This window comes from Ralstonia insidiosa, from assembly GCF_008801405.1.
In the GTDB taxonomy this organism is placed as follows: domain Bacteria; phylum Pseudomonadota; class Gammaproteobacteria; order Burkholderiales; family Burkholderiaceae; genus Ralstonia; species Ralstonia insidiosa.
This window is the reverse complement of record NZ_VZPV01000006.1, coordinates 1-50,899: the sequence shown is the minus strand read 5'-3', so window position 1 is coordinate 50,899 and position 50,899 is coordinate 1. Positions and strand designations below refer to the sequence as shown.

Here is a 50,899-nt window from a genome sequence, read left to right as displayed (position 1 = left end):
CAGCGTCTTGGTCAGCATCTGCGGAAAGCTTTTGCTGTCGGTGACGAGCTGGATCGCCCAGTTCATCGGGTATTCGGTGGGGTCCTCGATGGTGATCAGGCGGTCATGTGGGAGCAGGCGCGCCCGTTCCCGCGTGTATTCATAGAGCGTGGTAGTTTTACCCGAGCCCGTAGGGCCGGTCACGATGACAGCACCCATCGGGCGATGCATCAGCCGTGAGACGAGTTCCACCTGCAGCGGCGTGTAACCCATCTCTCCCAAACGGAAAGCGCCCGGTGGCGCTTTGGGCGTGCACAAATCCAAGCGCTTCGCAACTTCTGGGGAGCCCTCGGATTGCGCCGCAAGATCACGATATTGCAAACGTGCAACCAAGAAGCCGCCACCGGACTCCACCGGAAATGATGGCCCTCGAATAATCCGTACAGAGGTGAGCCCCGTGCCGGGCAGCGCTTCACCTGTGATCTGTGCATTCTGGAAGTTCAGCGCCTTGTAGCTGTCCTCCTTGATGGTGGCCAAGCCCGAATACATAGAGCGCGTCAGGCGCTCACCTTCCTCGCGGCGCATCGACATCGAGGCGACTGTCCACAGATCGCCCTTGATGCGGATCTGGACCTCGGTGTGGTCCTCGCGCACCAGGATGTGAATGTCAGAGGCGCCGACTGCGGCAGCATCGGCGATCAGTTGACGCGCCTTGGCCAGGGTCTGTAGATCGGTATCGTCCAGCCGCCCGGCATTGGCCAACTCCCGGCGCAGCGCCGCCAGGTCCTGGGCGGAGGCTTTCCTGACCTGGGGCGTGGCACCCAGGCGCCGTAGCACGGCTTCCCATGCTAGAAAGCGCGGGGTGCCATAGTGACGTGCATCCACGTGCACGACAAAACCCTGCGCGGCCAGCACACGTTGCACCTGTTCGGACGATAGGCCAAACGTCGGAGCCAGGTATTCGACATACCCACCCTGCCCTGCTGCCCGCTGGCGCAGTGCCTGGGCCTGGCCTGTAGAGAGCAGATTCAGATCAACTGCGATCTGTTCAAAACGCGGGCCAAACACTCGCGGATAGACGACGTGGGGTGCCAGCGCTTCGGGCGGTTCGGGCACCAGATTGGCCTTGTCCGTGGCTGTCACGGCACCGCCACGGCCAGCCGCGCCGGGATCGAGCCGCGCCGGTTTGCGAACAAAACGGTTCAGGAAGGCAAACATCAAATTCCTCCGTGTACAGGCGCCGCGCCTCGCGCGGTGTAAAGCGTGCCGTTGGCGGTCCATTGTTGAGCTCGCGCGTCGTAGCCCAGGTCGACTACGCGCAGGCCCGGCACTACATCGAAAGCCGCGGCCAAATCCAACCAGGGCGGTGCGGCCAGCGTAAAATTCGCCGTCACCTGAATCCAAGGATCGGGGGGTGGCGCATCCTTGTCGGCCTGCGCTGGCGGAGGCGGTGGATCGGTCAAGCGCAAAGTCAAGCCATGTTCCTGCGCGAGCATCCAGATGTTCTTGCGTGCGGCAGTAAGGGGGAGCACGTCGATATTCGCCGGCGGCCCAAAAGGCGAGGAGGCCTCGCGAGAATGATTGGCCGACTGCCCGTCAGCCGAGAGTGCGCCAGGCGCATCCGCTGCAAGGCCGCCTTCTCGGTTCCACGATGTCTCGATGGAAATTCGGCCAGCTTCGGGGGCGTTACCAGGACGGGGCTTGCAATGCCAACTGGCGAGCGTCCAGCCACGCATGGCCAACTCCTGCTCGTGCCAGGCCGCCCGGCAGGCCTCGAAGAACATCGCCGGCGTGGGCTCGCGAAGCCAAGGTTGGATGCGTTGCTGGGCAGCAGCAGCTTTGCGCGCGGCCGCTGCCTTCTGGCGGGCCTGGGCCGCCAAGCGTTCGGCCTCTTGCTGTTGGTCATACAAGTACCAGCCGCCAAAGACAGTTCCCACCACAAGCGCAATTGCTGTTACGGCAAGCGCGGCAGTCCGCCAGGAGCCAGACTGCACGTCGTGTAGAGCCGGCACGCTCGTGGCCTGGCGTGCAAGGTTGGCCAAGTCGTCTAGATTGCCCTCGATCTCGGTCCAGCCTGGTAGCGATTGGTGATAAGCGCGAATAGCAGCCAGTTCGCTGATCGTGCCAACCTGATCGCCGCCGGCGATGACGGCTTGCCCCTGGCGTACCGCGATGTACCAGTAATGCTCGCCGCCCAGGTGATACAGGCCTGCCCAGGGTTGCGGATGCGCAGTGGCGACAATGGCCGCTAGAGGTCTGGCCCGTGACGGTTTGACGCCTGCAATCGGTTCACACAGCGCACTTTGAAAGGTGCCGTGCGCATTCTTGAACGCTACGCCCCATCGCACGTTGGGCCCGAGCTGACGTGCCAGCTTGCGCAAGCTTTGTGCCTTTGGCAGGTTTTCCTCGTGCTGCCACGACAAACCAATTGCAAAAGCACCCTTCGCACCGGAAAAGGTAAGTGCGTGCGCCATGGTTAGGGCCTCAGAATACGCACACGCTTGCCGTTGACGATCTTGATGCCCGCGTCGTCAATGCCAGCGACCTTCCAGCCGCCGTCAAGCGTGTCGCCAGCGCGTACAGGGATGGCTTGGCCGTTTACCTCCACCATCGCGGTGTACTTGCCGTCGTAGGCGTGCAGCGAAATCGCGCGCGGCCCTGCAGCAAGCGCGGATGCGGCCGGTGCTGCTGCGGGGACGGCCCCCTGTGCTGCTGCCATGGTTGCTGCCGGCAGCGGCGCGGCCAATCCCACGGCCGGCTCCGATTTACGGACCTCGGCCTGGTACTTGGCGATTTCGGCACGTGCTTTCCACAGCGGAATCTGCTTCTGCAGGTTGGCCAATTCATCGGACTCGGAGCTGCGTGCACCTTGAGCGAGCTGCGCGCCCGCGGCGGCGGCCGGGCTGACAGCTGACGACGTGCCTTGCTGTGCGCCGGCACTGGCCAGAGAAGCTTGCGGTGCTGAAGCGTTCTGCGCGCGCGCGGAAATCGCAATAGCGGCCAGCAGCGCACTCGCCAAGACATTCATGAGGGTTCTGTTCATGTCGGAATTTCCCTTGGTTAGAGCAGGCGCGCAGTGATGACGACAGCGATCATCGTGTCCTTCTTCTGCGCATCGACGCCACCGCCCAGCAGCGGCATGTACGGCGAGCCGATACCGTTGTTGGTTGTGCTTGTGGATTGCTCGCGCATGCCAGTGAGTACCAGCGTTTCGCCAGGCCTGAGCCCCACCGACTGCTCGAAGCGCGCCAGAGGCATCGTTCGCAGTTGGACGGTCGACTGGCTCGCACTGCTGCCCGAAGTAAAGGTTTGCAGCGGTTGAAGCTCCGAGATGGTCATATCGAAGACCATCATGATTCGGCCATTGATGACCTTGGGCCGGAAATTGCCAGTGAAGCCGGAGATGTTGGTAGAGGTTTGAATAGCCGTCGTAGAGCCAACGTTGCTGGCTAGCGTTGTTTGCGTGCCTTGCACGAAGTCCTGCAGCGTCGCGTCCTGCAGCGCAAGCACCTTGCCGTTTTGTGTGACGCCACCGCGTTGCAGAACCCGCGAGACATTACCCAAGGTGGACAGCGCTTGGAGCGCGGCCTTGGTGCCGTCCAACTTGCCGCCGACGATGGTGGCGCCAAAGGTCATTGGCGATGCCGTGCTCGTTACGCTTGGAACGCCAGCTCCAGTGAATGTCGCGCCGGTATGGCCGTTGCCGGACTTGTAAGCAAGCGACAGATTCAAACCGTAGTTGTCTTCTTGCGACAACCGGACTTCATAGATCTTCACGTCAATGCCGATCTGTTTGCCGAACATGGCGTCCAGACCCTTGACCCATTCTTCAAGGCGATCACATTGCGGCGGCGTGGCTGTGACCGTTACCGAACCGAGATGCTTGTCGGCCACCACTGTTGCATCTGCACCGGCGATTGTCTTGGCGATCTTCTCCAGATTCAGCCACGGATCGGATACCACAGCGAGCGTCGCTGTCTGGCCGCCGTTGCCGGAACCGCTCGATGAACCGGTGCCCGTCGATGCCGTGCTCGTGCCGGACGATCCCGAGCCAGCCGCCCCAGTTGAGTTAGCCGAAATCGAGCCGTTCATTGAGGCGACTTCGCCCAGGTCTGGCAACGGAAAGGTGCGCGTTTCAGTCTTGAAAAATGCAACGGTGCCGTCGCGGTAGCGATCCCAAACGCCCCAGTGTGCGTCAATCGTTTCAAGGAAACCGCGCAGGTTGCCGGTATAGCTCAACACCAGTGGCGCGACCGACGCGCTCGCCGTCGTGCCAGCAGAGATTGCGGCGCCGGTCGGTGAGAGTGGCGCCGCACCAGTGCCGTAGCTCGATGGCAGGGGGCCGTTCAAATCCGACATGCGTTGGGGCGGGTTCCCGGAGCCGGACCGGGCCATCTGGAGCGGGATAGTGGCGGCCGAAGCTTCGACGGTGGCACGTACGCCAACGTTCTGGGCGATCCAATCCGCCGCTTCAGTGAGACTAGCGAGCGACCCCTTGAACACCACCTGCTTGCTGAAAATCTCCGGCTGCGGTTTGCTTGCGCGAATCTTCTCGCCCATCAGCCAAGATCCATCGTGAATCCGGACTACCGGGCGGCTACGAGGTGCCCCGTCAAGCTTGGCCTGTGCGTCCGAAACGATTGCCGCTTGGTTCTCACGTACCTGCGTAATGCCGCAACCCTGCAGAGCAGTTACGGCGATCAGTGCTATCACCAGGGGCTTGATTTGAGGATTCCAGTTTTTCATTCGCCTACTCCTGCTTGGTGTACCACCATCACCTGGTTGCCTTTCCAAATGTCCGCTTGCACGTCAGCACCGTTGGCAGCAAGCTGCTCGATCGTCTGTTGCGCGGCGCGCGCAAAGTCGTTACCAAGAGGCTGATCGTTGGGAACGATCCAGCCGTCCGGCACATTCCATTCCACTGTCCAGCCCGCGCGTGCCGCCCACGCCTCCAGTTGCGCCTGCATGGATTTGCCCTTGACCAGTACGAAGGCATCAGCCGCCGGTGCGGGTGGCGCAACAGGCGCCGCGGATGAGCGGGAGATTTCGGATGGACGCTTACCGTTCGGCATTTCAGTCGCGACTCCCGATCGCACTTGAGCTGATTTACTCGGTGAGGCCGGCGTCGATCCGAGCAGTTGCCAGCCTTCTTCAGGAGACGGCTCCATAGCGCCCTTGGCATCGGCGATTCGCTGCCAAGTGCCATCTGGCATTTCTTGCCAGTCCGTAGCTGCTTTGGCCTGGGCCGGCGCTGTTCGCGCCTGGGCGTCAACGGTCACGCCAAGGCCAGTCAGCAAGTAGAAGATGAGCATTGCTCGGTGGAATGGATGGAATGTGCGCATGGTTTTGAACTCGTTAGATCAGAGAGAAATCAAGGCAATGCTGCGCGCTGCAGCGATTGCCACCGCGTGTAGATCTGATTGGCATATCTGAGCTGCTTGGCGGGTGTCGTCGCGTTGTAGGCGCCAACCGCGCGCCATGTCGCGCCAAACCGGTCGATGTTGGCGCGCAAGATCCAAGCGCCCACATACGCATTGATGCAAGCGTCGAGCAGCTGCTGCCGCGTGATGCCATAGCGGGCCAACCGTGGCAGATGCGCGGAATTGATTTGCATAAGGCCCAGGTCCTGCGAGCCATCACGATTTCGATTGATGGCCAGAGGATTCATGTGCGATTCATGCAGCGCGATGCTGCGCAGGAGCGCGCCATCGACGCGGTGGTACGCCGCTGCGTCGTCCAGGCAATCTGCGTGGGCAGCTGGAGACGACAGCGACAGAACCAGTAGCAGAATCGGGCCGAGGCGTTTCATGGGCGCACCGTGCTAGGCCGCTCATAGAAGCGCACCCGCGCAATGCGATCGACATGCACGACCTCGCCATCAGCGATAACAGAGAGCTGCCTTGCGATGCCATTGAGCCTGTAGTACCGGCCTTTGAGCGTGCCGCTGATCGAATGCCCATCGCCAAGCACCGAAACGCCGCCTTTGGGCTCGTCGAAGGCGAGATAGGTAGCATCGCCCTCATCGAATACCTGTTCGAGCCCAGTCAAGTTGCTGGCAGGAAATTGGTATTCAGTGCTCTGCACACGAGCGACATCGACAGCTTGACTGAAACCGTTCAGCGTGAAGCGAGCTACTGGCGGAAGGCTCAGGATGTTGCCGCGCCAAGTAGCTGGAAGCAGGCGACCTTGCACATCTGTGAGGCGTAGATCCGCTGGCGGTGCACCCTCGAAGCGGATTTCGGTGGCGCCGCCTTTGTTGTCCCGAATGGCGATGGCACCGAAGACTGCAGCCAGCATGGACCCCGTTCCTTTTCTGGAGGCCGCCGGCTGCTCGCCTACCTCGGAATTCGGAGTGGATCGGGTTGGGGCGCGATCAGGCGCTGAGAAGGAAATTGCCGTCGCCGCCAAAATGGTCGGCGCACGTTCTGGTGTCTTGGCCTTGCTCAGTTCACACAAGTTGGCTGAGCCAGGCCCCGCAGACACATAGGAGATGATGGCGCCTGGTTGCCCGTCACTATCAAGCGGGCAAAGGACGTTGGTGCGGGCGGCAGCGGGCGTCGGATGAAACAACGCCGTAGTAGAGAAGCATGCTATAAAGCACGCGCGCAACACTGCGCCCGCATTTGCTAGAATGCGGGAAGCCATGAGATCGTTCCTCTGTTGGGAAACTGGGGTAGGCTTTTGGCTAGGCCCGCCTTGGTGGTGCAAACACCTTGGCGGGCCGCTTTTTGCGCGGCTTGCTACGGACTTCTATTCACCGGCAACCTCCTAATGAGTGTAGAAGGCCACGATGCCGATCTGGTGAGTCGTGACATTCTTCATTTCTTCCTCTCCCGATCTTCGTCTCGACTCGACTGCGACTCGGGGTCAGTCTTCAAAACACTCCCCACCTTGCGGGGCGGGTGATCAGCCAGAACCAATTCATCCCATGCCACCTTTCGCGGGTAGCGGGCGCGGAAGAACTTGAGCCACGCTCTTGGGATGTAGTTGCCTGTCTGCCATTGGTAGATGCGGCCCTCTGTCAAGCCGGTTAACTTCACCAGCTTCGGGACCCCCCCAAGGGCGGCAATCAGTTCGCGTGCGTTCATGCGCCCCGATCTTAGAACACTAAGGAAAGAAACTCAATAAGCAAAGGATGTAATCGCTTAGTTTTCTAAGATGCTTAGCGAACGAATCGAAACCATCCTCAGAGAGACCGGGACCAAGATCGGAGTCCTCGGGGATGTGGCTGGCGTCTCTAGCGGGACAGCGAGCATGTGGTTAACTGGTCAGATCAAATCTATAAAGCTTCAGTACGCAATCAAAATTCAACGAAAGTACGGCTACAACGCCACATGGATCGTTCTTGGCGAGGGGCCCAAGACATTGGTCCCGCAGTCGAACGACCTTTCGCCCACCATCCAAGCGCTAGCGCTTCGTGTTGGTGCGCTCAGCTCGCAGCGTCGAGCTCGCATCGAAAGCATCATCTCAGCGTGGCTCGTTGATGCTGAGCAGCTGGACAAGCTCGAAGCAATCGAACAAGGCTCGAACCCTGCACTAGCTGCAAAGAGCGCCCATCGTTTGCCTAAGTAGGTGCACTTCTCTGCCTGGTCGGTAAGTTCCGCCAGATTCTTTACTCCCCCACGCGCGCGCCGGGTGGCATCGCGCGTTCTCAAAACATTACCATAATTTCCTATGGTCGCGAAGCCGCATTTCTTATGGTGGGTTGCACGCTAGCTTCGTGAGATGCCTCTCTATGAACGAATGCAACTCATACGCAGCGAAACCGCTGTTTCGGTCGCTGCCATTGCCAGTGCTGCCGGCGTTTCTAAAGCGCTGGTCGAGCATTGGCTGAGTGGTCACGTCCAAAAGATTCGACTGGAACATGCCATTGGCATCCAGGATAGATACGGGTACAACGCCATCTGGATAGTGCTTGGCCGTGGTCCTAAGGAGCTCTCCACGTCGTCCATTTCGGACCTGAGCGAAGAGGTCCAGAACTTCGCCCGCCGTGCCGCAAAGCTAAGCCCAGCAAGCTTTTCCAAGATCAAAGCGGATCTCGCGGACTACGAAAAAGTGGATGCGTACGATGCGGCAGCTACCGCCGCCAGCAAGGACTTGGTAAACGCCGCCTAGTCCGGGTGAAGTAATCCCATACTGCCTAAACCGGGAAGTCTACAACAATTAGTTCCTGCCACCCCGACCCCCCATTAGGAGGGTTTTCTTTCGCGTCGCCCTTAATCCTCAAAAAGAGTCAACGGATATTTTCCGTTGCCGAAGAACAACAAATGGATTGATATTAGAAAATATCAACTCTGAATTTCGAGAAACTTAATTCTTCGCATATTGGATACCCGATGATTTGCGCAAAACAATATAGCGCGCTTAATCGGAGCGCTACCGTTTAATCTAGCCTACCTGACATCGACTCCAGCCTGCTGGCCTACGTCGCTGTGGGGACGTGCCGGCTGCTGCCGCCCCTCGCCCACCTGCTGGCGGGCGCCCGAGAAACGCGAACTCAATTGAGTTGAGTAAATACACCAAAGAAAGGAGATGCCAATTGGAACAGCAAAAAGAGCCCAGCCTGGCCCCCGTGCTTATTGTGATTGGGGTACTACTCGTTGCAGCGGTGCTCGCCGCCCTTTACTACCGCAGCATAGAAGCGCAGAAGGCTCGTGACCGGCAAATCGCTGCCAGCCTTGCCAGACAGAAGCAGGCTGAGGAGATCAACCGCCAGGAACAGGCCGTCATCAAGAAAGCCCCTCCGCTCAAGCTGCTGCGCGACTGACGAAACGTCAACTCAGGTGAGTTGAGCTGACAAGTGCATCAGTCAATCAGGCGCAGTTGCCCGCGGCGCTCCAGCTGCTCGCGGTCGTCCTGGTCGCTGCAGGGCCTTGCAAGCAGACGGGCAGCGCCGCAGAACGTGCAGATCCAGGTTTCGCCTGCCTGGTTGGCATCGAATGGGGTGAGCTGAACGGTCTCACGGACGTGATCGCGCAGAACACCGCAGGCAGCACAGCCGATCCAGCGGGTGCCGCGGACGGCTCTCATAGGCTCAGCAACAGCCGCAGCGCGTCTTCGACGCGGCGCATGTGGTTCGTGTTCAGCGTCGTGATGGGCTTGTCGCCCATCAGGCGATCGTTCGAGATCGCGCGGATCTGGTCGATCAGCAGATCGGTCGCCTCGTCGACGGCCTGGCCCGGCAGGCGGCCCAGCGCGACACGCAGCGGGAAGCAGTCCTCGCGCTCAACGTCCGAGGTGCCCGGGATGACGATGGTGGTAGCGTGGCCAGCATCGTTTAGCAGGTTGGTCTGAATGACAAGAGCCGGGCGGTTTCGCTTGCCCGGCTCCTGCTTGTGGGTCTGCGGTTCGAAATCGACGGCCCAGACCTGGCCGCGTTTGACTTTAGGCGAGGCCATCGGCAATCGTGCCCTCGATGGCTTGGTTTTCCGCCAGGTGCTTGGCCGACAGCTTGCGCGACAGCGCGGCGATGCGCTCGGCCATCATGCGCTCGTTCTTCTCGCGCACAGCTTCGCGGATGTAGTCGGAACTCTTCAAGCCGGCCTGTTCGGCCAGCGTGCGCGTCTCGGCGACAAAAGCGTCGCCGGCGCGGAAAGACAGGGTGTGGGCTTGCATGTTTCCCTCCATGGGCATGTTCTGACCGAATTTTAGCAGAAAACGTAATACGTAGATGTAAGACAAAAGTGCATACGCTTGGCTCGCTCCCTTGCCGATAAATGCTATTATCGGCATGGCGTTTTAGCCGCAAAAGCGGGGTTTTGCAGAAAGTAGGTCGTAATTTTTGTGTCGTTTAGATCACACGTTAAGTGTGCGCCGGAGGCACTGCATGAAGATCAACGGCCGTTATGGCCCCTTCACCCCCAAGCCAGAACAGGCGCCGTACTACCGCAAGCGGCAGCGACGACAGGAAGCGGCCAGGCGTGAGCAGGTCGCCCAGCGTGCGGCGTGGCTGGACAAACACCGCAGCTGCGCCAACGGATGCGGCCAGCCAGTCGCCTTCTACGACACGATCCACTACGCGCTGCGCTACAGCGGCTGTTGCTCGCCCGAGTGCGAGGCCGAGATGGAGCAACGCGACCGCGCGAGCAGAGAAGATTCGGGCACGCCAATTGAGTAGGTGAGTTGATGAAAAACTCAAATCAAGCCATCGATGTAACCCGTGCCCAGTACGCCGCCATGCGCGCCTGGCTGCAGGGCGTGGCGGCGGTCGACGTGGCCGACCGTTGGCTGTCGTCCGATCCCGACATCGAGTGGACAGAAAGCCTGGCCCTGCGTGCGCTACGCGCGATTCGCGCCACGCTCGCGCAACTGGCGCTGCGTCATGAACAGGAAGCGCTGGCCAGCCTGTTGGCCACCGGGCCGCGCTCAACCACGGCGTTGAACCAGGTGCTCGCAGGCCTGCGGCGCCTGGAAGAATTGGGTACGCCGGCACCGGCGACCAAGCACGACGTGCGTTTGTGGTTTGCTGCACCACTGGCACGCCGGCTGCAGGCCGCCGGCGTGGCCACGCTGGGCGAACTGATGACGCTGGCCAACGATCTGGGCCGAGCCTGGTGGCGCCGTGTGCCACGCATCGGCCCGGCCGCTGCGGCGACCATTGTGCGCACCCTGGCTGCAGCTGAAGCGACACTAGGGCGCCTGGGCGCCCACGTCACTGGCGTATCGTTGCCTGCCGCGCTCCCCTCGCCCGAGCTCGTGCCGCACGCCGGCCGCGCGGTGCCGCTGGAAGCGATCCGCCTGCCGGCGGCCCTCGATGGCCGCGCCGGCATCAACCGGGGCGACACCAACCGCTGCCGCATCGACGCACTCAACGACTACCAGGCAATCCAGACCTGGTTGTCGCTGTGGCCAGCCGGTGGTCACACCTGGCGCGCGTATCGCAAGGAAGCGGAACGCTGCTTGGCCTGGGCCATCCTGGAGCGCGGCAAGGCTTTCAGCGATCTGCTGACCGATGATTGCCTGGCGTACCGGGCTTTCCTGGCACAGAAGGATTTCGGGCCACGCTGGAGCGGGCCGCAGGTCGCACGCACACTGCCGGGCTGGCGGCCGTTCCAAGGGCCGCTGTCGACGCGCAGCCGCGCCTATGCTGAGCAGGTCCTGGCGGCCCTATGCGAGTGGCTGGTTGGCCGCCGCTATCTGGACTCGAACCCATGGGACGGCATGCCAGCGCTGCGTGTGGCTGCACTCGATATCGACATCGAGCGCGCGGTGCCGCCGGCGGTCTGGCAAGCGCTGCAGCCATGGCTAGACGCGCAGGCCGCCGATGACGTGCGCTGGCGTACCATCCGCGCCGCCGTGTTGCTGTTGCACGATTCCGGTATGCGTGTATTCGAGGCCGCCGGCGCCGAACGATCGGGCCTGCGGCCCGCCGGCGGCGATGGCCCGCTGTGGGGTGAGCTACGCATCGTCGGCAAGCGAACCAAGACGCGGATGGTGCCAATCAGCCGCCGCGCACATGACGCACTGGTGGCGCACTGGCGAGATCTGGGGGACGAACACGCTGCAGAGGGCCCGCTGCTGGCACCTGCCGAGCCCTGCACCAGCCCGCGTGCGCTGGCCAAGGCCGCCGACGGCCGCCGTGGCTACAGCGACCGAGGGCTGCGCCACCTGGTTACTCGCGCCGCGGAGGCTTTCCGTGCGCACCTGGAGCAAGCCGACCCAGATCTACGCGCCCAGGCAATCCATCTGCATCCCCATGCGTTCCGGCACGCTTTCGGCACTGCGGGCGCCGAGGCCGGGGTGCCGCTCGATGTGAGGCAAAGCTACCTGGGGCACGCCTCGCCCGCGACTTCGGCGATCTACGACAAGGCCGGTGCCCGCCGGCGCCAACGCGAAGTCGCCAAGCTGTTCAGCGTCTAGCGTCGGGAGTGTCCGCGCCTGGTTAGAGCCGCTAGGGGTCCCCTTGGGGGACATGGAGAGGCGGCGAGGATCTGGGAGGCTGTCGCGCGGCCAGCGCGCCTCGCGGGGCCGAGCAGCGGGGATGACCACCAGGTTGTGCCCGTGGCCACCGGCACCAGGCAAACCACCTCTCTGCAAGCTCGCCTTTCAGCCGCGCAGGTATGCAGAAGAATCATCCAGTGCCGGCACGCCGGCAAATGAAAAAGCGAGAGGGGGAAACCCTCTCGCTTGGTGCTGCGTCGGCACAGAGCCAACTCCACGTGTTAAAACGCGAGCTCGTTATCACCAACGGGTGCATCGGACTTGGGCGGTGCGATGTCGAGCGAGATGCGCGGAGAATTGTCCGCGTTTCGCATGCGACGACCGTACACCTTCAGTCGCGGAGCAGCTTCCCATTCTTCCTTGGTGTACTCATTGCGCACATCAGGCGTCATGGGCAGAACGATCAAATAACCCGTGTAATCGGGCGACTTGGCGTTCTTCTTCTCGGTGCTGCGGAAAAGCCGACCCGAGAAGTGCTGCTGCCCCCTTGCACCCACCGCCAGGTCCAGGAACTGACTTTCACCACTCTCGGCATCCTTCAGGAAGGCTGCCAGCGGGATCTGCGTATCTTCGAGCTTGATGGAGCCCGAGAACAGCGGACCATTTTCAGTGCGGCGATCGTCGGAAACCGGGAACAGGACGGCAGTGGTCTTGGTAGCTGCATTCAACATGATGAACCTCCTTCAAAGGTAAAAGAGGCCATCCGTGGAGCGTCGTTAGACGACCCACGAATGGCAGGACGTCTAAAGACAGGTTCCAGTCTATGGAGCACTTTTGCAGGATGCAAGAAGATTTTTCGGGCGCCCTATTCCCTGTGTTTTCCTAGTGGATGACAGCCGGATAGACGAAATCTGCGTCCGGCGTGAATTCGTATGGTGTCGGGTCGCCCTCGAACAGGACGTAACCCTCCACACCCTTCTCTCGGAGCAGTTTGACCGCGCGTCGCGTGTTCGCGACGACGAACTCATCAATGACACCTGGGTCGACGGGCTTGCCGCCGCTCGATGCCCCGTCACCCCTGATTAGACAAGTCATGTCTTTTCCAGAGCCGACCTTTCGTCCGAAAATTTGGTTCTTCATCGTGACCCTTCCGCAATTACTCACACAGTGGCTCGCGTCAGCGCGTTTTGACCTGCGCTCGCACTGTTGCAATGTGTTCGGGTTGAACAGCGAATTCGGCATACTCCAGCTCCAAAAATTTCATCATCGCAACGATGCGGTGGCGACCGTCCGTCAGACTTGCTCGTCCCTGCTCCACGCCCATCCACGGTGTGTAGCACCAGCCTTCGCTTAAATCCCGCCGAACACGACTCCACCGTGCCGGATTGAGGTTCAACTGCTCGTTGTCCGGCAACGTTGCGAGGGCGGCGCGCAGATCTATGGTGACGATCTCAAAACTGTGGCACAGCGGAGGAACCCGAAATTCAAGATCACGTGTCGGGTAATCATGCTTCAAGCAAGGTGGCATGTCCGCCATCGTCTTAAACCGATACCACTCGTCGCCTGCAGCGAATCTCATGTAAAAGTACATCGACACGCCTGCAGGAACTGGCGGCAATCTTTTTACTGGCATTGTTCAGCCCTTCTTCCGGTTCTTGCACGCAGCTGGTCACTGTTGCACTGTTCGTTCGCGCAGATAGTAGAGGTATACAAGGCTGATGGGCGCCAGGAAAACGGCTAAGCACCAGCACGCCATCATGGTGGCGAGCTTCCCCAGCGACACCCAGAGAACGCCCAGCATGAACTTGGTATCCCCCATGATGAAGCCCCAAACTCGTTCATAGAGGAACCGTGCATACGGGTACAGCAGGGTGTTCACCACGGCGAGCAGGAACATCCCACCGCTGCCGGGCTGGTGATTCACCTGGGCGAACAGCATGAGCGGGAAAATCAGGGCAAAGCAAAGGTGGCGCAGGTAGTACGGAAGCGTTAGCCCACCGAGCGACTTTTCGATTACGGCATACATTTCATCCTCCATCCATCTGGTTGTCATTGGCGAGGTTCGACAGGCACTCGCAAATCCTGATCCTCCAGGATGCCCGGCCCATCTCTATCTAGCGATTGTCCTTGACGCCAGCAGCAACAAGCCGCTCTGCGTCATTGGCCGACAAGACTGCTCTTGCCGCCCCATATGCGAACACTGGTCCCATCGGGTGACCGCCTTCGATGGAAACCTTAGAAAAGTCCACGCAGAAGGTCACGCTATCGAGAATGAGCGTGTTGGGCGGATGAATTCCGAGATCCTTAACCATTTTTTGTCCTCTTTTCGTTATGCCGGTGCGGCCGGCGTTCCCCTGGGAATCACTGACCTTCTTCGGATACCAGTTCCGGCCGCCACGCCCTGACAATGGCCTCAAATTGCGAGCCGTAGCCCAAGGTGTCCGGATAGTGGTTGTTCCGTGCGGCATAGCCAAACACGACCACCACGTCCTCCACGATCTCGTCGTCGAGCCCCCAGGTCACGGTGATATCGAACCCACCGCATTGGCCCGGGTTCCACCATGCCAACAGAAAGTCGGCGACACGTCGGCTCTGCCCGCTGTCGCGCATCGCGTGCGAGATCAGGCGTTCCAGGGCGGCTCGTTCTGCATCCGTCATCTTGGCCATGCTTTCCTCATGAGTTGAGTTATTGGGTTAAGCCGTTGAGTTGAGCATCAGCTAGCTGATTTCCTTGCGGATCAGACCGCGCACGAGATCTGCGATGGAAATGCCCGCCTCAACTGCTCGCATCTTCAAACGCCGATGTTCGTCCGGGTCCAGGTCGAAGTTCACGCGCACGGGCTTAAGGGGCCGGTTTCCGACCTGCGACTGGACCATCGCAGCGCCGCCGACAAATTCGTCCCGCGACACCGGCTTACCGGCATCGGAGCTCTTGGTGGCAATCTTAAATTTACTCATTTGCGTAACTCAAAAGAGTTGTTACTTAAACACTCACGCCTACGCGGCGACCTCAAAGAATTCCTGGGCGAGCAGCTGGATCTCGGCGCACGCCTGGGAATTACTCAACTCAACCACTCCATTTCCGTTGAGTAACGCATCACGGTAGACCTTCCGGTCGCGGATGATGGTGTCCGCCAGTTCGAGCTGATCGAACTGGCTTAGCGCCTCGCGCGCGTCGTCCACCTCTCGAATCGTCGGATTGGACGGCGCCATCGACAGCACCGCGAAGGCCTTCAGGTCGGGATTCAGGCCTCGGGCCAAGCTGACTAGTTCGTTGACCTTCGGCAGCGTCTCCAGATCGGCCTGGCTGGCGCGGGTAGGCACCAGCAACAGGTTGGAAACAGCCATTGCCGACCGCATTTCGCGGGAATCGCGGCCGCCGGCGTCTACCACAATCACCTGGTAGCGCCGCGATAAATCGCGCAGCGTCGCCGCGACATCGCCCGTCCGCTGGATACACGGCACCGCTGGGCCGATACCCGCTTCGTCGCGTCGTTCGGAAAACCGAGCGCATGTCGCTTGGCCATCGGTATCGACCAGGACAACATCGACATTCTGGCGAACCAGATGCACGGCGATGTTGCTGGCAATGGTGGACTTCCCCGTACCGCCCTTCTCTGCTGCCACAAGCACGATCATACTCACATCATCACCTCATTTGAGTTGAGTAACAGAGTTAAGTATAAGAGTAGCGCATCACTTTATCAACTCATTTGAGTTGATGAGTTGCGTATATGCGTCACTCTTTTGAGTTGAGTGTTTAAGTGCTTCAATCGCATTGATGCGCTGAGTTGAGTTTTTACGCGGAGCTAGTCCTGGCCATCGTCCTGCGCGCACACGGCCATGGCGCCGTGCTTGGGGCAGAGGGGCGCCCCGACGAGATCTAACCACTTCCGAGAAGTCCGGGCCGTGTAGCCGCAGCTTCCGCACTTGCACTTGATGTGCCGCCGCGTCTGTTTCTTCGGCGCCGTCGTCTTGATCCCTGGCGCCTCGCCATCGTCCGAGCTATCTGCGTCTGGCCTGGTCCGCAAGCGCGCATGCGGCAGTGGCCCGGCCTCGTCCAGGATTGGCGTGACACTTTCCTCAAAGCGCGGGCCGGCCGTCGTTGATCGCATCGGACCCTTCAGGCCAATCCCGACCGCAACATCCCGAAAGGGCTTGCGGTGGCCAGCATCGAGGCCGACCGCGGCGTGCACGAGCTCGTGCGCAAGGATCGCGGCGACTTGCATGGGCATCAGGTCGGCCGACTCCACCAGGTCAGGCCGAATGAAGATCTCGAAGTGTGCATCTTCGCTGCAGCTGGTGTCCCAGCACTCGCCAATCCGCTTACCGCGCTGGCCTGTCGACGTGAATCCGATGGCGATCCGAATCCGACCAGGCAGCGGGGCATCGAGCGCTGCGAACATTGGCGCCATGCGGCGTGCAACGTGGTTCAACCAGGCTTCACGATTGGCATGGCGCATCAGCTTTCCCCTCCCGATGGAATGTGTCGCCATTATCGCGATGAGTACGTGTACACGCTCTATGTTTTTCACTCCGAGCGCTTTTTTGGACCGCATAGACCCATCCAGGACACCCCGGAGGGTCAACCAGCCCGAAAAAAACGCTCTGAGCGCCCGTATACGCGTCCTAGAGCCCTCGCGGTGGCCGACCCGACCCTCTCTCTGCCAGCAACTTGCCTTGGATGAGCGGAAATGTGCTTGCGCGCGCCGTCGCGCCCGGATTGAGGCGCCCGGGGACCCGCGCCGAAGGCGTGGGGAGAGCGCCGACCCGGCGTAGCCGGGGCAATCCGGCTCTGCGGTTGTGCTGGCGATCGGGGCAGTCAAGCGCGCTTGCGCGCGTGATAGCCCCGCGTGCGGGGCGTCGATGAACAACCCTCACGGGTGGGCGCGAAGCGCCCGGGTGGGGTTAAAGGTCGCGGCGGGACGGTTATCCACAGGTAAGCCTCGCACGCGTGTTTTTGGTTTACGTTTTACCGTTTTTAAATCGTTTTAGACGGCGTAACTCATTGATTTAACGTGGCAAAAACGGCCTCATTGGGTCTTTTTCCGGGTCTATTGGGCCTTTTCCCGGGCGCAAAGTGGTCATTTTCCGGGTTTCTAGGTCTTTTTCCGGGTGCTGTCCACAGGAGCACTGGGACATTTTCCGGGTGCCATCCACAGGTGGCATGCAACAGTTGTTGACCCAATACGCCAATTGGGCTATGTTTGTTGGTGTCCCAATACCCCGGAAGATGACCCAATGGTAGTCGAGGAAGACAAGCCGGTCGCGTACAGCGAGCCGGCGCTGGCCGAACGCAACGTCACCATGAGCAACGCGCTCACGCGGGCAGCACACAGCCTGACGTTGGCCGAAAAGCGGTTAATTGCAGCGTGCATCGCAAAGAACGACTCGATCCCGTTTGTCGAGCTGCGAAGGGAAGGCGCCTGGCGGGTGCGGCTCTCTGCGGCCGAGTACGCCGAGGCCTTCGGCGTGGATGCCAACACGGCATACGAGCAGCTGCAGGGGGCTAGCGACAGCCTGTTCAACCGCTACGTGCGCACGGTGCGGGAAACCCGCAGAGGGCCGGAGGAATTCAAGTTCCGCTGGGTGGGTAGTGCGAAGTATCACAAGGGCGAGGGCTGGATCGAACTGGTCTGGTTCCAGGAAGTGGTGCCGCACCTGTTCGGCTTGCGCCAGGAATTCACGACCTACAAGCTGCGCCAGGCGGCCGCTCTGCGCTCGGTCTACGCCTGGCGCCTGTTCGAGTGCTTCAAGTCCTGGGCGGCCACCGGCCGATACACGCCGACGATCGAGGAATTTCATCGGGCAATGGATGCGTCCGAAAGCCAGCGCAAGAACTTCAAGGATCTGCGCCGGCGCGTCATCGAGCCGGCCGTGAAGGAGCTGCGGGAGAAAAACGGCCTGCACATCGAATGGGAACCCGAGACGGCCGGTCGCAAAGTCGTCAAGCTGGACTTCCGGTTTCGCGTCTCGCCCCAAGGGGCGCTTTTCTGATAGGTGGCGGCCCAGGTGCCGCCAACTTCACCCGGAAAATGTCCCAATAGCCGTGTCCCAGGTCGGAGCAGGGGCGGCGAGCCGACGCCGGCCGTACGCATCCACACGCCCGAACCAACCCGGAAAATGTCCCAATAGGCCTCCGCAGCAACGGCGAGGCAGCTGCTGCTGACCGTCAGGTCAGCGGCAACTGCCGATTGCAGCCAACCCGGAAAATGTCCCAATGGCTTGTCCCAGTAGTGCGGCCAGAAGGTTAGCGAGGACTTGCTGCATTTTCCGGGTTGCCGCCGGCGACCCGGAAAATGTCCCAATACAATCCTGCGGACGCCCGGATCGACGTGGCCAGCGTGCCGCTGGCCACGTCGGGCGCAGCGGATCGCAACCCGGAAAATGTCCCAATGGATCGTCGGCCTAGCTGGATTGCTTCCCGCTGCTGGGACCGAACCTGACTCCGTTTTGCAATTCGGCCAGTTGCTGCGCCCGGCGTTCGAGCATCTTTTTTCCGACCTTCTCCATGACGGCAGGATCGGCGTCGCAGACGTCGATCATGGCGCTGATGATTTCCGGCAGATCGATGACCGGCCGGATGGAGGTGCATTCCTTCATCCGCCGCTTGGCCCGCAGGAAGCTGTCGTGAAAGATCAGCACCGCCTTGACCCCGGGCGTTTTCTCCTTGGCCTTGGGCACGATCTTGCGCACGCCAAACGCCTCCGATTCGTCGTCGGCCTCCCACTCAGCGCGAGTAAAGACGACGGTATCAGGCTCGGCCGCCCCATCGTGAATCGGGGGAAGTACAACGAGCGCGTCGTTGTCATGCGGCTTCTGATTGTCCATGCTTCATTTCCTCCTGGTCCTTGAACCAATCGATGACTGTGTAATCGTCGTCGGCGACACGCCGAACGTAGGGTAGGGCGGCGGGCAAGATGAGCGCGGTCGGATCTCGGCCGGCGCGCTCCCACTCCCTGGCGAGCGTAGCGACCAACTTGCCGACCTGGACGCGGGTTGCGCCAAAGCCTGGTGTCTTGAACAGCGACTGGATTACCGCCTGCACCTCCTGCTCCGCCCGCGGCGAGCGGGCGAGTTGTCGGACGGCAGCGCGCCAGGTGTCAAAGCGCTGGTTGGTCATCCGCCAAGTCAGGCGGACGCCGCCGCCATGATTCCGATCACGTGGCAGCCGCAGGAGTTCGTAGTCGTCCACGCGGATGCGCGTGGACGACTCCAGGGCATCGCGTAGCGGCTCCATCTGCCTGGCCGGGTGGTCACCATCGGACACGAGCAAGAACCAGTGCAGCGTCCCGTTCTTGGCCAGGTCGGCAAGGATCAGCCGCGCATTGCCCTTGCCGAGCCGTTTCCGGTAGGCCCGTTGGTCGCGGTTCAGCGCGACCTCATAGCGTTCCGCGAACTTTTGACAGAACGCCAATGCCTTCTCGGCCGGAACCTGTGCGGCCGTGTAATGGCAATAGCCATGCCGGACAGAATCCAACAGGCGTTGCATTAGGAGCGTCTTGTATCGGATGACCAAAAAAGTTGTCGGGCGCATGCACAAAAAGAGAGCGTGTACACGCTCTTATCTAGCGATCCGCCGCAACGGTCTGACGACCATTCCGGCGGACCGATTCCAACATAATAAAAATCCAACCCAGGCAAAGGAATCCAGTCAGTTGGAACGCATCGCGTTCCAACCTGATTATAAGAGATTCCGCGCGAAGCGCGTGCGGCCAACATATCACGCTACAATGTGATTGCTGACCGCCACAAGCGGCCCACGCGCGCAAGTATCACCTGCGTTGCCGAGGCCGCCACAAGCGGCCAGCAACGCAGCACGAGGGCGACCAACCCTTTGCAGTACGTAGTACAGGACCGGTCGCCCGAAGTGGTAATTGCGCGCGAGCGAAATTACACGGATTGGGGGCAGACCACCGCGACGTTTTGGGGGCTGACCATCCCCAAAATTCCACTCACTTCACACGAAGCTGTATGGCTCTAGATGCGGGCTTACCACCTGCGTCGAGTACGCCGAAGTCGTATGCGCGTAATGGCGCTGGTACGACTACGACGAGCGCTGGACGGTGTAACTCCGTCCTTCGACTCAATCCCCGGGAGGGGCGAGTTTGGGCGACACGGAAACGGGCTCAGCGAGGAAATGCGCTGAGTTCCTGTGTAGCGTGAAAGCGGTAGACGGTGGCTGTCTGCACCGTCGTTAGCACCGCCCAGGGGCTGCGGGAGACCGTAGAACCTGTGCCACACACGTAGGCTGCTGAGGCGTTCCGAAAGGGCGCAGGCGTGCAAGGGGAAACCTGGCGCACGCGGCACCTACCGGCGCAAGCTGGTGGGGTCGCTGTATAGCTTAAGCGTGTAAATGCGGCCGAAGAGGTCGCTATGTGGTGGGGCATCAAGCCTGTCTGAAGACGAAGCTGTTGATGGCACAACAGGTAAGCGAGCCGCTTTGGAATCTCGGGCCGCTGAAAACCTAATGGGTGAGAGGGAACACCTCACTGTTGTTGCTGGAGGCGCAGGCGTGAAGTCCTGGCGCGCAGTTTGGCGTCAGTAGCGTTGCACTAACGTGGGAATCGCTAAGGCCATAACCGGGCTGGTAACCCGGTGGCTATGCGAGGGAGAGTGGTTGAGTAGGGCCGCGTGGCGCAAGCCACGTAGCTGTTTGTCGCGATTCGTCTGAAGCGCAAACAGCAGGCGCAAGCCTGTCCGAAAGACTGCGGCGTACGCAAGTGTGAAGTTAGCGGGGTGGTTCCCGCGGTGGTTGTTGGAACGGGCGCGGCTGGTACCCGCGCCCGGACCGAATGGGTAATTCGGTGTCCTCCAACGTGTAATTGAACCCTTGAAAAAGGAGCTACGAAGATGGCAATTGCCAACACCCGGCCGGGCGGATACCCGGCATCGGCAACGGCACCGCCTAGCGGTGCCGGCGTCAGTCTGCAAGCCAGCGCAGTGAGCTGGAGTCAAACCGATAGCAGTTGGATCGGCAGGCAGTTCGGTCGCCCGTATGGGGCCGGTGGCAGCAAAAACGACAGTCCACCATGGCTGTCTCGGCACGCTGATCGCGGTTGGATCAGCGGTCAAATCAGTCCGGCCGTATGGACTGATTGCAGTACAGCAGTGGGCGCCTCGGCGCCGAAAAGTCAACCCGGCAGCAATCAGGCCGGTGGGAATGGCAGCGATGTTTTCGCTGTCGGCAAACAGTGGTCCGGCGCTACCGCGTCGTGCTCGCTGTGGCAATCCGGGCGTTGACCTGGAGAGTCAGTTGTCAAACGGGCCACAAGCCCGCGTCAGGGTCGATGGTGTGGGAAACCATCGTCTTGCAGTACGGCCGTAGACCGTTATCTACCCGGTCCAGTGGTGATGCCCTATGGCGGATCTGCTGTGCTCTATTTGCAGTTGACTGGCCTAAACCAGAGGGGGATTTCCCCCTCTGGTTTCACCGTTTTCTAACAAGATGAGGTAGACGTATGCTCGGACACCTTGGAATGCACGCATGGGTCGGCAAGGCAATCATGGCCCTGCTGGCGTGGTCGAGTCCGTGGTATTGGATCGTGCTCGCCGTGGCGTTGGCCACGGTCGGACTGCTGCATCCCGTGCCGTGGACATTGAAGGACGACGAGGACTCATTCGTCGCTCATCTTGTGTTGTGGGTCCGCAAAGCGGCGGCATACACCGCGCTTTGGGGCATCTTGGCGATACCGTTGTTGGTGTATTGCACCTTCGTTCTCTCGGCTGACACGTCTTCTGGGCAAGCGTCCAGCGTGTTCCTGGAGTGGGGCGCTGATCGTCTGGGCCGCTACTGGATGATGGTCGCGGGAGCGTTCGTGGTCGGCCTGGCGCTGCGGTTCCTGTGGGACCGCTACGCTGTTCCAGTGCTTTCAAAGTATTGGCGGTCGCTTCGCATCGAGCAGGAGACGGACAAACTTGTCGATGCGCGGGAGGAAGTCGCCACGCTCAAGGCGAAGGATTTCAAGCCGGAGGATTACTTTGTCGACGGCAAAATCTTCTACGGCTTGGATGATGACGGCCAGCCGATCTACTTCGATTTGGACAGGTTCCGCACGACGCACCACGCCATCCTCGGCCCGACAAACTACGGCAAGGGCATCGTGCTGCAGAGCATCTTCAAGCAGTGCATTCGGTTTGGCTTCGGCATTTTTTACGTCGATCCGAAGGGCGACAACTGGCTGCCGTACCTGCTGCAGAACGAAGCGAAGGCGGCCGGTCGCCGCTTCGTCTATCTCGATTTGAATCCGGAAGGGCGTGGTGTTTGGCATCCGTTCCTGGGTGGCGCATTCCGCCAACGGCGCACTCGCATCGTGCGCGCATTCAACCTGGAATCCTTCGGCACGGACGCCGATGTGCACAAGGCGAAGGAGCGCGGGCTGCTCGATGACGCGCTCGAAGGCACCGACGGCACGATCAAGTCGCTGTTGGAATACGTGAAAAAGAACGCCGAAACAGGGCGCGACAACCTGTCGACCTTGCGCGATTCCTTGCGTGAATGGTCGCGTGTCGACACGTTCTCACAGTCCGTGAAGCGCAAGGGCCATTCGATCGAACAGTGCCTGATGAACAACGCGATTGTGTATGTGCGTGGTGACCTAGCCGACCCGGTGATTAAGGCCGCGACCAAGGCATACATATCGGAACTGGTGACGGAAATTAAGCGGCTCGATGCGACGCGGCCGGCGCACGTTGTGCTCGGCATTGACGAGCTGAAGTTCCTGGCCTGCGCGGAAATCAATGAGGCGCTGGCCACGATCCGACAGCACCAGTGCAACATGCTGCTGGCCGCGCAGTCGATTGCGAACCTGGAAGCACCGGACGACAAGCGGCTCGATGGCAAGGCGCTGGCACGGGAATTCGAGGTCAACACGCCGATCAAGTTCGTCTACCGCGCCGCCGACGAGCGCACTGCCGAGTGGGCGGAAAACCTGTCGGCGGGGCAATGGCTCAATGTGGTGCAACGCGAGCAGACGAAGGCGAACAAACACGGGGGCGAGCAGTGGGAAGCGAATCGGACGGTTGGCAAAGAGGAGCAGCCGGTCGTTTCGCGCAATACGTTGCTGAATCTGCCTGAGCGCATCGCCATTGCTTACATGCCAGGCCGGATTGCTTCCAAGCTGTACACCTGCCACACGCAAATTGACAACAGTGTCGCATCGTGGAAAAAGCCGGAGGAAGACACAACGATGGCGGCATAGCAACCAGGCGGCTCGCCAGGTGCGCATGCACCTGGTGCGCGGCGCCGGCGGCGGTGCGCATGGTTCGGTGCCGGCCGCGCCGGCGCTGAACCGGGCGAGCCGCGCGCCTCTGTCTCTGCCATGGCCGCACTTGGTGGCCACCGTCAGAAATATCCCGTTCCGCTCGCCAGCTGCGCGATAGTGCGGCTGGCAACGGCGAAGGGCTCCAGCGTTTTCCTGGAATATGAACGAACAAAGGGCGGGAACCGAAAGGTTCCCGCCCTTTGTTTTGGCCTGGCGCCGCACGCCCGGCGCCGCCGCCTAGCGGCCGCGCCGGGTCGGGGCACCGCAGGTGCCACGAGCTGGGGCGCCGGCGGCCGCCGGCGTCTCAGCTGGGCGGCTGCGCGATCCAGGCATGACGACGGCCTGATCCTACGGCGGCACCTCGGGCGGTCGCGTTTCAAAGGGACATACGAAATCGAGCGCAAAGCCCATCACCGCCTCCGCTCGGCCGCGAGCGCGGCCGGGTAGTGCTTGGCCAAGATGAGGTTGAGCTTGTCCACCAGATCGGGCCGCTTGAACGTGGCATGCCCGTTCCCGTTCTTGAACCAGCGCAAATGCAGATAGGCGTTTTCGGCTTCTCTGCGCCTTTCGTGCCGCGCGCCGGAAATCAGCGCGTGCATGCCGTTCCTGTGGTCCGCTTCGGGCTGGCCGTCGAGCACGTGGAAGACGCGCATCAGATCGTCCAGTTCGTTCGTCGCGCGGCTGCCTGCATAGCCGCCTGTCATCAGGCCCGTCACGATGACCCGCTTGCCGAACTTGAATGGCTGATTGGTCTTGTAGTCCCAAGAAAGTCGGCGGAAGCATTGCAGGACGCCGCGCTCGAACATGTCGCCGCGCGCCTCGTAGAGTTGACCGAACGTCGCCTCGATGTTGGCGGCGGTCAGTTCGGGCACCTCGCCCTCGGCAATCTGTTTTGCCCACGTATCGCGGGCCGTGGCATCCATCAAGGTGCGCAGCCCCGACTCCTGAAGCAGGTAATTCCAGCCCTCGGCGTCGATGGTGTGCAGGATGCAGGTTTCCGCCTCGTCACGCTTCGCGTAGTCGCCCGTCACGCACACGGTGCCGCGCCTCGAATAGCTGTTGTCAATGACGAGGCGCGGAAAGCCGATATGCGCGCCGCTGGCCAGCTTCTGGGCCTCGCCCAGCAGGTCCAGCGCTTGGCGCACACGTTCCACCACTGCCGCGCGCTGGCTCGCCAGATTGGCGATGCTGACGCTCTTTACCAAGTCGCTCATGATGGGTCTCGCTAGATCGTGGCTGCGGTCTTGTAGTCGGGATGAAAAATGCCGACGCTGTACGCGAGCGAATCGCGCGCACGGCACACAGCCTGGTCATGATTGCCGCGCGCCATCAGGTCGCGCGCATCGAGCAGGCACAGTGCGGCGCTGCTTTGCATGGCCGCCGTCGTGGTTTCCAGGTTTCGCGCGGCGAGGTTGATTGCGCGGGTAGCATCGTCTTGGGACTTGAGCATGGTGTTTCCCTGCGGTGATGGGGCAGATGACAGCCCCGGCACGCTGGCCGGGGCCAGAGACGTTCAGCATTGCCAGTTCGCGCGCAAGCCGCGCCAGTCTCGGGCCACAAAGCCCGTGGCCGACTCCAGCGCGGCGGCCACGGCTTCGGCGCGTTGGTCCGTCGAGTGGCGGCGGATCGCTGCGGCAAACTCGGGCAAGGTCAGCCGGGAACCCCAGCGCACGAGGTAGCCGCATGCTGTGATGGCATGGCGGATCAGTTCGTTTTTGTCGGACTTGGCTGCGGTGGTCTTGGTCATGATTGGTCTTCAATAGATTGTGGCTTGCGTGGTCCGAGCACTCGGCTCGGACCACCTTTGTCGGGTTGCCCGCGCGAGCGGGCGGGGCCGTTTTTTTCTAAGGCGTAGCGCTGGCTTGCAGGACGGAGGGCAGCCAGCGCTTGCCTGCGAGCGCGCGCGCGGCGGCCTCCACCATTGGCCCCTTCTTCATCGCGGCGAGCGGTGCCGCCTCGGCGGCACCGACGCCTTCCGTGACTGCGGCCAGCACTTGTGCCTTGGGCACGTGCGACAAGTAGCTCTCAGTGGTGGCCTCCCACCAGTCGGCCATGTCGAGCGCGACGGATTGCGCGATCGCATCGGTTTCGTGCTCGCCCGCGCGCGGCTGGATGCCGTTCACCGTCACAGCAGTGCAGAAGGCCAGCAGCGACAGCAGTTCGTCGCGCGGCATCGCCAGCAGCACCGGCCACAGCGCATCGAGTTCTTCCGGCAGGCGGGCCTTCCAAGCTTCGCTTGCGGCCTCGATCTGCTGCCACGCGCGCGAGGTTTCGATGCTGGCATCGGCCTGTGTGACGGTGTGGCGCATGTCGGTGGTGCGCACGCCGACCGCGTTGGCACGCCAATAGCGTTCCGACCACAGCGACGAAACCAGCCCATAAGCGAGCGTGGCGAGCGCAACATCGGTGCGCTCGATCAGCACCGCCTGCAGTGCCGTGGTGCGTTGCGCGGTCAGGGCACGGGTGAGCTTTTCTGAAAGGGTGGGTGCGGGTGCAGCATCGGTGCCGTCACCGGCACCGAATGCGGCGCGCGTGGCGGCCCGCTCGATCTTGGCGGCGGCTTTGCGGTCGTCGGGCTTGATCGCGCCGCGCAGAATCTTGACGGTGTTGTGCTGGAAGAGAACCACAACGCCCGCGAGGCTCTTGTCGGCCACCACCTGCATCTGGTCTTGCAGGTCGCTCAGTTCGCCCTCGATGCGGTCCCATTCGTCGGACAGCGCTGCATACGCCTCGGATTCTTCCTCGCCTCGTTCTTCAATGTCGCCCATGTCACGCTCGATCTTGGTCTTGCGGGTGTCGAGCTTCTTAATCGTGGCGGCTTCCTTCTTGGTCGGTTCGCGCAGGGTTGTCGGCGCGCGCCCGAAGGCCTCCATATCGCTGTAGCTCGGATTCAGCAGCGCCAGCGCCCATGCCCAGCCCTCGGCGGCGCGGATCGCCTCGGCCTCCGCGCCCATCTTGGCCAGTGCCATATCACGCGTGAGCGCGCCATCAAGCCAGTAGGCGGTGGACTCAAACAAGTCCACCTGCGTGCGCCCGCCCGCCGCGAGATAGGCATCCTTGCCGACATAGGCGGCAAGAGGGCTATCGGAGCGCACGGTGTCCTGTCCGAGCAGCGCGCGGCGCAACTTTTCCGGCGTGCGTTCGTAGTGCGGCTGGGAGTTCCACACCTGTTCCTGCGCAGCGTGATCGTCAGTGACGGTCATTGCCATCAGTTGTTCGAGCGACATATCCTCGGCACGATAGGCGGCGATCAGCGCAGGCGATACCTTGGCGAGTTTTAAGCGCCGTTGCACGACTGCGGGCGTGACGCCAAAGCGCGCGGCCACGTCCTCGATGCTGGTGCCGGCGTCCACCATCTTGCGGAAGGCCTCATAGGCGTCGGCGGGGTGCATGTCTTCGCGCTCGATGTTCTCCGCTGTGGACAGTTCCAACGCCTCCGATTCGTTCTCCGCAACGAGGCACAGCACGTCATGATCGGCATCAATCGCGCGCTGATCGCGCAGTAGTTCCATGGCGGCGCGGCGCCGACGCCCTGCGGCGACGGCATAGCAGGTCTTGCGGCCTTGCTTGACTTCGGTAACGACGAGCGGGTGCATCAAGCCGTGCACGCGGATGGAGGCCGCCAGTGCGGGAATGTTCGGCAGTTCACCGGTGCGCACGTTGGCGTCGGATTCGACAAGGCGGGACAGAGGGACGGTAATCAGGTTGCGTTGCATGATGGGTATCCAATGAGAGAAGAGGGGAAGCGGCCAGCGCCCGCCCGGGCGCTGGCCGCGATGGGCTAGGCCTTGAGCTTGCGCATTTCCTCAGCGAGCACCCACAGAGCGCGATTGAGTTTGATGTCCTGGTCAATGCCGTTCACAGCGCGCGTGGTAACGCGCTTGCCGGTCGCATTGCGGCCACGCACACCGCCCTTGATGATGTTTTCCTGAACGCGGTTGAACGTGGTCCACAGGTCGGGCGCGCGATCATCCATGCGGCGAACGCTCAACAGATCGGTGTCGGTGATGGGTGCGGGTGCCACCGTCTCGTCGTAGCGGAAGGCGAGCGCGGCACGCGCGAAAGCCTGCTGCTCGCCACTGTCGAGCGTGAGCGCCTTCATGCCGTCGCGCTGCGTGTTCACGTTCTCAAAGGTATCGAGCACAGTGAATGCGCCCTCGATGACTTGATCGATGACGTTGCCCTTGTGCGGGATACGGATGTCCGCGAAATCGTCGCCGACCACCAAGCCGTTGGAGCAGATGAAGCGATGCACACCGGCGCGCATCTGGTACGCGCTTGATCCATCGTGCGAATTCAAAAGGATGATTTCGTTCACCTCCTGCCCCACGTCGACCACGTGGTCAACATGGCGCAGGCGCAACAGGTGCTTGGTGTGTTCGCGCTTGCCATCGTCGCGCACGCGGGTCTGCATTGCCATGTACGGCTGAAAACCTTCCTTGCGCAGGCCGTTCAGCACGTCGATGGTGGGAATGTAGGTATACCGATCGGAGCGGCTTTCGTGCTTGCCGTCCGCGAAGATGGAGGGCGCAACGCGGCGGATGTCGTCATCGGCCAGCGGGGTCTTGGAGCGCACGACGTTGGCATTGCGCAGCGACAGGTAAGACATGGTGAATCTCCTTTAGAGGTTGTTGAGAGCGATCCTCTCGCTCGGACCTTCCTCGCTCCCGCCCCTGGGGGCGGGCGGGGGGGTGGGGAGATAAGCCCCTTCCCTCACGGGAAGGGGTTGGGGAAGGGTGGGGTGATGGCAGCGTGAGACACAGCCTGTCGGCCGCGTCGTCAAAGCATCCCCCCACAAGTCCCCCTCACCCTAGGTGCGGGGGTTGTGGGGGGATGCAGACGCGGCTGACGGGCTGTGTGCTGCCGGTTTTCGAGGGGGCCGAGAAGCGGCCGACGTGACAGTGCGCGTAGCGCGCTGGCGCGGCGGATGCCGGCACCCTCGCGCGGCGTGGCAAGGGCCGTGACAGGACAAGCCAGACACGTGACAGTGCGCAGCGCTGGCGCGGGTCTGGCCCTGGCGCGGTCGTTGCTGCCGCTCGTCGGACTGCGCTCCTGGAAGGAGCGCCACAACAGGGGGTGCACCGCTGGCTGGCCAGCGGAAGCGTCAGGGATGGAAGCCCGCCACTGGCGGGGCGAGACAGGCACAGCCTGGCTCGATGCGCAGCACGAGAGCCCGGCCCGAAGCGAAGCGCAGGGAGACGCCCAGGGTGGCAATTGACGGCCGGGCTGCAGACGGAAAACGACGCAGCATCACCAGCAAAAAAATACCTGTTTGCTCCGCAAAATCGCAGGCATAGAATGGCCCGGTGTTGATCGACGTTCTGCCATTCGCGGGGCGTCGATTGACGCTCCCGAGTGGCCTTTTTCATTGGAGGCCATCATGTTGTCTGCAAACCTTATCCCTGAAGTCGAGCTGAACCTGTCTTGCCTGTCTGAAGGGCCTGATTTTCGCCCTGAGAGCAGCGAGGCATATGGTTCCTGGATCATGAAGGGCGCAATACAGATCGGCAGAGGAGCTGGTGCGATCTGGGCTGTTCTGGACGCGCTTCCGAGTCATCCAGACGCAGCTTGGTCGATGACGCTGTACACCAGAAAAGGCACGTGTGTGGGATCGCTTTGGTGCAATGCGAAAACGCACAATTGCCAAGGGCGTCTTTGGATGATCTCGGATGCCTACCCTGCGCTGATGTTGCACTGGTGGTTCAGACTGCCGGCCTGGATACAACGGCTGAGCCGCTTGCATCGAGCTGGCTACGAGCTGAAGCTGATGGGATGCTATTGGTTGGACGGCAGAATCACTATGAAACCCAGCTGGGAATGATGGTGAAAAGTCGTCAGGCAGCAAGCGGGAAAGGCTTTTTAGCCGCACGAACGGGGAGGGTGAAAACCTTCCCCGTTTTTTCTTGTGACATCTCCAAAACGCCAGTTGTAGAATGTTCCGGCATTGATCGACGTTTCGCCATTCGCGGCGCGTCGATCGACGCTCCCGGATGGCTCCACTCAACTTTGGAGATCCATCATGATTCACACGTTTGGTTTGTTGGCCCAGCAGTACTGCAACATTGAACTTCCGTTGCAAGTGCTCAAATCCAATGCCGGCTTCTACATTGGTACGGCTGACGATGCGGGTCCGTGCTCACGCGAGTCGGTGGAATATTTCACCACGCAAGCGAAGGCACAACAGGCACTCGATGACGGTGCTTGGACGCAAAAAGAAACGCCGTGAGACACACGGGAATCGGCTCCTATAGCCAACGCAGCACCAAAGCGAGAGGGTTCACCCCTCTCGCTTTTTTCTTGCCGCCGGCGCGCCGGCGCAAGCCTGCGTGGTCACTTCTTCTTGATGAGCGAGCGCAACGCCGCGATGCGGGCCCGGGCGGTGTCTGCGCTGGTCAGCGCAAGGTCGCTCGGGATCGCGATGCCGAGTGCTTTGGCCACGTTGGACACGTAGGGCCGGCGTTGGCCAGCGAGCTGCGCGACGGCGGCCTCGATGGCAGCGTCGCCGACCTGTTCGCGCAACCAGGCGAGGGATCGCCGGTCACGATCGTTGGCGACGATGACGCCAGACGCATCAACGCCGGCCTGCAGGCCGGCGTTGATGGGGGACGTGTCAGCTGCTGCCGCCACTCGCCCGCCTGCTGGCGGACGCCCTGAAACATCGTCGTCAATTGTTTCCATGGGAAACCCGAAATTTCACCAGCGCTTACGGCAGGAACACCATACCTGGATTGTCGGTAAGCGGAATATCGGAATCGGCCACGACCCGCACCTCTCGGCCGAAGATTTCCGCAAATGCCGTCTGAAGCGAGTACCGCGTGCAGTCGAGATCCCCGTGCGCATTCATGTGCGGACCATCCTTCAACGTGATCTCGGCCAGCACTTCATCTGTAGCGTCTTTTGCTTTGATAAAGATTTTTGTGGTGTTGCCGGTTGTCATCATCCGTCTCCTTTGCCGGCCAGGCCGGCTCATTCTTGAGTCGCTGCCGTTGAGAATCACTGCGTGCCCAGCGCAGCGGTCAGCGCTTCCACCTGGCCAACGGTGAGATCCGCCAGCGCGACGTGCGCGCGGCCGTCATAGATCATCAACCCGTAGACGCTGGCGAGGGCCCGGGCCTGCGCATTCAAGGCGAACTCGGCGCCAGGCTGTGCAGCGCGCCAGTAATTAATAGCCTGTTCGATCTGAGCGATGGTGAATGTCGTCATGGCTACTGCCCCTTGCTCTGGTACGGCGTCGATTGTGCGTGCAGCTGCAGGAAGGCCTGCGCATAGAGCTGCGCGAGCTGAGGGTTGCCGCGGAAGACGTTCCAGTTTTCGGAATTCTTCTCGTCGCCAGCGCGCGTGAAATTCATGCTGCCCAGGCCCACGATGTTGTCGTCGATAACGACGGTCTTCTGGTGCATGCGAGGATGCGTCCAGTCGATCCGCACGGGCACGCCGGCGTGCGCCAGGTAGGTTGCCACGCTGTAGGACGAACGAACGTTCTCCTGGTCAAGCACCACGCGCACGTCGACATGCCGGCGCGGATCTGCAGCTTGCGCAAGCGCGCGGGCGATGCGTGGGTGCGTGAACTCGTAGCCGGCAAGCCACACGCGCGTGTGGGCCGCCTCGATGGACCGCGCGATCGCGTCGGCGGCACCGCCGGCCGGCGAGAAATAGACGGTGACGGTGCCGGTGTTCTGCAGCGAGACGCCTTCTGCATAGCTGCCGATCGGAGACAGTGCAACAGTGCTGGCCAGCACCAGGCCGGGCACAAACAAGGGCAGGCGGCGCGGCGTCATTTCATGGCTCCGGCGTTGAGTGGATGGAGCAGCGCGCTCACGTCCGCCTGGCAGTTCATAAGCACCTTGACACCCTTGTGGATGGCCAGCGCGCAGAATTCCGGTTCTGGAATCTGCGCCGTTTGTGCCGCCTCTCGCATTCGCCTGTAGTCATCAGGATGCATTTCAAGCGTGACCGTGATCCGCTGCATGTTGTGGCCTGTCCATTCGGTATCAGTCGTCTGGTGCGTCACATCAGGAAACCTAGATTTCGAGCTTGATGCCGCGCGTTTCGGCCCATGCGGCAAACGCCTTGTCGCGGCGCAGGTGCTGACGCAGGATGTATTCGCCGATGTCGTCCATGGATAGTTCGGCTTCGTTCATCTCCCGATAGGCATCCTGGTAATGCAGCAGCGCGGCATGCAAGCCCGCTGGAATAGTCAACTTGAGCGTGGCGTGCTGCGGAACCGGCTTGGCGACGGGCAGCATGAGGCGAGCTTTCTTTTCAGTCATGGTTTTGCGTTGAGGGTGGGTGAGTTGGGCACGTTGACGGCGCGCAGAAGCGGAACGCCGGCAATGCGTGCAATAGAAGAAATGCTTTGACGCTGGATCTCGCCAACGGCCAGGCCGTCGTCAAACCAGTTGTTGGCCAGGCCGAGCAGCACATCCGGGCGAACCAGGAACAGGCGCCAGTGCGGCCAGAACAGGAAGTCTTCGTAGCAGATGGAAAACGCCGCACGGTGACCATCGATGGTGAGGAAGTCTTGGCTAAGGTCACCTAGAACGGCGCTCAGGGGCGCCATGGGCCGCCACAGGCCTGCCGGCACCGGCTGGCGGCTGTCGAATCGGCCATCGCCAGCGCCGAGCACGATGGCGCTGTCTGCGTAGCGGCGGGGTGATTCCGAAACGCGCAGGTCAACACCCATGACGAGTGTTTTCCTTGAGTCCTTGAGTTGAGTAAGTGAGCTATCCCACCAGAACTGCGTAGAGTCGCGCCACAGACCGGTCATTTCTTCCGGCAAGACGACGACGCGCGCGCCGGCGTCGAACGCCTTGCGTGCGGCGAGCTGCAACGCTTCGGAGCGCGCATAGAGGGCTGCATAGCTGGCCTGGTCGAGCTGGCCCATTGCCGTATTGACCGCGACCCAGCCCGCCGGCGGCCGTGGAAGCGCCTCGGAAGAGGCCACAGGAGCAACCAGGAGCACCAACGCAGCGCCGAGCGCGGCGGGCCGACGCATAGGGAACAGCCACAAGGGATAGCACGCCAGCCCGGCTAAAACGAGAACGGCATACACCAGGCTGTAGATGCCGGCACCCGGAAGCAAGACGCTGGCGACATGCAACGGCGAGACCCAGCCGACGATGCCGATGGGTGGCACGGTCGATACCAGCAGCGCCAACGCCGCGCGCCACCAGAGGCCGCGTTGACGCGATGCCGGCTCCGGCTTGAGCACCATCCATGGCATTGCAAGCACGCAGGCCTGGGCGATCCAGAACGCGACGCCGACGGCGAGTGCCGGCGTCGCACCCAGTTCGCCGTGGACCGAGAAAAACCGGGCGCATACGACCGGGATGTCACGAGCGGCCACCAGGTAGTAGCCGGCCCACATCGTGCCCGCTGCAACTCGGCCCGGGCTTGCCGCCCAGAGCACCGGCAGCGCAAGCAGCACGATCACCCAGTTGCCGGGATACCAGGCGGCGAACGCGATGCCAGCGCCGGTCGCGGCGTAGGCGAGAGCTGAGAGCAACGTTTTGGCCTGCATGCTGGCTTACTGGTCTTGTGACGCCGCTGCGCCCGTGGTCTTGACCGGCGCGGCAGCGCCGCGCAACACCACCTGTGGCACACCATCCACGTACCACCTCGTTGCCCGAGCTTCCTGGTTGCCCGCGCGGAAGATCAGCACATTGGCCTGATAGCTGATGACGATGTATGGATAGCTGCGGCGCCAGCTGAGAAGTGCGGTGCCGTTGGGCGTCTCAGTGAGGATGGCGGGCACGTGCGCCGGATCATCGAATTGGACGTAGATGTACTGGCCATCGTCGAAGACTTGGAACGGTTTCACCATGTCGGCGCCGCTGGTGGTCCAGCCGAAGTTGTACGCATTCGGAGCCGCGAATGCGCTGGCGGGCAGAGCGGCGGCGAGCATCAGCGCGCAAATGAAGCGAACGAAGGATTTCATTGGTAGCACTCTCCAGCAACGGTGTTAGGTGGAATTCGGATCGGCGCTTTCGTGATGAAAACGAGCTTTTGGCCAGGATCGAGCCGCAATGTCGGCTGGATGTTGGAGTTGCGCTGCAGGATGGTCTGCGTGGTCTGCGAGACCGCCTGGCCGGCAGCAGAGGTCAAGCCGGTGGCACCGCCGCCGCCATTGATGTTGAGCGTGGTGCCGGTTGGCTGGCTTTGATTGCGGCCGATGTATTGGGCGATGCCAGCGATCAGGAACGTGGAGCCAAAAATCTTGAAGAAGTGATTGTTGACGTCGGCCGACACGCCGGCTTCACCGTTCGGATCGGCTCCGTTCAACCCATCGAGCACCATCGATGCGCCGTTACGGAAGATCATGAGCGCGGCGCCCATCTGCATACGCTCCTGCCCGATCGCTACATCGCTATTGCTCGCCCCGACGATCCGAGTGCCTTTTGCGATCAATCGGCATGAGCCACTGATGCTGTCGTAGATGTCCCGGTCGACGGTCGCGCTGTACTGCCCGGGCATGTCGCTGTTGACGCCTTGGTTGAGCACAACCGGGATGGGCGTGCCCGGCATAACCATGAATGGCGATTCGGCGGCTTGCGGGGTCAACGTTGCACTCTGGCCTTGGTTCGTCTGCTGTCCTTGCCACGCGACGTGACGCGCGTTCGTTGCGGAACCGGGCGTGTTCTGGCTCTGGCTGTTGGCCGCCGCAAGCGCGGCAAGCTGCGCTTGAATGGCAGGTGTCCCAGCTTCACCAGGCGCGGTACGTTTGTCGGCGTGTTGACGCTGCAGCGCCGCGATGTAATCGGAGATCGGATTGGTGCCGGCACTGGCTGCCGCGCCTTGCTCGCGATCGCCATAGGACACTACCGCCATCGCGTCATTTTCCTGGGAGGCTCGCTGCAGGGCCAGTCGCTGCTCCGGGGTCAGCCCTTCCTGGAAACCAGGCGCTCCCCCAGGAAGGCCGGCCGGCGAAGACGCGCCGCCTACCATGCCGTTCGGCACCGGGCCGGATGGCGGCGTCTTCGGCGCCGCCGGCGCCACGGGTGCCGGATGCTCGGTCTGGGCTCGCGTGAATTGATTCTCCAGCTTCTGAGCAAGCGCATCTCCCGAAGCCGGCTGTTCCTTCGCCAATTGTTCGAGCTGCTCGCGCCGTGCCCGTTGGTCAGCTGTTTCACGCGGGTGCGTGAAATAGCGCACGAACACGATCGACAGAATCGTGGCACCGAAGAAAATGGAGATCGTCTTGGCCAGCCCCCGCCGCACGCGAACGCGCGGGGCAGGCTCATTGGTCATGGGGGCCGCATTGCGGTCAGGCGTGGCCATCAAGCGCCCCCATCGATGTTCTTCACAGGCTTAGTATCGCAGCTGAAGAAACCACAGCCTGACCCCTTGCCATTGAAGATCCGCACCTCGTCCTTGCCTCGCTTGAGCAGCGCGCCGTACGTGACAACCTCCTGGATCTGGTACATGTCGTTGCCGAGCGGAATCACGCGCGCCATTTCACCCTGGCCATCCTTGTCCAGGATGAACACGGCCGACAGCTTGGCGTCGTGCGGCAGTTGGTAATACGTCATGCGGCCATCGTCGAACACCATCACCGGCTTGAACTCGGCGTTGCCCTCGATGCGGTAGTTCGTGTTCATGCGCGTCGCGTCGATGCGCGGGCTCCCCGTTTTCGAGCCTCCCGCTTCTGGGCGACCTGGTACACCAGGCGTAGCCGCCATCTCGAAACCGAATGCCGTCGGGCTCGCGCCGACACCATCGGCCAACGTGTCTGTGTATTGCCAACTCACACGTTGATATGCCGGGCCGTCGTCACCCGAGCACAGTTGAAGCTCGTAGCGTCGTTTCGACGTGATGATCGTCGCGGCCGCGCGCTGTCCAGCTGCAGCCGGCACGATGAAGAGGTCGCGCTTGGTGACCGATGGCATCGTTGGCCAGAGCTTCTTGTTTCGGTCGCCGAGCGTGAACGACACCAACGTCTCGTCGTCACCCAGCACCAGGTGCGTCTGCTGATTGGGCCGCATCGGAATCGGATATGTGTAATCCGCGTCGTAGGCGTAGGTCGCAAGCGTCGGGTCTTGCTGCTCAGCAAAGGGGCCGAAAGCAGAAGACTTGGCGCAGGGCGACGCCGCGCGAGCTGCCGGCGCAACCTTCGACATGCGGCCGAACTCGCCCTGGGGGCGAGGAGCGGCTGCAGGGACATCGGCATAGACCGATGCGGCATGCGTTGCCATCGCAGCAATGATGAGAATGGCGCGAGGTAGCGTCTTCATTTCGTCGATCCTGGGGTAATGCCGGTGTACGGAGTAATGGACAGGCCCGTGATGCGCATGCCGATCGGGTTGTCCTTCCTGTCTTCCGGCTTGAGTTGTTGCGGCGCGGTGAGGAAGTTGATGGTGAGCAGCTTCTGCTTGGGCGTCTGGCGAACGCCGGCAATGCTCTCGGTCAGAGTGACGATCATGTAGGCGATGTTGCCGTCGGCCGAGAACGATATGGAGTTGTCTTCGAACTGACGGGTCAGCCCGGGCGTGTTGACGACGCGCTGGGCCACCGGATCGGTTTCAGTGATGTAGGTGTCGAGCTCCTTGGTTGCGGCACCGGAGGTCCACGTGCGTGCAAGCGGGATCTGTCGCTTCAGGGTGTCTTGCGCATCCAGGTTGATCGTGAATACGCGGGTAGCCCACTTGCGCAGGAAATAGGCGTTGTTGTCGGCGGTCGGGGTGAACGCCTCGGCGTATTTCTCGCTGTAGTAGACGGCACCGCTTTGCTTGTCGCGTTCGACGAAATAGGGCTTCGGGCCAGAGTTATCGCTAATTCGGACGATCGCGACGGTCTGCCCGATGGAGATAGCCGCGAACACAATGGCGACTTTCGTTGCCAGGTGCTTGTCGAGAATTGGTTTCTGAAACGCAGCAAACCATCCACGGACGCCCTGGCCAGTTCCGGGCGGCGGAGTAATTTGCATTTCAGGGGTGGATCTGGAGGAGGAAAATTTCATCAGGATGCTCCGTTACCTTGTGCCATCTTCGAAATAGCGCCTTTGCCAAAGCCCTTGAGCGAAGCTCCGCCGCCGCCGGCGTACGTGCTGGCGATTGCCGGGACCTGCCACATCAAGAACGCGCCGATCGAGGCGACGAGGGCGAGGGCGATCAGGGCCAGATAGGCCGTGTTGTAGTAGATCTCGCTGCCGACGCCGTTGGTCGCGGCGACCTTCTGCAGCAAGGCATTGAAGCCAGGCACAACGCCCTTCATGACGAGGCCCATCATGATCCAGGCGATGACCTTGTAGAGGCCTGCGCCAATGACGGCTCTCAACCAGTTCTCGAAGAGAAATTCCGTTGGCGGGAAGACGAACCAGGGCACAAGAATGGGACCAAGGCAAAAGGCGATGTGAAGCAGGATCGAGCCCATTTGCACGACCACAACGAAGATCAGCACGCAGAGCACCATGGCGATCAGAGCGATGGCCTTTGCGAGAAGCGTGAGCAGCACAACTGGCAACGTTTTGAAGGCTGTCCAGAAACTGGTGTTGTCCAATGCGTTGTCGTTGACGTCATGACAATCCTGGTGGCTGGTGCCAGTAGGAATGCCGCCGTCCAGCGTGTAATCCGGGACATCGGTACAGACTGTGTGCGATTGGGTGCGCGTGCCGGACATGACCGTCTGGATGGCGCCGACCAGGGTGTTGGCGAGCGTATTCGAGTCGGCACTGCCACCGGCGACGCGATCGGCCATGGTTTGCATGTTGCTCACGAAGTAGCTGTGCACCGTGCCTGACCAGGTGGTGAGGATCAGGAGGAGTACCGCGACCTTGACGACGTGGCGCAACATCATCGAGAAGTAGTTCGGAAAATCACCATCGAGCAGCCACAGCAAGGTGTGCCAGGTCGCGACGATCAATCCAAGCGCCGCAAGCAAGTCGATGCCGTCAGAAACAAAGAGGTTTTCGAGAGATGAGCCCGCACTTTGTACGGCGGCGAACAGTTGGTTGATTGTGCTGAGGATGTCATCCATAGCGTTAATCCAGGACTCCGGTTGCGTACAGGGTTCCCATCACCAGCGCGGCCGGCACGGCGACGATGGCGGCGGCCAGGAGCTGAGGCGATTCCGCTTGCACAACGAGAATGGCGTAGACCATCGACAGGCGCGCTGAGCGGCGCACACGCGCGTCCTTGACGCGGTGGCGAGGCTGCAGCGCGCCACGTTGAAACAGATTGGAGAAACGCAACGGTGGCGTCCGCTCCTGGGCGGTCGCGTGCTGCGCTGCCAGGTACGCGCGCACGACGCGGATCACGCACCGCAATTCGGCACGTGATCGACAGAGTTGGAGGATGAGCCACCGTATCAGCATGGTGAAGTCGTGTTCTTTATGAGAGTCAGAAGGGGTTATTGATCGCGCGGCAGTTGGAATGCCGGGGCGTTCTGGATCATGGTTTGTTCCTTCGTATTGATGTCCGCAGCCTGTGCCGAGCGAGCTTTGAGCAGCTGTGCCACGTTGTCGCGGTTCTGCGACTGGTCCGCCTTGTCTTGCATCTGCATGGCGACTTGTCGCTGCATGAGGGCATGCAGATCGATCATTTCGCCGGCCAGGACGTTGGTTTGCTGATTCAGCATCTGCAGCCCCTGAACGTTGCCGGTGACGCCTGGGATCTTGGATTGGATGCTTTGCAGGTTCTGAGCACGTTTGGCCAGCGAGCTGATGGCATTCAAGTCCTGGTTGAGTTGTGCCCGGTACACGCCGCCTTGCGATTTCGCGAGTGACGACAGCGCCGACAGCCACTGCGACGGCTTCAAGTTGGCCGAGCTCATGTCCGACATGGCATTGCTGAACAACTGGCTGGTGGACTGGGCCGCTTGTTGCAGGTCCGTCACGGCCGAGTAGAGGGACCGGAAGTTGTCGAGCTGCTGGGTGTAGGGCGCGATGGTCTCGTTGATGAGCTCGCCCGGCACCTGGGCGAGGTTTTGCAGCCGGGTGATTTGCGCCTGGATGTTCTGCTCGACCATCTGGGCTTGCTGGGCAACCGAGGACACCAGTTCGGCGTTGTTGAGCAACTGCGTAATCTCGGTCGCGCCGCCGAAGCCAGCCACGCTGCCGGCGAATGCCGAAGCTGACGTGCAGAGCGCGAGCGCTGCGGCCGCGCGCTTCGCCGTGCGGGCAATACGCGAGGCCTTGACTGCATTCACCTCAGCGGAGGTCAAGCTGAGTTCTTCGTACTGCTTCCGGGTTTCGGGTTCGAGTGCCTTGGGGGCAGCAAATACGCGCACCTCGATGTCATTGCGAATGAAGGTCTTATGCATGGCGGTCCTCATCGTCTAGGTTGAGTTTGTCGGCTTCGATCTGTGCAGTGGCCTCCTCGATGTAGCGCTCCTTCCAGTCCGGCTCACCGGAACGCATATGCCGATCGAAGAGGATCTGCGCCTGCAGTTCGGAGCGCAGGATGGCCTCCGTGCGCGGAGGCAGGGGAACTGAGACGCTGCGGGAGATCCCGCCGTCCTCGGTAATGAAGTAGTCGCGCTTGGCCTTGAGCTTCTTGATCGCGTCCTGCTGGGTCTGCGTGAGACCAAACTTTTCCTCGTAGGCCTTCTTGGTATCCGGCTTGAAATCCTTGACGGGCACGAAGACGCGGATCAGAACGTTGTCGCGGATGGCGGGCCAAATCGGTGAGTTGGCGACTTGTTCGGGGGTCTGTGCGTCCATCCAAACGCAACCGAGCAGCTTGCGCATGGTCACGATCCATTCACCGATCTGCTTGGCGAACTGGTTGTCATCGAGCAGCGACCAGATTTCCGGGAGCATGACGACGGTTGGCGCGATGACCCCGCGCAACCGGCGTTGCTCGATTTCGTCCTGAATACGGTAGGTCGCGTAGGAGAGGAACGGGCGCGCAACGGCGTGATCCTTGAGGATCTTGTCCGTTGCAATCGAGGTCCACTGCGTGTCGTCGAAACCGTCTTGTTCGTTATCGAAGTAGAGCGCGTCGACCGCCTCGCCCACCCACTGGTCAAGCTCGTTTTTCAGCGGGCCATTGGGCAGGGAGGCGTGCACGAACCGCAGACGCCAGAATTGAGGGTCGCGCGTAGCAGCTGCGCGTATCGCCTTCTCGATGGCTTTTCGATCGTCCGTGGTGGGCCGATAGCCTCGCTGGCTGGCCAGCAGCACGGTCCAGTCGACTAGGAACTTGAGATGGCGGAGATGACCCAGCAGGACATAGGGATTGCAGGTTGCCCGCTCCTCTTCGGCCACGGTGTTGGCATCGGCCGCAAATTGCAGATAGCGCCCACCCTGCAGGACAGTCGGAATGCGCATCGACAAATTCATGTCGAAGCCGATCAGCCGCGCGTTCGGATATTTCCGGAACAGTGTCGCGCACAGCAACATGAAGATGGTCTTGCCGAAGCCCGAGCGGCCACAGATGAGCATGTGGCCAAGGTCCATCAGGTAGGCGGTAAACCAGAAAGGCGTACCGTATTCGGTGGTAAACGCCGCCAGCGCCGGAATCCGTGTGCGCATCTGCTTGGACAGATGCGCATTGAACATTGAGCCGCGCGAGACGCCGCGCAGCGGCAGCAAGCGGGAAACGGCTTCGGTGTCGAGAAACGCCCAGCGCGCGCACTCGCGCCACATACCCGGAATGGTGGTCGCAAACGCCGACATGGCGTGCAGAGTCTCGCGCACCGGTATGAACTGGGCTGCGCGCAGAACGTCTTCCACGGCGTTGTGTGTCGCCACGGCTTTCTTGTAGGCCTGCTCGCCGGCAAGACCCTTCGAGGCCGGCGTTTCCTCGAACACGGGCGAGTACGCAATGACGGTGAAGTTGTAGAAGCCGTAGATCTCCTCAAGCATTTCGACCTTGCCGGCGCGTGTGTTCGCCTCTTCGGCGGCCTTCAGGCGCGTTTTGTTCTGGCGCCCTGGCTTGGCGTCCATATCAGTCCCGCGCAGGGTCGCCGCGAGCAGCTGGCGCACATCGAAGCGCTGGCCTTCGTGGTACTTGCGGATACTGTCGATGAAACGCTTTGCTGCGCTGGGTGACGACACACGGAAGCAATGGCTGATGGTGAGCTCACCCTTGATCTTCAGGAGGTCGTCCAGAGTCTTTGGCGACGCATTGCTTGGCCAGTAGTCCCGCTTCCCCGGAATCCCCGTTGCAATGCCGTATCGCTGGCGCCCGTTCGAGTAGAAGTGCAGGTAGTCGTGGCCCGGCGTAATTTCCGTGTCGCACATCGCCTGGTCGAGTGCCGGCGTTTCCGGGATGTCCAGTTCAGTGATGTGATCGCTTGGCGGGGAGCAGACCGCGTGCATAAATCCGCCGAGGCGCTTGCCGGCCAGACGCCGCATTTTGATGTGCGGGTTGTCTGCAGCGAAGCCGTGCAGGATAGATTCAAAGGTTTCAACAGCAGCCTCCAGTTCGGACTGCGTGTAGGCGAACTGGTACTGGTCGGAAAACGTGGCACGCACGGCCTCCCAGAGCGCGCTCGGGATCGACAGGTCGTCATGCGTAACGCCATGCATGACGCGCGAGGCGAATGCGTCGAGCCCGACCTGGGGAAGAAGCGAGAACGTGACGAAATGCCGGTTGACGTAGTTGCCTTCGGCCAAGAAATTCGCGTGCCGATCGTCGTCGACCATCTGCGCAACCTTGTCCGGCATGGGCAGGGTGACATAGCGCGAATCCAAGCGCCGATGGACCGTCCACCAGAGCGAGATAGGATAGCGCGACAGGTTGCCCAGGCTGGCGGCGACGTGCTCGTAAAGTTCACGCATCACCGTCATGGAAATGCTGTTGGAATCAGGTGCCGTGAATTCAAAGGACACCATCAAGGCTGAATCCTTGTTGGCGATCATGAAATCGCTGTACTTGAATAGCCACGGCACGAGCTCAGCGGTCGATCGCCTCCGGCCTGCTAGGCGTTCCTCGATCTGTGTAAGCGATTCTCGGTCGAACGGCGAGAGCGTAGGGTTGTTCAGCACAGTTCACCTCGCGCGAAGCCCTTGGGGCGAGCATTACGTGTCTGGCGAAGCATCGGCCGCGGCTCGTAGAAGTCGCCCTGTTTGCTGTAGCGCAAATAGCAGTTGAATTGGTCAGGATCGCGTTTCGTCGCGAGCCACAGGATCAGATGCGTCGGCGGAAGCGCCAGCAGGACCCACGGATTGCGCAGGCCTACGGCGGTGAATATGAGGATGGCGAGCTCGCCGGCGCAGAGCTTCCTGTCAATGCCCCCCATCAGGAACTTTTCGAGCATGGTCTTGCGGATGGGCACGGACAGGGAGTCGGCGGGCGTATCCGCCGCCGGCGTGCCGGCTTCGATCGCGGTAGTCATGATCGTCAGGCGGTGCAGGCCACGCCCTTGTTAAAGAGCTGCGACCACAGCACCGGCATGTTGATCAGCGCCATGGTGCCGACGAACCCGCGCAGGATGTTCTGCTTGATCTTGCTGTGGCCGTCATCGAGCAGCCACAAGATGAACGCCCCGGCAAATGCAGCGAGGGACACGATCATGATCAGTTCGTTGTCAAGCACCTGCTGGTAGATGTTGCACAGGCCCCCGTTCCAGATGCCAGCACGCGCGAGGCCGGGGATGGCTTCGATCCAGAGCGCCAACAGCACGCTGCGGATCAAGCTGCGGTGACGATCCACCTGCGCGTGAATCGCTTGCTTCGTGTCCGCAAGGCGCGAGTGCGTGGTGAGATAGCCCTGCGTGACGAGGTTGGTGATGCGGTGCAGTTGGGACAGAACGTTCATTACAGACTCCTGGTTGATTAGGCGAAACGGGAAAACAAAAGGCGTGTCTTGTAGCGGCCGTCCTCAACGCCCAGCACTTCGCGGAGCTCAACAGGCCCGCGCGTGCCATCACCTTGTCGATCGGCATGCAAGAAGAAGCGGAAGGTCGAGGCGATCTTTTTGCGCAGATCCTCGGTGGCGATCAGGCGGCCTTCCTCGCTCATGCGGATGTACGACTCCAACTTGTAGGGCGCTTCATCCGCGCTCGTGGCGTGCAGTGTGCAAATCGAGCCGTCATGCCCGGTGTTCAGTGCTTCCACCAGGTCGAAGGCCTCGGCGCCCCGGACCTCGCCCACAAAGATGCGGTCGGGCCGAATGCGCAGTGCGAACTTAATGAGATTGCGAATCGTGATGTTCTGGTTCGCTTCGAACGACACGAAGTTGGGCAAAGCGATCTTCAGTTCGGCGGTGTCCTCGATGGTGACAATGCGATCGGATTCCGGAATCGCTTCGAGCAACGCATTGAGCAGGGTGGTCTTGCCGGATGAGGTGCCGCCGGAGAACACAATGTTGTAGCGCTGGCGCATGATCCATTGCAGGCAGCGCATCAACGCCTCGCCGCCTTCAGCGGCGTGGTCGAGAACAGTCCGATCCTGCCGGCCGATGAAGCGGTTCTGCGAGGCGGGCAACACGGCGAAAGCACCGTTGCGCACGTAATCATCCAAGGCGATGCGCCGCACGGAGTGCTTGCGGATCGACATCATGTCGCCGTGGATTGACACGGGGAATCGGGCGGCTGCGATGCGCAGGCCTGGCAGGCGCGCATCGAGCAGCGGCGCCTGATCCTTGTCGTTGATATTGGTCAGAACCGTGATGGCGGTATCGAGCGCGGCAGGCGCGATCGCCAGCCCTTCGATGCGCTCCATCACACCGCGCCGCTCGCGGTACACGACATCGTGGCGGTTGATCATGATTTCGTTGGTTTCCGGGTCTGCCATCATTTCCTGCAGATCACGCAGGTAGTCATGGAGGACCTCGAACGCGAAACCACGTGTCTGCTGGTCATTCATTGGGTGGCTCCCAGGAGACGATGGTGATGTCCGATGACGTGTTCGTCTGCCGGCGGCGCGCAGCAGCACGCGGCGCCTCCACAGGCCGTACTGAGGCTACTGGGTTGGCAATTGCGCGGCTCGGCGTAGAGCTGGCCGTCGCCAACGCCTGATAGACCTTTTGCGCGTAGGCGAGACGCTTTGCCGGGCTCTTGGCGTTGTAGGCCCCGACGGCATCCCACGTGAGGCCGAGCTGCTGGATATTGCGAGACAGAATCCAACTTCCTACGTAGGCGTTGACACAAGCATCAAACAGATGCGCTCGGGTGATGCCATAGCGCGCCAGGCTGGGTAGCCAGCTTGAGTTGATCTGCATGAGACCGATGTCGGTACTGCCATCGCTGTTGGCGCCAACGGCGTCCGCGTGCATCCGCGACTCCACCTGGGCGATGGCGCGCACCAAGCGCGCATCGACCTGGTGGAACCTGGCGGCTTCGTCAATACAGTCGGCAAAGGCCAGCGCCGGCAATAGCGCCATGACGAGCAGGAATGCAGAGCCCTTCATGACGCATCCCGATCGAAAAGGTCACGGGTCCGCTCACAGCGATGCGCGGGAATGGCTTCGCCGACGCGGACAAATGCCGTGCAGCAGGGCTGCCCGTCCTGGGCGTACTGCCATTCCTTGGGGTACTGCGCGTCCTCGATGGTGTATGCAAAGGTGGCCCCGACGATGAGGCAGGCGCTCGCATCAAATTCGAGAGGTTCCATCCCGGCGTGCGTAGCTCGCACGCAGTTGCGGCACCAGGCGTCGATGAAAAGCTCTCCTTCGACGCCGTTGTGCGGCCGGTATTTCTCTCCGGCGCGGGCCGCACAGAACTGGGCGAGACTGTCAGGAAAGATGGCGCGCGAGTTCATCGACGGGCTCCGGGGATGAATCACAGCGGAATCTCGTCGTCGCTCTCGAAATCGTTAGCGCCTGCCGTGCCACGATCGCCGGGCGCCTTGCCAAGCATCTGCATTTGGTCGGCGACGATTTCGGTGCTGTATTGCTTCTGGCCGTCCTTCTCCCACTGGCGAGTCTTGAGGCGGCCTTCGATGTAGACCTGCGAGCCCTTCTTCAGGTATTCGCCGGCGATCTCGGCCAGTCGACCGAAGAAGGCGATGCGGTGCCACTCGGTGGTTTCCTTCATCTCGCCGCTGGCCTTGTCCTTGTAGCGGTCGGTGGTCGCCACGCGGATGTTGGTAACGGCATCACCGCTGGGCATGTAGCGCGTTTCGGGATCGGCGCCGAGATTGCCGACGATGATGACTTTGTTGACGGATGCCATGCTGTAGGTCCTCCTGGTGCTAGTGCGGGTTGGGAATCAATCGCCTTTGGGCTGGTGCGCGCGTACATACGCCAGGCACGGTTCGTTGCGAACAGGCTGGTCGAAGAACACGCGCGTCGCCAAGGTGCTCAGCGTATGAAATGCCGCGGCATTGACGATCTGCAGGCGCTGCAGCGTTGCTTCGATTTCGTCGAAGCCCTCAGCTGCGGCATCTGCGAGCGCCTGCCGTTCAAGAACAGTCAGGTGCATGCCAACTTCTCCCGGAAAATCACGGACAGTCAGAAACGGCAAATCCGCTGGGTAAGCTGGCTCGCAGGCAGAGAGGGCAGACAGAAAATCGCCCGAGACACGACACCGCGCGAGGCTGGAATGGCAACGCCACTGCTCGTGAGCGCGCGCACGTTGGCGTGAGGCTGTGACAGCCGCAGCGCGCAACGTTGCACGCGCATACGGAGATGATGGAAGGCGGCGCGAATATTCGCGCCCGCTTTGGCTGAAAAGGCGAGTGCCATGGTTCATTCCTCTGTTGGGAAACTGGGGCTTTTGCGGTAACGCGCGCTTCGGTGGTGCAAACACCTTGGCGAGCGATTCGTTCAGATGACTATGGGCCGTTTTTCATGGGCGTGATCTGTTGAGCAGAAGGGTTCTTTTCAGGAAGACGTTTGCGCTTTAACCCACGACATTGCCGGTCGTGAACGTAAAGTTACGCGAGAACGCCGTGCCGTTGACGGTGCCGGTCAGAGTGACCGAATACTGCGTATTCGGCAGCAGCGGCGACGTCGGGTAGGCGACGGCCTGATATGCACCAAGAGCTTTGTTCGGGTCAGTTGTCGAATTCAGGATCTGAAGTGCAACGCTGCCTGACGGGCCAGTCATGGATGCGTTCTGCAGGATGATCGTGTCGGACGTGTTGCCCATCACGACAACCGGCGTGCCCCAGCCCGAGTTCGAGACGTTCGGCGGAGTGGGGCTCTCGCTTGTCGATTTATACGGCACACCGGTAACCCCTTGGCAGGGGAACGTAAGCGGCGTGTTGCTAAAAATCGAAGACTGGCTGACCAGCACGCTGATGCTTTCCCACGCATTCGTCCAAGCCAGACCACTGCTGGTAGATTGCGTTTCGTATTCCCCAATCCCCATCGTATTGGAAGGGTAAGCAACGATTGCGGCGTGGTACACCCCCGCCAGCAGGGAATTGACAAACATCTGCCCTGCTTGAGCAGCCGTAAAGCCGTTAGTTGTGATCGAAGCACCTCCGCTCACACCTGTGCTAAACGTGGAAGTCGGCAATCCTGCGGCCACCGCTCGATCTTGATAAGACGCACCGGTAAATCCTGCGCTTCCCGATGTTTCGCTATCCGATATGGCGCTGTTGAGGCCCATGTACTTTGCATGGCTCTGTGCTGCCTGATCCAGTACGGTGTTCTCCTGCAGCGCGGGAATGCCGCACTGGGCACGGTATTGATTGAGCAGATTGAAGGCCGTGATTTGCGCGCTGCCGCTCGTGTATTGAGGCGTTGATAGCGTGCCAGTTACGGTTTGCGACGGCGATCCTCCTGACGAACTTGAAGATCCGCTTGTCGACGAGGAAGTGCTACTGTCTCCACCGCCACCACCGCACGCTGCGAGTGCGGCAACGAGGGAGAGCGCGGCAAGCGACTTGGTGATGCAGATTGTTTGGCTGGTGTTTCGCATTCTTCTTCTCCAGTTGAGCTTTGGCGAGAGGCGACCTCTCTGGGTGTTCATGATATCATCGTAGCATGCTATCTTGCTATCAGCGAAATATATTCGCTCTCAAATTTGATCAGGACAATCATGACTGAAGACAAAAAAGGGGTATTGGTTCGCCTACCGCAGAAACTCCACCAGGACTTGCTGCGCGAAGCTTCACAGGAATCTGTGAAGCGTGGCGAGACTGTTTCGGTCCCACGCCTCATCTTGGAAATTCTTCAGGCGCGGGCCAAGGCGAAGAAATGAGGTAACTGGCGGGTCTGGTTAACTTAGCCCACGCCACCACCACATGCCCACGGGTTGTTGACAAAGAAGACACGCGACAAGTATTGGGTCGCGGTATTCGGGTCCGAAGGCTGGGGGATGTACATCGGCTGATAGTAACGAGCGTAGTTCTGGTTCATATATGCCGCTCCATTGCTGAACATCTGATCCCAAGTACCAGAGAAAGACTGGCTCCAATCGGGATTGCTTGCGTCATACGTCCCGTCAGCATATGTATTGAAGGCCCCAAGGGTTCCGCAGCTGTTGGTGGTGGCCGTTGCCACAACCACGTGACCTGGCGGCGGTGACGGTGGAGCAGGCGGCGGAATTACCGCGCACACCGGCTGGCTCCATGCCTCCCCGTTCCACACAGGAGCTGATGTTTGGGTGCTGCCCGCCGGGCACGTAGGCGCGGGCGGCGGATTGTTTGTCAGACATCGCAGCAAGCCGCCATGACTTGGCGACGATCCCCAATGATCGCCCGGATGACAATCCGCGACTGTGAACGGTACGGCTGGCAATTTAACCAGCTGCGCTTGAGCCTCACCGAATAACGCGGCGCAGATCGCAGCGCAGGACAACACCGTCAAGGCCACTTGCTTCTTGCACATTTCTCTTCTCCTCACACGTTCGGTCAATACTGACAGCCCGTTGTCAGCGTACCCACGAGCTGGCCACCAAGATTTCCGGTGTCGTTCCCGCTGTACCAGGTCGACGACGAGCGGGCCGATGCCTGCGCATACCAGACCGCGCCTTGGTCGATAGCGGTGAAAAGGTTTCCTTCAATTGGCGGATTCACATAGCCGGTATCGTTCACAAGGAATGTCCCCGGCGTATACATGGCCCAAGGCGTGCCGCCGGGACAACTATCTTTGGCGAAGGTCATACCGTCAGTAACATTTGTGAACTGGCGATTGATCGCGAATCTGCCCATCGCATTGTTGATCGCCACATATTGATTGTTTTTACAGATGTAACCGGCATTGGTTGCATCTGTGGCGATCTGACCGTTGTTGTTGCAGGGCATGCCATTGGTGACGTTAGCTACTGCGGTGCCAATCGGCTCCCAGACGCCGGTGCTGGCGCTGCAGATCACTAGGCCGGTTCCCGTCGTGCTGGTGCGAATAGCACCGGCGCTTGCGCATGCCGTGTTTGGGGCGCCAGTACCGGTCAGATGCGCCTGTGTGGCGTTCGCATTGCCGATGTTGTTGATGTCGTTGCCCGTCATGTCGAGCGCTGTCTGCATCTGGTTGAGTTCCGGGTGTCCAGGAACCTGTACCCGGTACAGATAGTTGTTGTTGACCTGTGCGCCGCCAAACGCCAACAGCGAAGCCAGGTGGCCGCTTCCAGGGTTCGTGTAACCGGTGAGCGACACACGCCAGCCGCCGAACGCGCCATAGGCATTGTTAGGTGTCATGGTTGCGTCGCCCAATTGCCCGGTGTAAGGCACGAAACCACCTTGCGCTCCAGCCTGCGCCGCGATCTGCACCAGCTGCTTGACGTCGGTGACCGCCCGGCCGCCCTGTGTGGTCACAAGGGATTGCAGCGTGTTCGCAGACGGCTGCAGCACCTGTAGTAGCCAGGTTTGACCGAAGGCATTGGTCGACGAAAATCCCGCAGGCAGATATGAGGGGGTTGAATTGATCAACGTGGCCGTGGTCACCGACACTGGCGTAGTAGCTGTAGCCTGAGCCACGAGCGTAGCGGCGTTGTCCTGCACATACTGCTGCGCAGCTTTGTTGAAGACGAGCATCTGGCTCGCCACGGCCGCAGTTTGCACGTTGGTGACACCGACCTTGGCCCATGTCGTGAAGCCGGCAAGACTCAGCATCGACAGCACCAGCGCAACGATGTATCCCAATAGGGCGTCCATGAATCAATTCCTCAGGTAGTCGTTTGCACCCAATCAATCAGTGCACCAACGGGAATCATGGTTGGCACGGCGTAGGTCACGCCGGTCACCATGTTCACAGCCGTGCCCTGCCTGCTGACCCGAAACCACGCCACATTGCCCTGGGTGTTTTGGATCAAGAATCCCGCCGCACCGGGTGCCACCGGCATATAGCCGTAGATGTCGCGTCCGCCGCCAGCGCGAGCAGCAGCCATGCATACCGCGCCAGCCGGCGTCGAGACGCCAGCTGGCAGTGCTGGTGAAATGCTTGCGCTAATCAGGCCCGGCGTCGCGCTAGCTGTAGCCACGCAAGCCGCACCGAAGACCAGCGCCTGTTGTGCCGACACGTTGGCCGCGGCTTCCATGCGGCCCGGCACGCCCGCGCCGGGTACAGCCTGCGCGAGCTGCCAGGCCTGGACTCCGACACCCAGGAAAAAGAGCACTGTGATAATGGGCAGCATCAAGAAAGCCATGGCGCTGACTCCAGCTTGTGAAACATCATGCTCACTGGAACGTCACGGAAAACGTGGCCGTGGCGCTGCAGGCCGCACCAGCAGTGACCTGATCTGGCAGGTTCGCTTGTGTAAAAACCTGACCGTTGATGTCTAGTGATACATAGTCCTTCATGCCGGTGGCTACCTTCACGCATTGCGAGGCAGTCTCGCTGCCGCCGCCACCGAAGCCGACCACGCCTTGCGAGGCGTTGTTGGTCGAAGCAAGCGTGACCGGGTTACCCCATGGATCAACGACCGTATTGCCACGCACCATGTCGGTCGGGAACATACCGCCGTTGATCATTGCCGGAACATTGGCCGTGGTGAAATTTGCATAGCCGTTATTGCTTTGTGAGAACCCTGCACGGGCATTGGTAATCATCTGCGCGACGTCGTTGACTACCACGCCCGCCTTGTGATTTTGGAAGCCGTTGTAGCCCGCGTAGGCGAGTCCGACGAGCGCCAAGAGCGTCAGAACAATGGCGATGATGTTTCCGAGAAGACGATCCATAAATAACCTCTAAAAGTGAATCACGCCCGAGCTATCAGATTTGCCCCATCGCGGACGTGAGAATCGATGAAAGCGAGTTGGCGCCAAGCTGCAGCACCACGAAAGCGAGAAACATGAACCCCGTGAAGACCGCCGACATCAACATGCCCCGCGCGAGCAGTTGCCGCTCGATGACTTCCGCGTACTGGCGCACGGCCACGGCGATCTTGTCAGTGAAGTCGTCAAAGCCGGCGTAGGCGCCGATCTCATCGATCAAGTCCGGGGATGGAAAGCCGTACCCGGTAGCCCGCATGGCTTCCGGTAGGCTCAGACCATCAATCAGCCCATTGCGGATAGGTTTCAGACGCGAGGCAAGCCACGGCGAAGCGGACGCAATCTGGTTGTCCAGCGCCACCGTGTCCGGGATGCCGGCGCGCAAGAGCGCGACGAACGACAGTAACCAGGTGAAGCCAGTGATTTCCCGATAGACCGTGAAGGGGAACAAGCGCCGGTCGCAGAACGCGCGCGCGGGTCCAATCCAGCGCGGCAGCGCCCACCATGACCAGACGGCATAGATCAGCAGCCCGCCGAAGCAAATCGGTGCCGGCCAGCCGACGGCGAGATCCCCCATCAGATACATCGCATAGGCCCAGTCGGTCCACTTGGAGAGCGGCAGCACGTCCAGGAACTGCGGCACGATCGAGGCACCAATCAACAACAGCACCGCGTACAAGCTAACCAGGTAGACGGAGGGCGCGAAGAAACTCGCCTGCAGTTTCTGACGTAGGCGCGTGGTGAGATCACGCACTTCCATCACCAGGCGCATGGAATCCGGCAACTGGCCGGCTTGGTCGCCGGCGTCGAGCACGCTGCGCTCCAAGTCCGAAAGGTCGTCGCCCAAAGCTAGAACGAAGGGATCGCCGTCCACCACCCGTCGCGCAACCTCATCGGCGGCCTCTGCGGCACGCTTACGCCCACGGCGCGCTAAGCGCGTGCTGAACTCCCCAAGCACCTGCGAAAGCGTCATCCCGTTATCTAGTTGCGACGAAGCCTGTTGATACAGGCGCCGGCGCAGCGTCCACGACAGGCCGCTCATGATGTCACCTCCGACGTTTCGTCCGGCGGCAGATCGATTTCATCCCGCATCGGAATGGCATCGACTCGGCGCTGGGCATCTCGAGGGTCCAGCCGGCCCGCGAGCACAAGATCGATCGCGTGGGCAATCATCGGCTTATCGGAGCCGGCACGCCGGCGGTGGTTACGACGCGCTACCAACACGCCGTGCTCGATGCAATCCTGCATCAGCGCTTCGCTGGTCACCACCACCTCGGCCACTGCTTGCTCACCAGCGATGCCCTTGCCGTCGCAGTGCGGGCAACCCGTGCCGCGCACGCGCACGCCGGACAAGTCCCCCCAGGTATGCAAGGCTCGCAGCATGTAGGCTGGCAACTGTTCGCTGGCCTGATCGAGAGGCACACTGCAGTGCGGGCACAGCATCTGCACGATGCGCTGCGCGATCAGGCCGATAATCAGGTTGTGGTTGCAGATGATTTCCAGTGACAGCCGCACATGGTCCATGCCCATCAACCGCGTGAACGTTTCGAATGGGTCGGTCACGTGCAGCGTGGTGGGCACCTGGTGCCCGGTTGCGGCGGCCTGCAGGGTGGCCTCGCCCGCGTCCGCGTCGCGGATCTCGCCGAGCAGGACAACATCAGGGTCCATGCGCAGCGTCTTGGTCAGCATCTGCGGAAAGCTTTTGCTGTCGGTGACGAGCTGGATCGCCCAGTTCATCGGGTATTCGGTGGGGTCCTCGATGGTGATCAGGCGGTCATGTGGGAGCAGGCGCGCCCGT

At 61.2% G+C, this 50,899-nt stretch carries 66 protein-coding genes and 1 pseudogene; 10 read left to right on the top strand and 57 right to left on the bottom strand.

The genetic code is table 11. The annotated features are described in order from the left end of the window. The 8 genes from F7R11_RS26515 to F7R11_RS26480 all read right to left on the bottom strand — a co-directional run. A partial coding sequence (locus F7R11_RS26515; protein WP_151180577.1) for an ATPase, T2SS/T4P/T4SS family occupies positions 1-1,197 on the bottom strand: 1,197 nt, incomplete at its 3' end. Then, positions 1,197-2,453, bottom strand: a complete 1,257-nt coding sequence (gene pilO2, locus F7R11_RS26510; protein ID WP_004636272.1) for a type 4b pilus protein PilO2 — start codon at positions 2,451-2,453, stop codon at positions 1,197-1,199. The genes F7R11_RS26515 and pilO2, both read right to left, overlap by 1 nt. Positions 2,454-2,455: 2 nt before the next feature. Then, entirely contained in the window at positions 2,456-3,022 is a 567-nt protein-coding gene (gene pilP / locus F7R11_RS26505; RefSeq protein WP_004636274.1) for a type IV pilus biogenesis protein PilP, read from the bottom strand. A 17-nt stretch (positions 3,023-3,039) separates the two neighbouring features. Beyond that, positions 3,040-4,725: a hypothetical protein gene (locus F7R11_RS26500; RefSeq protein WP_004636275.1), complete on the bottom strand. Its 1,686-nt coding sequence runs from the start codon at positions 4,723-4,725 to the stop codon at positions 3,040-3,042. Continuing rightward, positions 4,722-5,321, bottom strand: a complete 600-nt coding sequence (locus tag F7R11_RS26495; protein ID WP_004636277.1) for a toxin co-regulated pilus biosynthesis Q family protein — start codon at positions 5,319-5,321, stop codon at positions 4,722-4,724. Before F7R11_RS26495 ends, F7R11_RS26500 begins: the two co-directional genes overlap by 4 nt. 29 nt (positions 5,322-5,350) lie before the next feature. Further along, complete coding sequence (locus F7R11_RS26490) at positions 5,351-5,788, bottom strand: lytic transglycosylase domain-containing protein (protein ID WP_004636280.1); 438 nt, start codon at positions 5,786-5,788, stop codon at positions 5,351-5,353. Beyond that, positions 5,785-6,624: a hypothetical protein gene (locus F7R11_RS27370; protein WP_037012878.1), complete on the bottom strand. Its 840-nt coding sequence runs from the start codon at positions 6,622-6,624 to the stop codon at positions 5,785-5,787. The genes F7R11_RS26490 and F7R11_RS27370 overlap by 4 nt, the downstream gene beginning before the upstream one ends. 173 nt (positions 6,625-6,797) lie before the next feature. Further along, the gene (locus F7R11_RS26480) at positions 6,798-7,067 is read right to left on the bottom strand and encodes a helix-turn-helix domain-containing protein (protein ID WP_004636872.1); all 270 of its coding nucleotides are present in this window, start codon (positions 7,065-7,067) and stop codon (positions 6,798-6,800) included. A gap of 166 nt (positions 7,068-7,233) precedes the next feature. Here F7R11_RS26480 and F7R11_RS26475 point away from each other — a divergent pair, with 166 nt between their 5' ends. The 3 genes from F7R11_RS26475 to F7R11_RS26465 all read left to right on the top strand — a co-directional run bounded on the left by F7R11_RS26475 (position 7,234) and on the right by F7R11_RS26465 (position 8,746). After that, the gene (locus F7R11_RS26475) at positions 7,234-7,551 is read left to right on the top strand and encodes a hypothetical protein (protein WP_231973595.1); all 318 of its coding nucleotides are present in this window, start codon (positions 7,234-7,236) and stop codon (positions 7,549-7,551) included. 153 nt (positions 7,552-7,704) lie between these two features. Continuing rightward, the gene (locus F7R11_RS26470; RefSeq protein WP_004636877.1) at positions 7,705-8,094 is read left to right on the top strand and encodes a hypothetical protein; all 390 of its coding nucleotides are present in this window, start codon (positions 7,705-7,707) and stop codon (positions 8,092-8,094) included. Between the two features lie 424 nt (positions 8,095-8,518). Beyond that, the gene (locus F7R11_RS26465; protein WP_004636880.1) at positions 8,519-8,746 is read left to right on the top strand and encodes a hypothetical protein; all 228 of its coding nucleotides are present in this window, start codon (positions 8,519-8,521) and stop codon (positions 8,744-8,746) included. 38 nt (positions 8,747-8,784) lie between these two features. Here the strand turns inward: F7R11_RS26465 and F7R11_RS26460 are convergent, their stop codons facing one another. The 3 genes from F7R11_RS26460 to F7R11_RS26450 are packed head-to-tail and all read right to left on the bottom strand — an operon-like array spanning position 8,785 to position 9,594. Next, positions 8,785-9,009: a hypothetical protein gene (locus F7R11_RS26460; protein WP_004636881.1), complete on the bottom strand. Its 225-nt coding sequence runs from the start codon at positions 9,007-9,009 to the stop codon at positions 8,785-8,787. After that, entirely contained in the window at positions 9,006-9,377 is a 372-nt protein-coding gene (locus tag F7R11_RS26455) for a type II toxin-antitoxin system PemK/MazF family toxin (protein WP_004636884.1), read from the bottom strand. Before F7R11_RS26455 ends, F7R11_RS26460 begins: the two co-directional genes overlap by 4 nt. Then, the gene (locus tag F7R11_RS26450; protein WP_012436847.1) at positions 9,364-9,594 is read right to left on the bottom strand and encodes a hypothetical protein; all 231 of its coding nucleotides are present in this window, start codon (positions 9,592-9,594) and stop codon (positions 9,364-9,366) included. Before F7R11_RS26450 ends, F7R11_RS26455 begins: the two co-directional genes overlap by 14 nt. Before the next feature lie 211 nt (positions 9,595-9,805). On the opposite strand from F7R11_RS26450, the gene F7R11_RS26445 reads away from it, so the two are divergent. Both F7R11_RS26445 and F7R11_RS26440 read left to right on the top strand, forming a co-directional pair. Further along, complete coding sequence (locus tag F7R11_RS26445; RefSeq protein ID WP_004636888.1) at positions 9,806-10,096, top strand: hypothetical protein; 291 nt, start codon at positions 9,806-9,808, stop codon at positions 10,094-10,096. 8 nt (positions 10,097-10,104) lie between these two features. Continuing rightward, positions 10,105-11,838: a site-specific integrase gene (locus F7R11_RS26440; protein ID WP_004636889.1), complete on the top strand. Its 1,734-nt coding sequence runs from the start codon at positions 10,105-10,107 to the stop codon at positions 11,836-11,838. Positions 11,839-12,140: 302 nt separating this feature from the next. Here F7R11_RS26440 and F7R11_RS26435 read toward each other — a convergent pair whose 3' ends face one another. The 9 genes from F7R11_RS26435 to F7R11_RS26395 form a co-directional block, all read right to left on the bottom strand. Continuing rightward, positions 12,141-12,590, bottom strand: a complete 450-nt coding sequence (locus tag F7R11_RS26435; protein WP_004636892.1) for a hypothetical protein — start codon at positions 12,588-12,590, stop codon at positions 12,141-12,143. A 151-nt stretch (positions 12,591-12,741) separates the two neighbouring features. Beyond that, the gene (locus F7R11_RS26430; RefSeq protein WP_021197832.1) at positions 12,742-12,954 is read right to left on the bottom strand and encodes a hypothetical protein; all 213 of its coding nucleotides are present in this window, start codon (positions 12,952-12,954) and stop codon (positions 12,742-12,744) included. An 82-nt stretch (positions 12,955-13,036) separates the two neighbouring features. Next, positions 13,037-13,450, bottom strand: coding sequence for a hypothetical protein (locus tag F7R11_RS26425; protein WP_004636896.1), 414 nt, complete (start codon positions 13,448-13,450; stop codon positions 13,037-13,039). A gap of 78 nt (positions 13,451-13,528) precedes the next feature. Then, entirely contained in the window at positions 13,529-13,885 is a 357-nt protein-coding gene (locus F7R11_RS26420; RefSeq protein ID WP_004636899.1) for a hypothetical protein, read from the bottom strand. Positions 13,886-13,973: 88 nt separating this feature from the next. Beyond that, positions 13,974-14,171, bottom strand: coding sequence for a hypothetical protein (locus F7R11_RS26415; protein ID WP_004636900.1), 198 nt, complete (start codon positions 14,169-14,171; stop codon positions 13,974-13,976). A 49-nt stretch (positions 14,172-14,220) separates the two neighbouring features. After that, positions 14,221-14,526, bottom strand: coding sequence for a DUF7673 family protein (locus tag F7R11_RS26410; RefSeq protein ID WP_004636902.1), 306 nt, complete (start codon positions 14,524-14,526; stop codon positions 14,221-14,223). A 51-nt stretch (positions 14,527-14,577) separates the two neighbouring features. Beyond that, a complete protein-coding gene (locus tag F7R11_RS26405) occupies positions 14,578-14,817 on the bottom strand; it encodes a plasmid partition protein ParG (RefSeq protein ID WP_004636903.1) in 240 nt (79 codons plus the stop codon). 39 nt (positions 14,818-14,856) lie between these two features. Continuing rightward, a complete protein-coding gene (locus tag F7R11_RS26400) occupies positions 14,857-15,498 on the bottom strand; it encodes a division plane positioning ATPase MipZ (protein WP_004636905.1) in 642 nt (213 codons plus the stop codon). Between the two features lie 170 nt (positions 15,499-15,668). Continuing rightward, complete coding sequence (locus F7R11_RS26395) at positions 15,669-16,418, bottom strand: hypothetical protein (protein ID WP_021197830.1); 750 nt, start codon at positions 16,416-16,418, stop codon at positions 15,669-15,671. Positions 16,419-17,100: 682 nt separating this feature from the next. Here F7R11_RS26395 and F7R11_RS26390 point away from each other — a divergent pair. Continuing rightward, positions 17,101-17,856 carry a replication initiation protein gene (locus F7R11_RS26390; protein WP_004636909.1) on the top strand — a complete coding sequence of 252 codons (756 nt, stop codon included), beginning with the start codon at positions 17,101-17,103 and terminating at the stop codon, positions 17,854-17,856. Positions 17,857-18,267: 411 nt separating this feature from the next. Here the strand turns inward: F7R11_RS26390 and F7R11_RS26385 are convergent, their stop codons facing one another. Together F7R11_RS26385 and F7R11_RS26380 are read right to left on the bottom strand one after the other, a co-directional pair. Then, positions 18,268-18,690, bottom strand: coding sequence for a hypothetical protein (locus F7R11_RS26385; RefSeq protein ID WP_004636912.1), 423 nt, complete (start codon positions 18,688-18,690; stop codon positions 18,268-18,270). Beyond that, positions 18,668-19,351 (bottom strand): hypothetical protein, encoded by a 684-nt coding sequence (locus F7R11_RS26380; protein ID WP_021197829.1) that lies wholly within the window; start codon positions 19,349-19,351, stop codon positions 18,668-18,670. The genes F7R11_RS26385 and F7R11_RS26380 overlap by 23 nt, the downstream gene beginning before the upstream one ends. Positions 19,352-21,365: 2,014 nt before the next feature. Here F7R11_RS26380 and F7R11_RS26375 point away from each other — a divergent pair. Continuing rightward, positions 21,366-23,060 (top strand): type IV secretion system DNA-binding domain-containing protein, encoded by a 1,695-nt coding sequence (locus tag F7R11_RS26375; protein WP_231973593.1) that lies wholly within the window; start codon positions 21,366-21,368, stop codon positions 23,058-23,060. A gap of 473 nt (positions 23,061-23,533) precedes the next feature. On the opposite strand, the gene F7R11_RS26370 is transcribed toward F7R11_RS26375, so the two are convergent. The 5 genes from F7R11_RS26370 to F7R11_RS26350 all read right to left on the bottom strand — a co-directional run bounded on the left by F7R11_RS26370 (position 23,534) and on the right by F7R11_RS26350 (position 27,732). Beyond that, complete coding sequence (locus F7R11_RS26370) at positions 23,534-24,337, bottom strand: DUF4942 domain-containing protein (protein WP_004636921.1); 804 nt, start codon at positions 24,335-24,337, stop codon at positions 23,534-23,536. Between the two features lie 11 nt (positions 24,338-24,348). Then, positions 24,349-24,573, bottom strand: coding sequence for a hypothetical protein (locus F7R11_RS26365; protein WP_004636923.1), 225 nt, complete (start codon positions 24,571-24,573; stop codon positions 24,349-24,351). 63 nt (positions 24,574-24,636) lie between these two features. Continuing rightward, complete coding sequence (locus F7R11_RS26360) at positions 24,637-24,870, bottom strand: hypothetical protein (protein WP_004636925.1); 234 nt, start codon at positions 24,868-24,870, stop codon at positions 24,637-24,639. 97 nt (positions 24,871-24,967) lie between these two features. Continuing rightward, positions 24,968-26,839, bottom strand: a complete 1,872-nt coding sequence (locus F7R11_RS26355; protein ID WP_021197827.1) for a ParB/RepB/Spo0J family partition protein — start codon at positions 26,837-26,839, stop codon at positions 24,968-24,970. 65 nt (positions 26,840-26,904) lie between these two features. Continuing rightward, positions 26,905-27,732 (bottom strand): DUF932 domain-containing protein, encoded by an 828-nt coding sequence (locus F7R11_RS26350; RefSeq protein WP_004636206.1) that lies wholly within the window; start codon positions 27,730-27,732, stop codon positions 26,905-26,907. Between the two features lie 771 nt (positions 27,733-28,503). On the opposite strand from F7R11_RS26350, the gene F7R11_RS27135 reads away from it, so the two are divergent. Both F7R11_RS27135 and F7R11_RS26335 read left to right on the top strand, forming a co-directional pair. Next, on the top strand, positions 28,504-28,944 hold the full coding sequence (locus F7R11_RS27135; protein WP_004636209.1) for a hypothetical protein: 441 nt from the start codon (positions 28,504-28,506) through the stop codon (positions 28,942-28,944). Between the two features lie 198 nt (positions 28,945-29,142). Then, positions 29,143-29,349, top strand: coding sequence for a hypothetical protein (locus F7R11_RS26335; protein ID WP_004636210.1), 207 nt, complete (start codon positions 29,143-29,145; stop codon positions 29,347-29,349). Between the two features lie 104 nt (positions 29,350-29,453). Here F7R11_RS26335 and F7R11_RS26330 read toward each other — a convergent pair whose 3' ends face one another. The 24 genes and pseudogenes from F7R11_RS26330 to F7R11_RS26215 all read right to left on the bottom strand — a co-directional run bounded on the left by F7R11_RS26330 (position 29,454) and on the right by F7R11_RS26215 (position 45,872). Further along, on the bottom strand, positions 29,454-29,801 hold the full coding sequence (locus F7R11_RS26330) for a CppA family protein (RefSeq protein ID WP_004636212.1): 348 nt from the start codon (positions 29,799-29,801) through the stop codon (positions 29,454-29,456). A 25-nt stretch (positions 29,802-29,826) separates the two neighbouring features. Continuing rightward, positions 29,827-30,060, bottom strand: coding sequence for a hypothetical protein (locus F7R11_RS26325; protein WP_004636214.1), 234 nt, complete (start codon positions 30,058-30,060; stop codon positions 29,827-29,829). 56 nt (positions 30,061-30,116) lie between these two features. Beyond that, positions 30,117-30,326 (bottom strand): DUF3717 domain-containing protein, encoded by a 210-nt coding sequence (locus tag F7R11_RS26320; protein ID WP_004636217.1) that lies wholly within the window; start codon positions 30,324-30,326, stop codon positions 30,117-30,119. A gap of 2 nt (positions 30,327-30,328) precedes the next feature. Next, complete coding sequence (locus tag F7R11_RS26315) at positions 30,329-30,901, bottom strand: phospholipase D family nuclease (protein ID WP_004636218.1); 573 nt, start codon at positions 30,899-30,901, stop codon at positions 30,329-30,331. After that, positions 30,898-31,134: a hypothetical protein gene (locus F7R11_RS26310; protein WP_223293337.1), complete on the bottom strand. Its 237-nt coding sequence runs from the start codon at positions 31,132-31,134 to the stop codon at positions 30,898-30,900. Before F7R11_RS26310 ends, F7R11_RS26315 begins: the two co-directional genes overlap by 4 nt. Before the next feature lie 10 nt (positions 31,135-31,144). Then, on the bottom strand, positions 31,145-31,393 hold the full coding sequence (locus tag F7R11_RS26305) for a DUF2274 domain-containing protein (RefSeq protein WP_004636222.1): 249 nt from the start codon (positions 31,391-31,393) through the stop codon (positions 31,145-31,147). Next, positions 31,390-32,643: a conjugal transfer protein TraB gene (locus F7R11_RS26300; protein ID WP_004636223.1), complete on the bottom strand. Its 1,254-nt coding sequence runs from the start codon at positions 32,641-32,643 to the stop codon at positions 31,390-31,392. The genes F7R11_RS26305 and F7R11_RS26300 overlap by 4 nt, the downstream gene beginning before the upstream one ends. Before the next feature lie 6 nt (positions 32,644-32,649). Then, a complete protein-coding gene (locus F7R11_RS26295; RefSeq protein ID WP_004636226.1) occupies positions 32,650-33,060 on the bottom strand; it encodes a TrbG/VirB9 family P-type conjugative transfer protein in 411 nt (136 codons plus the stop codon). After that, positions 33,057-34,400: a TrbI/VirB10 family protein gene (locus F7R11_RS26290; protein ID WP_004636228.1), complete on the bottom strand. Its 1,344-nt coding sequence runs from the start codon at positions 34,398-34,400 to the stop codon at positions 33,057-33,059. The genes F7R11_RS26295 and F7R11_RS26290 overlap by 4 nt, the downstream gene beginning before the upstream one ends. Next, positions 34,400-35,353: a TrbG/VirB9 family P-type conjugative transfer protein gene (locus F7R11_RS26285; protein ID WP_004636230.1), complete on the bottom strand. Its 954-nt coding sequence runs from the start codon at positions 35,351-35,353 to the stop codon at positions 34,400-34,402. Before F7R11_RS26285 ends, F7R11_RS26290 begins: the two co-directional genes overlap by 1 nt. Then, positions 35,350-36,078 carry a VirB8/TrbF family protein gene (locus tag F7R11_RS26280; protein ID WP_004636231.1) on the bottom strand — a complete coding sequence of 243 codons (729 nt, stop codon included), beginning with the start codon at positions 36,076-36,078 and terminating at the stop codon, positions 35,350-35,352. The genes F7R11_RS26285 and F7R11_RS26280 overlap by 4 nt, the downstream gene beginning before the upstream one ends. Beyond that, positions 36,078-37,094, bottom strand: a complete 1,017-nt coding sequence (locus F7R11_RS26275; protein WP_004636233.1) for a type IV secretion system protein — start codon at positions 37,092-37,094, stop codon at positions 36,078-36,080. The genes F7R11_RS26280 and F7R11_RS26275 overlap by 1 nt, the downstream gene beginning before the upstream one ends. A 4-nt stretch (positions 37,095-37,098) precedes the next feature. Then, a complete protein-coding gene (locus tag F7R11_RS26270) occupies positions 37,099-37,431 on the bottom strand; it encodes a hypothetical protein (protein WP_004636235.1) in 333 nt (110 codons plus the stop codon). 35 nt (positions 37,432-37,466) lie between these two features. After that, on the bottom strand, positions 37,467-38,378 hold the full coding sequence (locus F7R11_RS26265) for a hypothetical protein (protein WP_004636237.1): 912 nt from the start codon (positions 38,376-38,378) through the stop codon (positions 37,467-37,469). Beyond that, positions 38,371-41,049: a VirB4 family type IV secretion system protein gene (locus F7R11_RS26260; RefSeq protein ID WP_004636239.1), complete on the bottom strand. Its 2,679-nt coding sequence runs from the start codon at positions 41,047-41,049 to the stop codon at positions 38,371-38,373. The genes F7R11_RS26265 and F7R11_RS26260 overlap by 8 nt, the downstream gene beginning before the upstream one ends. After that, positions 41,043-41,399, bottom strand: coding sequence for a VirB3 family type IV secretion system protein (locus F7R11_RS26255; RefSeq protein ID WP_004636240.1), 357 nt, complete (start codon positions 41,397-41,399; stop codon positions 41,043-41,045). Before F7R11_RS26255 ends, F7R11_RS26260 begins: the two co-directional genes overlap by 7 nt. A 5-nt stretch (positions 41,400-41,404) precedes the next feature. Continuing rightward, positions 41,405-41,821, bottom strand: a complete 417-nt coding sequence (locus tag F7R11_RS26250) for a hypothetical protein (RefSeq protein WP_004636242.1) — start codon at positions 41,819-41,821, stop codon at positions 41,405-41,407. A gap of 17 nt (positions 41,822-41,838) precedes the next feature. Further along, the gene (locus tag F7R11_RS26245) at positions 41,839-42,870 is read right to left on the bottom strand and encodes a TadA family conjugal transfer-associated ATPase (protein WP_004636244.1); all 1,032 of its coding nucleotides are present in this window, start codon (positions 42,868-42,870) and stop codon (positions 41,839-41,841) included. Next, the gene (locus F7R11_RS26240) at positions 42,863-43,414 is read right to left on the bottom strand and encodes a lytic transglycosylase domain-containing protein (protein ID WP_004636245.1); all 552 of its coding nucleotides are present in this window, start codon (positions 43,412-43,414) and stop codon (positions 42,863-42,865) included. Before F7R11_RS26240 ends, F7R11_RS26245 begins: the two co-directional genes overlap by 8 nt. Beyond that, entirely contained in the window at positions 43,411-43,764 is a 354-nt protein-coding gene (locus tag F7R11_RS26235; protein WP_004636248.1) for a hypothetical protein, read from the bottom strand. Before F7R11_RS26235 ends, F7R11_RS26240 begins: the two co-directional genes overlap by 4 nt. A 59-nt stretch (positions 43,765-43,823) precedes the next feature. Further along, positions 43,824-44,177 (bottom strand): annotated as a pseudogene (gene ssb / locus F7R11_RS26230) (single-stranded DNA-binding protein); the annotation flags it as partial. A gap of 36 nt (positions 44,178-44,213) precedes the next feature. Beyond that, complete coding sequence (locus F7R11_RS26225) at positions 44,214-44,426, bottom strand: hypothetical protein (RefSeq protein WP_004636252.1); 213 nt, start codon at positions 44,424-44,426, stop codon at positions 44,214-44,216. A 29-nt stretch (positions 44,427-44,455) separates the two neighbouring features. Continuing rightward, positions 44,456-44,689, bottom strand: a complete 234-nt coding sequence (locus F7R11_RS26220) for a hypothetical protein (protein ID WP_004636254.1) — start codon at positions 44,687-44,689, stop codon at positions 44,456-44,458. A gap of 157 nt (positions 44,690-44,846) precedes the next feature. Next, positions 44,847-45,872: a CAP domain-containing protein gene (locus F7R11_RS26215; protein WP_012436855.1), complete on the bottom strand. Its 1,026-nt coding sequence runs from the start codon at positions 45,870-45,872 to the stop codon at positions 44,847-44,849. A 120-nt stretch (positions 45,873-45,992) separates the two neighbouring features. Between F7R11_RS26215 and F7R11_RS27130 the strand changes: the two genes are divergently transcribed. Beyond that, a complete protein-coding gene (locus tag F7R11_RS27130; protein ID WP_004636259.1) occupies positions 45,993-46,154 on the top strand; it encodes a hypothetical protein in 162 nt (53 codons plus the stop codon). Positions 46,155-46,177: 23 nt separating this feature from the next. On the opposite strand, the gene F7R11_RS27455 is transcribed toward F7R11_RS27130, so the two are convergent. From F7R11_RS27455 to F7R11_RS26185, 6 genes are all read right to left on the bottom strand, one after another. After that, positions 46,178-46,312, bottom strand: coding sequence for a hypothetical protein (locus tag F7R11_RS27455; protein ID WP_021197836.1), 135 nt, complete (start codon positions 46,310-46,312; stop codon positions 46,178-46,180). Between the two features lie 494 nt (positions 46,313-46,806). Next, positions 46,807-48,045, bottom strand: a complete 1,239-nt coding sequence (gene pilV, locus F7R11_RS26205) for a shufflon system plasmid conjugative transfer pilus tip adhesin PilV (RefSeq protein ID WP_004636262.1) — start codon at positions 48,043-48,045, stop codon at positions 46,807-46,809. Between the two features lie 11 nt (positions 48,046-48,056). Beyond that, positions 48,057-48,536 carry a hypothetical protein gene (locus F7R11_RS26200; protein WP_004636265.1) on the bottom strand — a complete coding sequence of 160 codons (480 nt, stop codon included), beginning with the start codon at positions 48,534-48,536 and terminating at the stop codon, positions 48,057-48,059. A gap of 31 nt (positions 48,537-48,567) precedes the next feature. After that, entirely contained in the window at positions 48,568-49,068 is a 501-nt protein-coding gene (locus F7R11_RS26195) for a type 4 pilus major pilin (protein WP_004636266.1), read from the bottom strand. 34 nt (positions 49,069-49,102) lie between these two features. After that, positions 49,103-50,143: a type II secretion system F family protein gene (locus F7R11_RS26190; RefSeq protein ID WP_004636268.1), complete on the bottom strand. Its 1,041-nt coding sequence runs from the start codon at positions 50,141-50,143 to the stop codon at positions 49,103-49,105. Beyond that, a partial coding sequence (locus F7R11_RS26185) for an ATPase, T2SS/T4P/T4SS family (protein WP_170288737.1) occupies positions 50,140-50,899 on the bottom strand: 760 nt, incomplete at its 5' end. The genes F7R11_RS26185 and F7R11_RS26190, both read right to left, overlap by 4 nt.

Bases quoted from the DNA above. Each gene is read 5' to 3' on its own strand.
- pilO2 (WP_004636272.1), bottom strand. From the start codon at position 2,453: ATGGCGCACGCACTTACCTTTTCCGGTGCGAAGGGTGCTTTTGCAATT.
- pilP (WP_004636274.1), bottom strand. From the start codon at position 3,022: ATGAACAGAACCCTCATGAATGTCTTGGCGAGTGCGCTGCTGGCCGCT.
- F7R11_RS26500 (WP_004636275.1), bottom strand. From the start codon at position 4,725: ATGAAAAACTGGAATCCTCAAATCAAGCCCCTGGTGATAGCACTGATC.
- F7R11_RS26495 (WP_004636277.1), bottom strand. From the start codon at position 5,321: ATGCGCACATTCCATCCATTCCACCGAGCAATGCTCATCTTCTACTTG.
- F7R11_RS26490 (WP_004636280.1), bottom strand. From the start codon at position 5,788: ATGAAACGCCTCGGCCCGATTCTGCTACTGGTTCTGTCGCTGTCGTCT.
- F7R11_RS27370 (WP_037012878.1), bottom strand. From the start codon at position 6,624: ATGGCTTCCCGCATTCTAGCAAATGCGGGCGCAGTGTTGCGCGCGTGC.
- F7R11_RS26480 (WP_004636872.1), bottom strand. From the start codon at position 7,067: ATGAACGCACGCGAACTGATTGCCGCCCTTGGGGGGGTCCCGAAGCTG.
- F7R11_RS26475 (WP_231973595.1), top strand. From the start codon at position 7,234: ATGTGGTTAACTGGTCAGATCAAATCTATAAAGCTTCAGTACGCAATC.
- F7R11_RS26470 (WP_004636877.1), top strand. From the start codon at position 7,705: ATGCCTCTCTATGAACGAATGCAACTCATACGCAGCGAAACCGCTGTT.
- F7R11_RS26460 (WP_004636881.1), bottom strand. From the start codon at position 9,009: ATGAGAGCCGTCCGCGGCACCCGCTGGATCGGCTGTGCTGCCTGCGGT.
- F7R11_RS26455 (WP_004636884.1), bottom strand. From the start codon at position 9,377: ATGGCCTCGCCTAAAGTCAAACGCGGCCAGGTCTGGGCCGTCGATTTC.
- F7R11_RS26450 (WP_012436847.1), bottom strand. From the start codon at position 9,594: ATGCAAGCCCACACCCTGTCTTTCCGCGCCGGCGACGCTTTTGTCGCC.
- F7R11_RS26445 (WP_004636888.1), top strand. From the start codon at position 9,806: ATGAAGATCAACGGCCGTTATGGCCCCTTCACCCCCAAGCCAGAACAG.
- F7R11_RS26440 (WP_004636889.1), top strand. From the start codon at position 10,105: ATGAAAAACTCAAATCAAGCCATCGATGTAACCCGTGCCCAGTACGCC.
- F7R11_RS26435 (WP_004636892.1), bottom strand. From the start codon at position 12,590: ATGTTGAATGCAGCTACCAAGACCACTGCCGTCCTGTTCCCGGTTTCC.
- F7R11_RS26430 (WP_021197832.1), bottom strand. From the start codon at position 12,954: ATGACTTGTCTAATCAGGGGTGACGGGGCATCGAGCGGCGGCAAGCCC.
- F7R11_RS26425 (WP_004636896.1), bottom strand. From the start codon at position 13,450: ATGTACTTTTACATGAGATTCGCTGCAGGCGACGAGTGGTATCGGTTT.
- F7R11_RS26420 (WP_004636899.1), bottom strand. From the start codon at position 13,885: ATGTATGCCGTAATCGAAAAGTCGCTCGGTGGGCTAACGCTTCCGTAC.
- F7R11_RS26415 (WP_004636900.1), bottom strand. From the start codon at position 14,171: ATGGTTAAGGATCTCGGAATTCATCCGCCCAACACGCTCATTCTCGAT.
- F7R11_RS26410 (WP_004636902.1), bottom strand. From the start codon at position 14,526: ATGGCCAAGATGACGGATGCAGAACGAGCCGCCCTGGAACGCCTGATC.
- F7R11_RS26405 (WP_004636903.1), bottom strand. From the start codon at position 14,817: ATGAGTAAATTTAAGATTGCCACCAAGAGCTCCGATGCCGGTAAGCCG.
- F7R11_RS26400 (WP_004636905.1), bottom strand. From the start codon at position 15,498: ATGATCGTGCTTGTGGCAGCAGAGAAGGGCGGTACGGGGAAGTCCACC.
- F7R11_RS26395 (WP_021197830.1), bottom strand. From the start codon at position 16,418: ATGCGGTCCAAAAAAGCGCTCGGAGTGAAAAACATAGAGCGTGTACAC.
- F7R11_RS26390 (WP_004636909.1), top strand. From the start codon at position 17,101: ATGGTAGTCGAGGAAGACAAGCCGGTCGCGTACAGCGAGCCGGCGCTG.
- F7R11_RS26385 (WP_004636912.1), bottom strand. From the start codon at position 18,690: ATGGACAATCAGAAGCCGCATGACAACGACGCGCTCGTTGTACTTCCC.
- F7R11_RS26380 (WP_021197829.1), bottom strand. From the start codon at position 19,351: ATGCAACGCCTGTTGGATTCTGTCCGGCATGGCTATTGCCATTACACG.
- F7R11_RS26375 (WP_231973593.1), top strand. From the start codon at position 21,366: ATGGCCCTGCTGGCGTGGTCGAGTCCGTGGTATTGGATCGTGCTCGCC.
- F7R11_RS26370 (WP_004636921.1), bottom strand. From the start codon at position 24,337: ATGAGCGACTTGGTAAAGAGCGTCAGCATCGCCAATCTGGCGAGCCAG.
- F7R11_RS26365 (WP_004636923.1), bottom strand. From the start codon at position 24,573: ATGCTCAAGTCCCAAGACGATGCTACCCGCGCAATCAACCTCGCCGCG.
- F7R11_RS26360 (WP_004636925.1), bottom strand. From the start codon at position 24,870: ATGACCAAGACCACCGCAGCCAAGTCCGACAAAAACGAACTGATCCGC.
- F7R11_RS26355 (WP_021197827.1), bottom strand. From the start codon at position 26,839: ATGCAACGCAACCTGATTACCGTCCCTCTGTCCCGCCTTGTCGAATCC.
- F7R11_RS26350 (WP_004636206.1), bottom strand. From the start codon at position 27,732: ATGTCTTACCTGTCGCTGCGCAATGCCAACGTCGTGCGCTCCAAGACC.
- F7R11_RS27135 (WP_004636209.1), top strand. From the start codon at position 28,504: ATGTTGTCTGCAAACCTTATCCCTGAAGTCGAGCTGAACCTGTCTTGC.
- F7R11_RS26335 (WP_004636210.1), top strand. From the start codon at position 29,143: ATGATTCACACGTTTGGTTTGTTGGCCCAGCAGTACTGCAACATTGAA.
- F7R11_RS26330 (WP_004636212.1), bottom strand. From the start codon at position 29,801: ATGGAAACAATTGACGACGATGTTTCAGGGCGTCCGCCAGCAGGCGGG.
- F7R11_RS26325 (WP_004636214.1), bottom strand. From the start codon at position 30,060: ATGACAACCGGCAACACCACAAAAATCTTTATCAAAGCAAAAGACGCT.
- F7R11_RS26320 (WP_004636217.1), bottom strand. From the start codon at position 30,326: ATGACGACATTCACCATCGCTCAGATCGAACAGGCTATTAATTACTGG.
- F7R11_RS26315 (WP_004636218.1), bottom strand. From the start codon at position 30,901: ATGACGCCGCGCCGCCTGCCCTTGTTTGTGCCCGGCCTGGTGCTGGCC.
- F7R11_RS26305 (WP_004636222.1), bottom strand. From the start codon at position 31,393: ATGACTGAAAAGAAAGCTCGCCTCATGCTGCCCGTCGCCAAGCCGGTT.
- F7R11_RS26300 (WP_004636223.1), bottom strand. From the start codon at position 32,643: ATGCAGGCCAAAACGTTGCTCTCAGCTCTCGCCTACGCCGCGACCGGC.
- F7R11_RS26295 (WP_004636226.1), bottom strand. From the start codon at position 33,060: ATGAAATCCTTCGTTCGCTTCATTTGCGCGCTGATGCTCGCCGCCGCT.
- F7R11_RS26290 (WP_004636228.1), bottom strand. From the start codon at position 34,400: ATGGCCACGCCTGACCGCAATGCGGCCCCCATGACCAATGAGCCTGCC.
- F7R11_RS26285 (WP_004636230.1), bottom strand. From the start codon at position 35,353: ATGAAGACGCTACCTCGCGCCATTCTCATCATTGCTGCGATGGCAACG.
- F7R11_RS26280 (WP_004636231.1), bottom strand. From the start codon at position 36,078: ATGAAATTTTCCTCCTCCAGATCCACCCCTGAAATGCAAATTACTCCG.
- F7R11_RS26275 (WP_004636233.1), bottom strand. From the start codon at position 37,094: ATGGATGACATCCTCAGCACAATCAACCAACTGTTCGCCGCCGTACAA.
- F7R11_RS26270 (WP_004636235.1), bottom strand. From the start codon at position 37,431: ATGCTGATACGGTGGCTCATCCTCCAACTCTGTCGATCACGTGCCGAA.
- F7R11_RS26265 (WP_004636237.1), bottom strand. From the start codon at position 38,378: ATGCATAAGACCTTCATTCGCAATGACATCGAGGTGCGCGTATTTGCT.
- F7R11_RS26255 (WP_004636240.1), bottom strand. From the start codon at position 41,399: ATGACTACCGCGATCGAAGCCGGCACGCCGGCGGCGGATACGCCCGCC.
- F7R11_RS26250 (WP_004636242.1), bottom strand. From the start codon at position 41,821: ATGAACGTTCTGTCCCAACTGCACCGCATCACCAACCTCGTCACGCAG.
- F7R11_RS26245 (WP_004636244.1), bottom strand. From the start codon at position 42,870: ATGAATGACCAGCAGACACGTGGTTTCGCGTTCGAGGTCCTCCATGAC.
- F7R11_RS26240 (WP_004636245.1), bottom strand. From the start codon at position 43,414: ATGAAGGGCTCTGCATTCCTGCTCGTCATGGCGCTATTGCCGGCGCTG.
- F7R11_RS26235 (WP_004636248.1), bottom strand. From the start codon at position 43,764: ATGAACTCGCGCGCCATCTTTCCTGACAGTCTCGCCCAGTTCTGTGCG.
- F7R11_RS26225 (WP_004636252.1), bottom strand. From the start codon at position 44,426: ATGCACCTGACTGTTCTTGAACGGCAGGCGCTCGCAGATGCCGCAGCT.
- F7R11_RS26220 (WP_004636254.1), bottom strand. From the start codon at position 44,689: ATGGCACTCGCCTTTTCAGCCAAAGCGGGCGCGAATATTCGCGCCGCC.
- F7R11_RS26215 (WP_012436855.1), bottom strand. From the start codon at position 45,872: ATGCGAAACACCAGCCAAACAATCTGCATCACCAAGTCGCTTGCCGCG.
- F7R11_RS27130 (WP_004636259.1), top strand. From the start codon at position 45,993: ATGACTGAAGACAAAAAAGGGGTATTGGTTCGCCTACCGCAGAAACTC.
- F7R11_RS27455 (WP_021197836.1), bottom strand. From the start codon at position 46,312: ATGAACCAGAACTACGCTCGTTACTATCAGCCGATGTACATCCCCCAG.
- pilV (WP_004636262.1), bottom strand. From the start codon at position 48,045: ATGGACGCCCTATTGGGATACATCGTTGCGCTGGTGCTGTCGATGCTG.
- F7R11_RS26200 (WP_004636265.1), bottom strand. From the start codon at position 48,536: ATGGCTTTCTTGATGCTGCCCATTATCACAGTGCTCTTTTTCCTGGGT.
- F7R11_RS26195 (WP_004636266.1), bottom strand. From the start codon at position 49,068: ATGGATCGTCTTCTCGGAAACATCATCGCCATTGTTCTGACGCTCTTG.
- F7R11_RS26190 (WP_004636268.1), bottom strand. From the start codon at position 50,143: ATGAGCGGCCTGTCGTGGACGCTGCGCCGGCGCCTGTATCAACAGGCT.